Annotated in this window: 66 protein-coding genes (2 of these 66 running past the window's edge); 6 read left to right on the top strand and 60 right to left on the bottom strand. The window is 61.1% G+C overall.

The genetic code is table 11. The features are described from left to right. Together AC1AUD_RS07460 and AC1AUD_RS07455 are read right to left on the bottom strand one after the other, a co-directional pair. Positions 1-22, bottom strand: the 5' end (the start) of a protein-coding gene (locus tag AC1AUD_RS07460) for a uracil-xanthine permease family protein (RefSeq protein ID WP_476573556.1). The gene continues 1280 nt to the left of window position 1, outside the view; 22 of the gene's 1302 nt are visible here — the first part of the coding sequence; the start codon lies at positions 20-22; its stop codon lies off the left edge, out of view. A gap of 154 nt (positions 23-176) precedes the next feature. Next, the gene (locus AC1AUD_RS07455) at positions 177-1007 is read right to left on the bottom strand and encodes a histidine phosphatase family protein (protein WP_476573554.1); all 831 of its coding nucleotides are present in this window, start codon (positions 1005-1007) and stop codon (positions 177-179) included. Between the two features lie 567 nt (positions 1008-1574). Here AC1AUD_RS07455 and mgtA point away from each other — a divergent pair. Together mgtA and AC1AUD_RS07445 are read left to right on the top strand one after the other, a co-directional pair. After that, on the top strand, positions 1575-4349 hold the full coding sequence (gene mgtA, locus AC1AUD_RS07450; RefSeq protein ID WP_476573552.1) for a magnesium-translocating P-type ATPase: 2775 nt from the start codon (positions 1575-1577) through the stop codon (positions 4347-4349). Between the two features lie 151 nt (positions 4350-4500). After that, positions 4501-5226, top strand: a complete 726-nt coding sequence (locus AC1AUD_RS07445; RefSeq protein WP_476573550.1) for an MgtC/SapB family protein — start codon at positions 4501-4503, stop codon at positions 5224-5226. Positions 5227-5383: 157 nt separating this feature from the next. On the opposite strand, the gene AC1AUD_RS07440 is transcribed toward AC1AUD_RS07445, so the two are convergent. The 7 genes from AC1AUD_RS07440 to AC1AUD_RS07410 form a co-directional block, all read right to left on the bottom strand. Beyond that, entirely contained in the window at positions 5384-6454 is a 1071-nt protein-coding gene (locus tag AC1AUD_RS07440) for a YeiH family protein (protein ID WP_476573548.1), read from the bottom strand. A gap of 245 nt (positions 6455-6699) precedes the next feature. Beyond that, positions 6700-7518 carry a LysR family transcriptional regulator gene (locus AC1AUD_RS07435; RefSeq protein ID WP_476573546.1) on the bottom strand — a complete coding sequence of 273 codons (819 nt, stop codon included), beginning with the start codon at positions 7516-7518 and terminating at the stop codon, positions 6700-6702. A 13-nt stretch (positions 7519-7531) separates the two neighbouring features. Beyond that, positions 7532-8305 (bottom strand): L,D-transpeptidase, encoded by a 774-nt coding sequence (locus AC1AUD_RS07430; protein ID WP_476573544.1) that lies wholly within the window; start codon positions 8303-8305, stop codon positions 7532-7534. A gap of 144 nt (positions 8306-8449) precedes the next feature. Then, positions 8450-8797, bottom strand: a complete 348-nt coding sequence (locus AC1AUD_RS07425; protein ID WP_476573542.1) for a hypothetical protein — start codon at positions 8795-8797, stop codon at positions 8450-8452. Positions 8798-8881: 84 nt separating this feature from the next. Next, positions 8882-10396, bottom strand: a complete 1515-nt coding sequence (locus AC1AUD_RS07420) for an ATP-binding cassette domain-containing protein (protein ID WP_476573541.1) — start codon at positions 10394-10396, stop codon at positions 8882-8884. Positions 10397-10736: 340 nt separating this feature from the next. Continuing rightward, positions 10737-11015, bottom strand: coding sequence for a DUF4160 domain-containing protein (locus tag AC1AUD_RS07415; protein ID WP_476573539.1), 279 nt, complete (start codon positions 11013-11015; stop codon positions 10737-10739). Further along, entirely contained in the window at positions 11002-11238 is a 237-nt protein-coding gene (locus AC1AUD_RS07410) for a hypothetical protein (RefSeq protein WP_476573537.1), read from the bottom strand. Before AC1AUD_RS07410 ends, AC1AUD_RS07415 begins: the two co-directional genes overlap by 14 nt. Positions 11239-11386: 148 nt before the next feature. Between AC1AUD_RS07410 and AC1AUD_RS07405 the strand changes: the two genes are divergently transcribed. After that, positions 11387-12556 carry an MFS transporter gene (locus AC1AUD_RS07405; protein WP_476573535.1) on the top strand — a complete coding sequence of 390 codons (1170 nt, stop codon included), beginning with the start codon at positions 11387-11389 and terminating at the stop codon, positions 12554-12556. Positions 12557-12599: 43 nt separating this feature from the next. On the opposite strand, the gene AC1AUD_RS07400 is transcribed toward AC1AUD_RS07405, so the two are convergent. The 50 genes from AC1AUD_RS07400 to AC1AUD_RS07155 form a co-directional block, all read right to left on the bottom strand. After that, positions 12600-12794 carry a DUF6019 family protein gene (locus tag AC1AUD_RS07400; protein WP_476573533.1) on the bottom strand — a complete coding sequence of 65 codons (195 nt, stop codon included), beginning with the start codon at positions 12792-12794 and terminating at the stop codon, positions 12600-12602. A 458-nt stretch (positions 12795-13252) separates the two neighbouring features. Continuing rightward, positions 13253-13621, bottom strand: coding sequence for an SdpI family protein (locus tag AC1AUD_RS07395; RefSeq protein WP_476573531.1), 369 nt, complete (start codon positions 13619-13621; stop codon positions 13253-13255). A 59-nt stretch (positions 13622-13680) separates the two neighbouring features. Then, entirely contained in the window at positions 13681-15015 is a 1335-nt protein-coding gene (locus AC1AUD_RS07390; RefSeq protein ID WP_476573529.1) for an MFS transporter, read from the bottom strand. A gap of 362 nt (positions 15016-15377) precedes the next feature. Then, positions 15378-15701: a type II toxin-antitoxin system PemK/MazF family toxin gene (locus AC1AUD_RS07385; RefSeq protein WP_476573527.1), complete on the bottom strand. Its 324-nt coding sequence runs from the start codon at positions 15699-15701 to the stop codon at positions 15378-15380. Continuing rightward, the gene (locus AC1AUD_RS07380) at positions 15688-15933 is read right to left on the bottom strand and encodes a type II toxin-antitoxin system RelB/DinJ family antitoxin (protein WP_476573525.1); all 246 of its coding nucleotides are present in this window, start codon (positions 15931-15933) and stop codon (positions 15688-15690) included. The genes AC1AUD_RS07385 and AC1AUD_RS07380 overlap by 14 nt, the downstream gene beginning before the upstream one ends. A gap of 40 nt (positions 15934-15973) precedes the next feature. After that, positions 15974-16369, bottom strand: a complete 396-nt coding sequence (locus AC1AUD_RS07375; protein ID WP_476573523.1) for a hypothetical protein — start codon at positions 16367-16369, stop codon at positions 15974-15976. Positions 16370-16984: 615 nt separating this feature from the next. Beyond that, complete coding sequence (locus tag AC1AUD_RS07370) at positions 16985-17737, bottom strand: endolysin-like domain-containing protein (protein WP_476573521.1); 753 nt, start codon at positions 17735-17737, stop codon at positions 16985-16987. 4 nt (positions 17738-17741) lie between these two features. Further along, the gene (locus AC1AUD_RS07365) at positions 17742-18110 is read right to left on the bottom strand and encodes a phage holin (RefSeq protein ID WP_476573519.1); all 369 of its coding nucleotides are present in this window, start codon (positions 18108-18110) and stop codon (positions 17742-17744) included. A 63-nt stretch (positions 18111-18173) separates the two neighbouring features. Beyond that, positions 18174-18536, bottom strand: a complete 363-nt coding sequence (locus AC1AUD_RS07360; protein WP_476573517.1) for a hypothetical protein — start codon at positions 18534-18536, stop codon at positions 18174-18176. 16 nt (positions 18537-18552) lie between these two features. Beyond that, positions 18553-19671, bottom strand: a complete 1119-nt coding sequence (locus AC1AUD_RS07355; protein ID WP_476573515.1) for a reverse transcriptase domain-containing protein — start codon at positions 19669-19671, stop codon at positions 18553-18555. Positions 19672-20031: 360 nt separating this feature from the next. Then, positions 20032-20451, bottom strand: coding sequence for a hypothetical protein (locus AC1AUD_RS07350; protein WP_476573513.1), 420 nt, complete (start codon positions 20449-20451; stop codon positions 20032-20034). Positions 20452-20573: 122 nt separating this feature from the next. Then, positions 20574-21950 (bottom strand): DUF6273 domain-containing protein, encoded by a 1377-nt coding sequence (locus tag AC1AUD_RS07345; RefSeq protein ID WP_476573602.1) that lies wholly within the window; start codon positions 21948-21950, stop codon positions 20574-20576. Positions 21951-21959: 9 nt separating this feature from the next. Next, complete coding sequence (locus AC1AUD_RS07340; protein WP_476573511.1) at positions 21960-23801, bottom strand: hypothetical protein; 1842 nt, start codon at positions 23799-23801, stop codon at positions 21960-21962. Between the two features lie 2 nt (positions 23802-23803). Then, entirely contained in the window at positions 23804-25981 is a 2178-nt protein-coding gene (locus AC1AUD_RS07335) for a phage tail spike protein (RefSeq protein ID WP_476573509.1), read from the bottom strand. Positions 25982-25993: 12 nt separating this feature from the next. Next, positions 25994-26821 carry a phage distal tail protein gene (locus AC1AUD_RS07330; protein ID WP_476573507.1) on the bottom strand — a complete coding sequence of 276 codons (828 nt, stop codon included), beginning with the start codon at positions 26819-26821 and terminating at the stop codon, positions 25994-25996. Then, positions 26814-30203 carry a phage tail tape measure protein gene (locus tag AC1AUD_RS07325; RefSeq protein WP_476573505.1) on the bottom strand — a complete coding sequence of 1130 codons (3390 nt, stop codon included), beginning with the start codon at positions 30201-30203 and terminating at the stop codon, positions 26814-26816. Before AC1AUD_RS07325 ends, AC1AUD_RS07330 begins: the two co-directional genes overlap by 8 nt. Positions 30204-30215: 12 nt before the next feature. Further along, positions 30216-30488, bottom strand: a complete 273-nt coding sequence (locus AC1AUD_RS07320) for a hypothetical protein (protein ID WP_476573503.1) — start codon at positions 30486-30488, stop codon at positions 30216-30218. 95 nt (positions 30489-30583) lie between these two features. Further along, positions 30584-31105 carry a hypothetical protein gene (locus AC1AUD_RS07315; RefSeq protein WP_476573502.1) on the bottom strand — a complete coding sequence of 174 codons (522 nt, stop codon included), beginning with the start codon at positions 31103-31105 and terminating at the stop codon, positions 30584-30586. Positions 31106-31238: 133 nt separating this feature from the next. Then, complete coding sequence (locus tag AC1AUD_RS07310) at positions 31239-31538, bottom strand: hypothetical protein (RefSeq protein ID WP_476573600.1); 300 nt, start codon at positions 31536-31538, stop codon at positions 31239-31241. Continuing rightward, positions 31538-32071 carry a phage tail tube protein gene (locus tag AC1AUD_RS07305; RefSeq protein ID WP_476573500.1) on the bottom strand — a complete coding sequence of 178 codons (534 nt, stop codon included), beginning with the start codon at positions 32069-32071 and terminating at the stop codon, positions 31538-31540. Before AC1AUD_RS07305 ends, AC1AUD_RS07310 begins: the two co-directional genes overlap by 1 nt. A gap of 185 nt (positions 32072-32256) precedes the next feature. Continuing rightward, on the bottom strand, positions 32257-32676 hold the full coding sequence (locus AC1AUD_RS07300; protein ID WP_476573498.1) for a hypothetical protein: 420 nt from the start codon (positions 32674-32676) through the stop codon (positions 32257-32259). Then, positions 32669-33061: a hypothetical protein gene (locus AC1AUD_RS07295; protein WP_476573496.1), complete on the bottom strand. Its 393-nt coding sequence runs from the start codon at positions 33059-33061 to the stop codon at positions 32669-32671. The genes AC1AUD_RS07300 and AC1AUD_RS07295 overlap by 8 nt, the downstream gene beginning before the upstream one ends. Continuing rightward, the gene (locus AC1AUD_RS07290; protein WP_476573494.1) at positions 33061-33450 is read right to left on the bottom strand and encodes a DUF6093 family protein; all 390 of its coding nucleotides are present in this window, start codon (positions 33448-33450) and stop codon (positions 33061-33063) included. Before AC1AUD_RS07290 ends, AC1AUD_RS07295 begins: the two co-directional genes overlap by 1 nt. Beyond that, entirely contained in the window at positions 33447-34031 is a 585-nt protein-coding gene (locus AC1AUD_RS07285) for a hypothetical protein (protein WP_476573492.1), read from the bottom strand. The genes AC1AUD_RS07290 and AC1AUD_RS07285 overlap by 4 nt, the downstream gene beginning before the upstream one ends. Positions 34032-34054: 23 nt before the next feature. After that, the gene (locus tag AC1AUD_RS07280; RefSeq protein ID WP_476573490.1) at positions 34055-34288 is read right to left on the bottom strand and encodes a hypothetical protein; all 234 of its coding nucleotides are present in this window, start codon (positions 34286-34288) and stop codon (positions 34055-34057) included. A 4-nt stretch (positions 34289-34292) separates the two neighbouring features. Continuing rightward, a complete protein-coding gene (locus tag AC1AUD_RS07275) occupies positions 34293-35129 on the bottom strand; it encodes a phage major capsid protein (protein WP_476573488.1) in 837 nt (278 codons plus the stop codon). A 22-nt stretch (positions 35130-35151) separates the two neighbouring features. Continuing rightward, positions 35152-35772, bottom strand: a complete 621-nt coding sequence (locus tag AC1AUD_RS07270) for a phage scaffolding protein (RefSeq protein WP_476573486.1) — start codon at positions 35770-35772, stop codon at positions 35152-35154. Between the two features lie 17 nt (positions 35773-35789). Further along, complete coding sequence (locus tag AC1AUD_RS07265) at positions 35790-36962, bottom strand: hypothetical protein (protein WP_476573484.1); 1173 nt, start codon at positions 36960-36962, stop codon at positions 35790-35792. Then, positions 36916-38418, bottom strand: coding sequence for a phage portal protein (locus tag AC1AUD_RS07260; RefSeq protein WP_476573482.1), 1503 nt, complete (start codon positions 38416-38418; stop codon positions 36916-36918). The genes AC1AUD_RS07265 and AC1AUD_RS07260 overlap by 47 nt, the downstream gene beginning before the upstream one ends. Before the next feature lie 2 nt (positions 38419-38420). Beyond that, positions 38421-39074, bottom strand: coding sequence for a terminase (locus tag AC1AUD_RS07255; protein WP_476573480.1), 654 nt, complete (start codon positions 39072-39074; stop codon positions 38421-38423). Beyond that, positions 39061-40182, bottom strand: a complete 1122-nt coding sequence (locus AC1AUD_RS07250) for a terminase (protein WP_476573479.1) — start codon at positions 40180-40182, stop codon at positions 39061-39063. The genes AC1AUD_RS07255 and AC1AUD_RS07250 overlap by 14 nt, the downstream gene beginning before the upstream one ends. Continuing rightward, a complete protein-coding gene (locus tag AC1AUD_RS07245; protein WP_476573477.1) occupies positions 40172-40705 on the bottom strand; it encodes a hypothetical protein in 534 nt (177 codons plus the stop codon). The genes AC1AUD_RS07250 and AC1AUD_RS07245 overlap by 11 nt, the downstream gene beginning before the upstream one ends. Before the next feature lie 949 nt (positions 40706-41654). Then, positions 41655-42416 carry a hypothetical protein gene (locus AC1AUD_RS07240; RefSeq protein WP_476573475.1) on the bottom strand — a complete coding sequence of 254 codons (762 nt, stop codon included), beginning with the start codon at positions 42414-42416 and terminating at the stop codon, positions 41655-41657. Positions 42417-42439: 23 nt separating this feature from the next. Continuing rightward, positions 42440-42625 carry a hypothetical protein gene (locus tag AC1AUD_RS07235; protein ID WP_476573473.1) on the bottom strand — a complete coding sequence of 62 codons (186 nt, stop codon included), beginning with the start codon at positions 42623-42625 and terminating at the stop codon, positions 42440-42442. Next, positions 42622-43080: a hypothetical protein gene (locus AC1AUD_RS07230; protein ID WP_476573472.1), complete on the bottom strand. Its 459-nt coding sequence runs from the start codon at positions 43078-43080 to the stop codon at positions 42622-42624. Before AC1AUD_RS07230 ends, AC1AUD_RS07235 begins: the two co-directional genes overlap by 4 nt. Then, a complete protein-coding gene (locus AC1AUD_RS07225; protein ID WP_476573471.1) occupies positions 43073-43399 on the bottom strand; it encodes a hypothetical protein in 327 nt (108 codons plus the stop codon). Before AC1AUD_RS07225 ends, AC1AUD_RS07230 begins: the two co-directional genes overlap by 8 nt. 2 nt (positions 43400-43401) lie before the next feature. Continuing rightward, positions 43402-43638: a hypothetical protein gene (locus tag AC1AUD_RS07220; protein WP_476573470.1), complete on the bottom strand. Its 237-nt coding sequence runs from the start codon at positions 43636-43638 to the stop codon at positions 43402-43404. Then, positions 43635-43892, bottom strand: a complete 258-nt coding sequence (locus AC1AUD_RS07215; RefSeq protein WP_476573469.1) for a hypothetical protein — start codon at positions 43890-43892, stop codon at positions 43635-43637. Before AC1AUD_RS07215 ends, AC1AUD_RS07220 begins: the two co-directional genes overlap by 4 nt. A 3-nt stretch (positions 43893-43895) precedes the next feature. Then, positions 43896-46292, bottom strand: a complete 2397-nt coding sequence (locus tag AC1AUD_RS07210; protein WP_476573467.1) for a bifunctional DNA primase/polymerase — start codon at positions 46290-46292, stop codon at positions 43896-43898. Positions 46293-46585: 293 nt separating this feature from the next. Then, positions 46586-47371, bottom strand: coding sequence for a hypothetical protein (locus AC1AUD_RS07205; protein WP_476573465.1), 786 nt, complete (start codon positions 47369-47371; stop codon positions 46586-46588). A gap of 9 nt (positions 47372-47380) precedes the next feature. Further along, entirely contained in the window at positions 47381-48451 is a 1071-nt protein-coding gene (locus tag AC1AUD_RS07200) for a hypothetical protein (protein ID WP_476573463.1), read from the bottom strand. Beyond that, positions 48435-48623, bottom strand: a complete 189-nt coding sequence (locus AC1AUD_RS07195; RefSeq protein WP_476573461.1) for a hypothetical protein — start codon at positions 48621-48623, stop codon at positions 48435-48437. Before AC1AUD_RS07195 ends, AC1AUD_RS07200 begins: the two co-directional genes overlap by 17 nt. Continuing rightward, on the bottom strand, positions 48620-49054 hold the full coding sequence (locus AC1AUD_RS07190) for a hypothetical protein (protein ID WP_476573460.1): 435 nt from the start codon (positions 49052-49054) through the stop codon (positions 48620-48622). Before AC1AUD_RS07190 ends, AC1AUD_RS07195 begins: the two co-directional genes overlap by 4 nt. Continuing rightward, the gene (locus AC1AUD_RS07185; RefSeq protein ID WP_476573458.1) at positions 49051-49443 is read right to left on the bottom strand and encodes a hypothetical protein; all 393 of its coding nucleotides are present in this window, start codon (positions 49441-49443) and stop codon (positions 49051-49053) included. The genes AC1AUD_RS07190 and AC1AUD_RS07185 overlap by 4 nt, the downstream gene beginning before the upstream one ends. Positions 49444-49454: 11 nt before the next feature. Continuing rightward, positions 49455-49898, bottom strand: coding sequence for a RusA family crossover junction endodeoxyribonuclease (locus AC1AUD_RS07180; RefSeq protein ID WP_476573456.1), 444 nt, complete (start codon positions 49896-49898; stop codon positions 49455-49457). After that, positions 49895-50104: a hypothetical protein gene (locus AC1AUD_RS07175; protein WP_476573455.1), complete on the bottom strand. Its 210-nt coding sequence runs from the start codon at positions 50102-50104 to the stop codon at positions 49895-49897. Before AC1AUD_RS07175 ends, AC1AUD_RS07180 begins: the two co-directional genes overlap by 4 nt. Then, entirely contained in the window at positions 50095-50394 is a 300-nt protein-coding gene (locus tag AC1AUD_RS07170) for a hypothetical protein (protein ID WP_476573453.1), read from the bottom strand. Before AC1AUD_RS07170 ends, AC1AUD_RS07175 begins: the two co-directional genes overlap by 10 nt. Then, on the bottom strand, positions 50395-50619 hold the full coding sequence (locus AC1AUD_RS07165; RefSeq protein ID WP_476573452.1) for a DNA-binding protein: 225 nt from the start codon (positions 50617-50619) through the stop codon (positions 50395-50397). Further along, a complete protein-coding gene (locus tag AC1AUD_RS07160; RefSeq protein WP_476573451.1) occupies positions 50603-50923 on the bottom strand; it encodes a hypothetical protein in 321 nt (106 codons plus the stop codon). Before AC1AUD_RS07160 ends, AC1AUD_RS07165 begins: the two co-directional genes overlap by 17 nt. Before the next feature lie 53 nt (positions 50924-50976). Continuing rightward, positions 50977-51222: an XRE family transcriptional regulator gene (locus AC1AUD_RS07155; RefSeq protein ID WP_476573449.1), complete on the bottom strand. Its 246-nt coding sequence runs from the start codon at positions 51220-51222 to the stop codon at positions 50977-50979. 137 nt (positions 51223-51359) lie between these two features. On the opposite strand from AC1AUD_RS07155, the gene AC1AUD_RS07150 reads away from it, so the two are divergent. From AC1AUD_RS07150 to AC1AUD_RS07140, 3 genes are read left to right on the top strand one after another with little or no spacing between them, the layout of a single operon-like run. After that, positions 51360-51731: an XRE family transcriptional regulator gene (locus AC1AUD_RS07150; RefSeq protein WP_476573447.1), complete on the top strand. Its 372-nt coding sequence runs from the start codon at positions 51360-51362 to the stop codon at positions 51729-51731. A gap of 31 nt (positions 51732-51762) precedes the next feature. After that, a complete protein-coding gene (locus AC1AUD_RS07145; protein ID WP_476573445.1) occupies positions 51763-52170 on the top strand; it encodes an ImmA/IrrE family metallo-endopeptidase in 408 nt (135 codons plus the stop codon). A 47-nt stretch (positions 52171-52217) separates the two neighbouring features. Next, positions 52218-52748 carry a hypothetical protein gene (locus tag AC1AUD_RS07140; protein WP_476573444.1) on the top strand — a complete coding sequence of 177 codons (531 nt, stop codon included), beginning with the start codon at positions 52218-52220 and terminating at the stop codon, positions 52746-52748. A gap of 60 nt (positions 52749-52808) precedes the next feature. Here the strand turns inward: AC1AUD_RS07140 and AC1AUD_RS07135 are convergent, their stop codons facing one another. Continuing rightward, positions 52809-53786: the 3' portion of a tyrosine-type recombinase/integrase gene (locus AC1AUD_RS07135; protein ID WP_476573442.1), read on the bottom strand. It continues 264 nt past the right edge of the window; only the last 978 of its 1242 coding nucleotides appear in the window; the start codon falls outside the window, past its right edge; it ends in the stop codon at positions 52809-52811.

The raw sequence follows: 53786 nt of genomic DNA, 5'->3' as shown, positions 1-53786 counted from the left end.
GGTTGCGGTTGGATGTGGCCATGTGAAACTCCTTGGCTCTTCTCTCGCGGGGCGCGCACCTCTTGTGCTCCCCGTTCGAAGAACCATTCTAGTCTCCACTAGGTTTCGGCCGTTTCTCTCCCTCCGTCGGCCCTACGGGCCGCCACCTCCCTCGTCAGAGGGAGGATGAAACGTGTTCACCGCCCGTGATAGTCGGCCAGATGCGGGTCGACGGCGTGGACGACGTCGACGAGGTCGCCGTTGGAGAGAATCGGGCGGGAGAATTCGCGCCACGGAGAGACCTGGACCTCCCATTTGCCGGTGGCCTCATTGAGCACGGGGCGCGCGGTCTGCTCCCACCGCAAACGCTTGTAGGTGCGCCCGGTGTCCGGGTCGCGCCGCGAATAATGCAGGCACGAGCAGTTCGTGATCTTCCACTCCGGCGAGTCGGCGCGGTGCATGAACTCCTCGTCGGAGATGTCCTCCAAGGTGAGCATCAGCGCGAGCATGAAGTCCTCATGGCTGACCATGACCACGGACTCGCCATCGGCCCGACGGTTCAACGAGGTCAGCAGGTTATGCACGCGGTCCTCGGCCACGTCGGCGATCGATTCGCCCGCCGGCGGGCGCCAGTAGAGCGGATCGGTCGCTTTGAACAACCAGTTGCGCCCGTAGTTCGCCTTGAACTCGGCCTTGGTGATCGTGTTGATCTCGCCCCACGAGCGCTCGCGCAGCACGCGCGTCTCCTCCCAGCGCGCCTTGGGCAGCGCCATCGTCGCGGCCGTCTCGCGCGTGCGCACATAGGGCGAGACCAGATACCGGTCGAAGAGCTGCTGCTGGGAGACAAGCCAGCGGCCGATGCAATCCGCCTGCTTGCGCCCGGTGCCTGTGAGCCTCCACGAGCGGTCCGGCACCGTCACATTGTCCTGGGTGTAGAGGGAATCGTCCCCCTGCTCCCCCGCCGAGATGATGACGTTCGCCTCCGACTCGCCGTGTCGGATGACATATAGATCCAATGGCATTCCCATATTCATTTCCTCCTTTGTCTTCGTATCCTCATACACCGCCGTGCCGCGGCGTCAACGCCCGCCATCCCAAGGTTTCTCCGGCGCCGTTCGCGCCCCATCGCCACCCTTGCGCGGGCCTCGCATCGCCTTCAGCCTACACCAGTATTCCGCCGGTGGCGAACCCGTCGAATTGACTTCGCCCCGTCGCCGGCGTAGGGTTGCCCGCGGCCCAGCGACGAAAGGTGGTGGTTTCATGAGCGTTTACGACAGTATGAGCGACGCCTATCACCAATCCTCGGGGACCGCTCGCTAATCCGGTTGGATTCACGTCATATTGGTGTCAGGGGTTGGCATATTCCCTATGCTGACGGACCTGCCCATGCGACGGTCACATTGCGGCGCTGCATCCATATGCGTCGCGTCATCCCGTTGAATTGATCATCGATTCGGACGAATCTCTTCACCCATGCCAGACGAGCCCACCCTTATGCAAGGCAAGCGTCGCCTCGGCAATCCTTCACCTCTTGGAACCCACCCGGGCGAAGCCATGCCCGGCGCAAAGGAATGAAGACAGTAAGGATCGTCACCATGACTTTCAAACTCCCCCGGAGGGCCGTGCAGATGGTCACCGGGCCGACGGGCTCCGGCTCGTCGCCCGCGGCCACCCGTGCGGCGCTCGCCAAGACCAAGTCCGGCACCAGCGACCTGGCCTACGAACGCAGCATTGACGAACGCATGTCCTACGCGCTCAAGACCCCCATGCCCACGGGTCTCAAGTCCGGCGAAATCGAGAAGCGGCGCGAGCGATACGGCCGCAACACCGTCGTCCACAAGAAGAAGGACCCGCTGATCCTGCGGCTGGCGCGCGCCTTCCTCAACCCGTTCACCGTCATTTTGATCGGCCTGGCGATCGTCTCGCTGATCACCGACGTGATCCTGGCCGCGCCCGGCGACGAGGACCCGAAGACCGTCATCGTGATCACCGTGATGGTCATCATCGCCGGCACGCTGCGCTTCGTGCAGGAGACCAGGTCGAACAACGCGGCCGAAAAGCTCACCGCCATGGTGACCAACACCTGCGCCGTGATTCGCGACCGCGAGGAGCGGGAGATTCCGATCGAAGAGGTCGTGGTCGGCGACATCGTGCGCCTGGCCGCCGGCGACATGATCCCGGCCGATATGCGGATCCTCAACTCCAAGGACCTGTTCGTCTCCCAGTCCTCGCTGACCGGCGAAAGCGAGCCGATCGAGAAGTATCCGATCAAGCCGCGCTCCGAGGAGGACCGCCAGGCCTATGACGCGCCCACCGACAAGCCGTGCATGGCCTTCATGGGCTCCAATGTGGTCTCCGGATCGGGCCTCGGCACCGTGGTGTCGGTCGGCGGCGACTCGCTGTTCGGCGAGCTGGCCAAGCATCTGACCGGAAAGACCGAGAAGACCAGCTTCGACATTGGCCTGAACAAGGTGTCGTGGGTGTTCATCAAGTTCATCTGCGTGATGGTGCCGGTGATCTTCGTGGTCAACGGCCTGACCAAGCACGACTGGGTCGAGGCCGCGTTCTTCGGCCTGTCCGTGGCCGTGGGCGTCACCCCGGAGATGCTGCCGACGATCGTGACCGCATGTCTGGCCAAGGGCGCGGTGACGCTCTCCCGGCAGAAGGTCATCGTCAAGAACCTCAACTCGATCCAGAACCTCGGCGCCATCGACGTGCTGTGCACCGACAAGACCGGAACCCTGACGCAGGACAAGGTCGTGCTCGAGCAGCATCTCGATGTCAACGGACGCGAGGATTCGCGCGTGCTGCGCCACGGCTTCCTCAACAGCTACTTCCAGACGGGCTTGAAGAACCTCATGGATCTGGCGATCATCGAGCGCACGCACGAGCTGGCCGGCGAGGACCCGGCGCTGGCGGACCTCGAGACCCGATACACGAAGGTCGACGAGATCCCCTTCGACTTCGAGCGCCGTCGCATGTCGGTGGTCGTGGCCGACAAGTCCGGCAAGACCCAGATGATCACCAAGGGCGCGATCGAGGAGATGCTGACCGTCTCCAGCTTCGTGGACCTGGGCGACCGCGTGGTCGAGCTGACCGATGAGATGCGCCGCAAGGTGCTTGAGCGGGTCGACGACCTGAACGACGACGGCATGCGTGTGCTCGGCGTCGCGCAGAAGACCAACCCCTCCCCCGTCGGCCAGTTCGGTGTCAAGGACGAGTGCGAGATGGTGTTGATCGGCTACCTCGCCTTCCTCGATCCGCCGAAGGAATCCACTGCGGACGCGCTGCGCGCGCTGAACAACTACGGCGTGGACGTCAAGATCCTCACCGGTGACAACGAGCGCGTCGCCAAGTGCGTGTGCCGTCAGGTGGGGCTCAAGGTGGACGACGACAACGTCGTGCTCGGCTCCACGATCGAAGGCTGGGATGACGAGCATCTGCTTGCCAAGGTCGAGTCGATCACCGTGTTCGCCAAGCTTTCGCCGATGCAGAAGACCCGCGTGGTCAAGGCGCTGCGCGAGCGTGGCCACACCGTCGGCTTCATGGGCGACGGCATCAACGACGCGGCCGCCATGCGCGCCGCCGATGTGGGCATCTCCGTGGACACGGCCGTGGACATCGCCAAGGAATCCGCCGACGTGATCCTCCTGGAGAAGGACCTCATGGTCCTCGAGCAGGGCATCGTCGAGGGCCGGCGCATCTACACGAATATGGTCAAGTACATCAAGATGACCGCCTCCTCGAACTTCGGCAACATGTTCTCTGTGGTGGTGGCCTCCGCGTTCCTGCCGTATCTGCCGATGCAGCCGCTGCAGATCCTCATGCTCAACCTGATCTACGACATCTCCTGTATCACGATGCCCTGGGACAATGTGGACGACGAATTCCTCCGCCGCCCGCGCCCATGGGACGCCAACGGCCTGGCGCGGTTCATGATCTGGATCGGACCGACCTCCTCGGTGTTCGACATCACGACCTATCTGCTCATGTATTTCATCATCTGCCCGCAGATGCTGGGCGCGGGATACACCGAGCTCGATCCGGCCGGCCAGGCGATGTTCGCGATCATCGCGCAGTCCGGTTGGTTCGTCGAGTCGATGTGGTCGCAGTCGATGGTGATCCACATGCTGCGCACGCGCAAGATCCCGTTCATCCAGTCGCGCGCGGCGGCGCCGCTGATGACGACCACGTTCATTGGATGCTTCCTGATCACGTGGCTGCCGTTCTCGCCGCTCAACGGCATGCTCAACATGCATCCGATCACGCCGATCTACTTCGCGTGGCTGGCGCTGACGATCCTGCTCTACCTCATGCTCGCGCAGACCTTCAAGACGATCTACTGCAAGCGCTACGGCACCCTGCTATAGATCCTCCGCAACATAAAGACTTCCGCCCGACCTCAGCCGGGCGGAACACCCGCGCGGCCCGCCGGCCTCCTTCCCTTCCGGCGGGCCGCGCACTCATCCGTATGCGGGGCCGTTTGTATGCGGCTCCGCCCTCCCCACGAAAGGGAACGATATGGTCACCACGCTCTCCCTGACCACCGGCGTCACGATCCTCTTCCGCATCGCTGCCGCCGCACTGCTCGGCGCGCTGATCGGTTTGGAACGGCAGTGGCGCGCCCGCGCCGCCGGCATCCGCACCAACACGCTTGTCGCGCTCGGCTCGGCCCTGTTCGCCGTCATGGGCGCCTATGCCTTCGCCGGCGGGGACCCGACGCGCGTGGCCGCGCAGGTCGCCTCCGGCATCGGTTTCCTCGGCGCGGGCGTCATCATGAAGCAGGGCGCGTCGATCTCCGGCATCAACACCGCCGCGACCCTGTGGGCGTCGGCCGCGGTGGGGCTGTTGGCCGGCTCGGGACTGATCGGCGTGGCGGCCGCCGGCACCGCCCTCATCATGGGCGCGAACACCGTGCTGCGCCCGGTCAGCCGCCGTCTCGACCGCCGGCTGCGCGCCCGCGGACGCGAGTCGGACGGCATGGAATACACCTTCGAGGTCAAATGCGCGCGGGAGCACGAGGTGGCCGTGCGCGCCATCGTCTTCGACGCCGTGCACCACCCCGGGTTCTCGGTGCGTTCGATCGGCGCCACCGACGCGCCCGATGACATCGTGCTCATCACCGCGATCATCGACACGGCCTCGCGCGACGATGCGAAGATCGAGCAGTCGCTGGCCGTGATCGTGCCCACGCCCGAGGTGCTCGGCGTGCGCTGGAGCGCCGAGCATATCTCGATGATGGACTGACTTCTCCCTTTTCTCGTGCCAGCGACGACAGAGGTACGAGAAAAGGGAGAAAACCATGCCCTCGTTTCTCCCTTTTCTCGTGGTTATATCGTCCCTAGCACGAGAAAGGGGAGAAAGCACATGGCTTTCTCCCCTTTTCGTCTGTCGGTTTGCGATATCAGAAGAACAGGAACGCGATCCCGACGCCGAAGAACATGAGCAGCACGGAGGCGATGAAGCTCGCCGCGAAGGCCGGCATGCCCTTGGCCACGATGGCCTTGAAGTTCACGTTGATGCCGAGCGCGGCCATGGCCATGCCGAGCACGATGTAGGCGATGTCGACGAGCGTGGGCGCGATGGCGTTGAGGAACGGCACGTAGGTGCCGAGCACGGAAGCGGCGATGAAGCCGAGCATGAACCACGGGAAGGCGACCTTGCGCTTGCCGGTCGTCTTGACGGTGGACTTGGTCTTGTCCCACCACACGGCGATGATGATCGCCGCGAAGACGAGCATGAGCACGCGCGACAGCTTCATGATGGTGGCCATGTTGAGGGCCGTGTCGCCGAACGCGCCGCCGACGGCGACCGCGTGGGCGATCTCATGCAGGGTGGCGCCGGCGGCGATGCCCTGCTGGGCCGGGGTCATGCCGAACAGCGGGAAGATCGCGATCTCCAGTAGCGCGAAGATCGTGCCCATGATGGCCACGGTGGCGACGGCCATGACCACGTAGTCCTCCTTCTCCTCGCGTCGATCCTCGTCGACGGTGATGGAGCCGGACAGTCCCATGACGGCGGCCGCACCGCAGATGCCGGTGCCGCCGGCCGTGAGGATCGCGAGCATCGGGTCGACCTTGAACGCGCGGGCGATGGCGTAGGTGACGACGATCACGAGGGTCACGACCACGGCCGCGATGGGCAGGCATTTGATGCCCTGGGTGAAGAGCACCTGCAGGTTGAGCTTGAAGCCGAGCAGGATGATGCCGAGGCGCAGCAGTTTGTTGGAGATGAGGCCGGCCGCGTCCTTGACACCGGCGCGGCGCTTGTCATTGGAACCGACATAGGCCCCGCGGATCGGGAACTGGATCACCATGCCGATGAGCAGCGCGATGATCAGCGCGCCGAGCAGGGAGAAGCCCGGGAACTGCTTGAGCCACGATCCGATGAACGAGGCGAGAAGCGTCAGGACGGCGATGAACAACATATCGGTGGTCGCGATGCGGTGCCACCATTTCATGCAGAATTCCTTCATGCTTACGTATTCAACGCTTTATTTTGACATCGGTCAAATAGGACATTTCAATGAATAATATCGATTATTCCGATGATATATCCCCTGTTATTCCGAGGAGCGTCCCCTCTCCTGTCATCCTGAGTGGAGCGCGCCTCCTACTTGTCATCCTGAGCGGAGCACGAAGCGCGGAGTCGAAGGATCTCACCCACATACCAATCAGAGATCCTTCGACTCGTTTCGCTCGCCCAGGACGACGGGGACCTTCAATCCCCGCGCATGGCCTCCACGGCGCGGTCGACCGCCGCACGCTGGCCTGCGGTGAGACCGGAACGGGGCACCAGGGCATAGAACCGGCGCACGAATTCGTCGCCGAGGCCGCGGAAGGGCACGCCGTCGGGCACCGCGGAACGCGAGATGACGGACTGCCCCAATCCGGAGGCGAGCGAGGCGACGATGGCGGCGTTGCTGGCAACATGCATCGTGCGCTCCGGCACCTCGCCGACGGATTTGAAATACAGGTCGGTGTAATAGCGCACGCCGGAGCCGGATTCGCGCACCAGCCACACGCCGTCGGGGTCGCCGGCCAACACCAGACGATCCTCGCATAGCGTGACCCGCTGCACCGAACCGGAGACGATCGGCTTTTCGACGACGCCCAGCTGCACCGCTTTCAAGCCCACCTGTTCGAGGATCGCGTCGGAGTTCATGGCCGAGGCCGTGACCTCGAGACGGTCGAGCGAGCCGGACAGCGCCTTCATCGCGCGCGGCAGCAGCACGGCCGCGGCGGTGTGCGAGAAGAGCACGGCGAAGCGTTCGCGATGCGTCTCAAGACGGGTGATATGCTCCTGCGCGTCGCGCCACACGTCGCCGATCCGCGTGGCCGCGGCATAGAGCACGTGCCCGGCTTCGGTGGGCGTCACATCGCTTTTGGCATGCCGGTCGAACAGGGGCGCGCCGACCATGCGCTCCAATTGCGCAATACGCGAGGACACCGTCGATTGCGAGACCTTGAGCTCGTCGGCGGCGATGGTGAACTGGCCGGTCTCATAGACCGCGACCAAGGTCTCCAACAGATCGAACATGGTTCCCGCTTTCTCAGCCGATATGCACCGGAGTGCCGTCGGGAAGCTGCTCATAGAGCCAGCGCGCGTCGGCGATGCTCAGCCTCACGCAGCCATGCGAGGCGGGCTGGCCCAGCTTGGCGCCCTCCTCGGGCAGATACTCCCCCGGCGTCTCGGTGGTGGGCACGGAATGGAACAGGTAGGTGTTGTCGAGGAAATTCACCCAATAGTCGGCGCCCATGCCTTCGTCGGGATTATAGAAATGCTCTCCGCGGCCGTCCACGACGAAATCGCCGCGCGGCGTGCTGTCGTCGAGCCCGCTGCTGGCGATCATCACATACACATCCGCGCCGGCGGAGCGCACATGTACCTTCTGCGCGGCGAGGTCGACGACCACGGACAGATCGGGCAGTGTCGTCAGATCCGGCTGGTTGCCGCCGGTCGGCTCGCGCCACAGGCTTTCCGGATCGGTCTGCGGTTCGGATTCGGATTGGGACTGAGGCTGATCGTCAGCGTTATCGGCTGCATCGGAGCGCTTATCGGTTTCCTTGGCATCGGCCGGACGCTTGGTTCTCTCAGCATGCGCCTCCGTCGACTGCGCCGCCACGATATCACGGCGCATATCGGAGATCTCGCGCATCGCATGGAACGACGACACGACGGACAGCACCGACACCGCCAGCACAACGGCCAGCACGACCTTCGTTTTCGCCGGCAGGCGCTTCCAGAACGCTAGGACACGACCAGCGAAACGGCGCAGCGTGGCCGCCGCGCCATCTTCTTTCGTTTGCCATGTGCTATGTTTCATCTTCCCATTCCATCGTCGCTGTCCGACATTCTATGCCCGGGAGCGTCACCGACGATTGCGCAATGAGCAAACGCTTGGGCCGCGCCCTCGGTTGCCTCGCCTATATCGACCGCCCTCTCCCGGGATGAAATATCCGGAGTTGCATCAGCCCTTGAACAGACTGGAGATATGATCCGACAAACCGCCGAGCAGATTGTCCGCCACGCCCTCCTGCAACTGGCCAAGCACATCGCCGGAGCCTAGTGTCTCGCTGACGGTATCGCCGATGCCTTGCATCGCGCCACCGGCTTGTTCCATCACGTCGCCGGCCTGCGGAAGGATGTCGCCCGCATGATCGCGCACATACTCGACCGTCTCACCGGCGCCGCCGGAAACCGTTCCGATCATCTCGTCCACCTGCGGCAGCACCTCGCCAAGATGCTCCTGCGCCAACTCACCGGCACCGGAGAACAAATCCCCAACGGCCCCACGCGCAAAATCGAACAATCCCATTCGCTCTCCCCTTCGCCTTAGCTACGTAATCGTTCGATTACCACGATAATGCATGGATAAGGCAGAGAAGCCGTTTTCCTGCAATCATGTTGCGGTGCAGCGCCAGCGGATCGGCGCGACGGCCTCCAGGAACCATTCGTCATGGCTGACCACGACCAGCGCGCCCGCATAGGAGGACAGCGTGTTGGCGAGCGCCTGCTTGGAATGCAGGTCGAGATGGTTGGTCGGCTCGTCCATGATGATGAGCTGCGGTCGATCGATTGACCCGAGGCATAGCAGGAGTTTGCGCAGTTCGCCCGGCGAAGGATTGCCGCCGGCGAGCAGCTTGTCGGGATCGGCGTTGAGCTGAGCGTATGCGCTGAGCACCGTGGCGCGCCGTTCGTCCGTCAGGGCATGCAGTCGATTCATCGCGCTGGCGGCGTCCATATCGCTGGTGTTTTGGGGAATGTACAGATATGACAGCCTCTCCGAATGCTGCTGAGTCTCGTCGTATTCCAGTGCCTTAATCAGGCGCCGTATCAATGTGGTTTTCCCGCTGCCGTTCGGTCCACTGATGCCGATGTGGTCGCGCGGGCCGACGCTCAGCATATCGGGTTGGTCCGCGATGGCCCGGCCGTTGGGGATACGTGCTAATTCCCTGCGGGAGCTTGGCGCGACGCCCAACCAAACGACGCCATCATAGCGTTTCGCCGCTTCGCCAAGATTCGCGAGTCTATCGGTGGCGACGGCGATGCGTCCATCAAGTTGCGCGCTTGCTTGCGCAGCAGCAGTGCCTATCGCCGGTTTCAGGTTTTTCAGAGCCTTGCGGGCGTCGATATCCTTGATATCGATGCGCATCCCCTGCTGTTTGCGCATATCCAGCTCGCGTGCGCGCTGCGCCCGCTCCTGTTTGATTTGTTGCATGCGTCGCAGCTCCTTGCGGGCGGACTGCATGGCAGCCGCATCGGCGTTCTGATTGGCATGCATCTGCTGGGCGGCCTGGGAATATCCGCCCTGATACGTGTTCGCCACCGTGATATTGCGCCCGCGCATATGCCTGCGCTCCAGCATCACGCACCGCGAGCAGGTCTCGTCAATCAGTTCGACGTCATGGGAGATCACGATGCCCACGCCGTCGAACCGGCGCATCGCCTGCGTTATGACTTGGCGCGTCGCACCATCCACATGATTGGTCGGCTCGTCCAGCACCAGCACGTCGGGATCGCCGGCCAGAGCGCAGGCGATCTGCAATCGTTTGACTTCGCCTCCGGAAAGCGTGGCGTAACGGTATGCCCAATCATCGCCGATGCCCAGCGCGTTGCGTATGGCAATCGTTTCACTGGTCCAATCCGCGGCGAAATCATCCAGATTCTCCGGGATGACATCGGTCTGCTGCGGGCAGTAGGCGACGGTCAGTCTCCGTGGGCTCGGCGAAACCGTTCCCGAAGCGGGCGCAAGCAAACCGCAGGCCAGCTTGGCCAACGTGGTCTTGCCGATGCCATTGTCTCCCAGCATCGCGGTCCAGCCAGCCGCGAATGTCACGCTCAGATGTTCGAACAGCGGTTCCGGTGCGTTCGGATGACGGTAGGAAATATCGGTCAGCGTCAATACCTGACTCATACAAACCTCTTTCGATAAGGCGCATTGATCAATCGCAACTCATCGGAAATGCGGCGGAATGTGCCGTTCAAATCAAGCCCACGCACAGAAGGCAATCCTCATATGCTGACGCCAAAAACGCACCTATCGATGGATTTCATCACGTCGAACATTGCGACCGGCAGAACGGACGGATACGCGCGACAATGCGCCGGACACGCGGAATCTCTCCCCATGCAATCCGCCACCGCTCACATCACCAATGTTCTATAGCCTTCCCTCTTGGAATCGCCTTGGCATATCAGGTGTTCCCCGTCAGATTCAAGGAGACTTTACCACAGAAGTCAATAAAAGGCCGATCTCACTTATCGAAATGAAATTCCGAACCAAACAAATTGGTCCATAGTCTTAGAATCTCATCAATATTCTGCTCAATGACGAATTGAAGCTGACGAATGGTTCGCTTTGGCAATCTTCCATGATTATGGGAAAAAACGGCATGCCCATCGGTCGTAATGACGAAACGCGCCAGATCCAAATCATGACCCCGCCTTACATGGACATGAACGCCATGATCGATATCCAAAGCCGAGAAATACACGGTATAGCCGCCGAGGCTGAACACCTCAGGCACTGGCATATTCCCGGTCGATGGCACGAAGACCGTTCACCATTGGCGAGATTTTCTCGAAATAGCGCTTGAGAAACGACCTGCCCGCGTCCGTGAATGTCGAGGACAATACATTGCCCTCGTTATCCAGCGTCGCCTTGCGATTGAATCCAATCTCAGTGATGGTGATGGTGTCGTCATCCCACTCGGTCCTAATGCCATCCTGAATAAACACATTGTCCGCAGCAGTCATCGCACACCATCTTTCCCATCACAGTGGCTTCTTGATATACACCCATTGTAGTAGGCCAAGGCAGGAGGTCAGTCGTTCATACATTTGTCTCTCGGCGTAATGTCGCTGTGGGGGGGGATTATACAGGGCCAAGGGGATGAGAAATACTATGGATAAACGATCCACTGTGGTTCTGTTCGTGGCGCAAGGTCTGAGCCTTGCCGCGATGAGCGTCGATCTGACGGTCACCGCGCTCGTGGGAAGCGAGCTGGCGCCATTCGCATGGATGGCGACGATACCTATCGCCCTGATCGCGTTGGGGACGGTGTTCGCCAACACGTTTGTCAACCGGCTCATCGCCCGCATCGGGCATAAGCATGTGTTCGAGGCCGGAGCGGCCATCGCCATATGCGGCGGAATCAGCTCGTTCTGCGCGGTATGGTTCCACAATTTCCCGCTTCTGTGCGTCGGCACATTCGCGGTCGGCATCTACCAGGCGGCCTCCAACTACTACCGATACGCGGCAGCCGATCTCAACCCCAACAAGAAGGACCGGGCCGTGTCCGTGGTGCTGTCCGCCGGTATCATCGCCGCGATCGTCGGCCCGCTGTTGGCGACATGGGCCGAGGGCCTGTTCCCCATCCACTACGCCGGTTCCTATCTCATTGTCAGCATCCTCGGCGTGCTCGCCTTGGCGACGGTGGCGCTGTTCCCCGCAAACCAGCGCATCGGACGCGCAGGACAGTCTGTCTCTCCGGCGCAAAAGATCGGTCTATTTGATCTCCTGCGCCGCCCGCGTTTCCTGCTCGGCATCTGCCTGGGGTTCACCGTGTGCTGCGCCATGACCATGATCATGGCCGGCGCCCCGCTGATGATGGAGCATGTGCTGCACGAATCCGACGGCACACGCATGCAGGCCATGCAACTGCATATGCTCGGCATGTATCTGCCCATGGCATTGATACCGTTGCTGAACTCCAAAACGCGCCGTCATGCCGTCTTCGTCTTCGTTGCTCTGGGCCTGGGACTTACCAGCTGTCTGCTGGGCCTGGGACAGAACGCACCATTCGTCGCGATGGCACTGCTTGGCATCGCCGTTGCCTGGGCGCTCGGCTACAACGAGGGCACGGTGCTGCTGGTCAGCTCGTATTCCGCAGACGAAGTGGCATCGGCCAGAGGCAAAGGCGAGTTCTTTCTCGTATGCGGACAGGTCATCGGCAGTCTGCTGGCCGGCTCCCTCATCGAGTTCCTCGGATGGCGCGCGATGTTGGCGATGCTGATTTTGCTGTTCGCGCTGACGGCCGGCATCGCCATCAAGAGCAGGAAGGCCATCGCATAGGCAGCAGGGACCGACGGTGCCGACGCGCGAGAATATCCCCCGATTACTTGCGACTGGAAAGGCGTCCTTCGGCAGCAATGGTCGGATTGTAATCGTCCTTGTCTTGTCTGAATAACTTCGATTCATTGATGCCGTTTTTTATCGCGGACTTGATGACGAAATACAGAACCGCCGCAATAATTGCGATAACGATGCCGTAGTATACGAGACCGTTGATCGTCCCCAGCACTGCACCCATTGCACCCCTCCCCTACATTGGTTTTAGAGTAAGTCTAACCACGCATCCGGCAACGTGCAATATCGAAAGAGGCTTCAAACGGCATATTGCAATGCCCGGCGCAACATATCTGTTGAAAAGCGCATGCTAGCGCACCAGACTGCATACCGCACACCGCATATCCGTCACTTACACGCAACTGCCGCCCGTCCGCACGGATCTGTTCCGTGTTTGCATGAAACTCCGCTGGGGTTGTTCGGAACTGCGGCCTGTTTGTATGGATCTCTGCCGGGTTTGTTACGCCAGATATCACAAACCCAGCAGAGATCCATACGAATCCACCGGAGTTTCGAACGAACCTTGCGGGGTTCCGAACAGACCCAGAGGAGTTGCACTCAACCAAGTCCCATTGACAGTGACGACGTCGTCATCACCGCATATCAATCCACCGCAATAGGCAGCCCTGGGCTTCGCGCTGTCTACAGGCCGTTCCGTTTCCGCGCAGAGCTGTTCGCCAAGAGCCCGACGACCACATTGACCAAGAGCGCAAGGATGAGGGTGACCGCCAACGCAATCACCATCCCCGATGCCATGTTATTGACACTCTTTGTCAACCATCCACCGGCAAGAATCTCAAAAGCGACGAGGAACAATGCAACCGCGTCGAAGAGGAATAGCGGCGCATATTGCTTATGTATCCGTTCCCACGTGTCCTCGGACGACATGACGGCCCGCGTTTTGATGCCCACCGCGTTCTGCAGAGGCAGCGTTCCGTTCTTCGCATCACGATATATCCCGGCAAACACCACGCCGATAATCACAGCCACCAACGCCTCGATAATGAGCATATGGCGATTGTATCGCCCCGGAATACCCCCCCCGTGGATTGACACGGCCCTCGCTAAAGTCACGACACCATGCGGCTTGGGGCGTGACATTGCGTGAACAGGTATATGCCGATTGGCAGAGTGAGCACGCCGCCAATGATGAATACCCATTGGATGTCGATTGCATCCGCCATCGGGGCGAAGAACAACATGCCCACTGGCATGCCGAAACTGCCGAGCATATTGTCCACGCCAAACACGCGCCCGATCATCTTCGGATCGGATTCGGTTTGGATGATCGTGCGATATGGCCCGACGAATAACGCCGAGGCGATGCCGAAGAACACATCAACGAACAGGAACATGAGCAACGTGGGAGCAAGTCCCATCGCCAACACGGCAAGTCCCACCACGGTGATTCCCACGGCGCATATACGTATATGACCGCGTCCGACATGCGACCCCAATGCGGATGTCAGCAATCCGCCCAACACCATGCCAGCGCTCCAGCACAATTCGTTTGCGGCGAGCTTATCGGTGGCGCTGGTCAGCGTGACGAAGCCTAGGTCGAGACTTTCGTTGGCATATACCCGCGCAACAAGCAGCAGGGTCAGATTCGTCGGAGCGACGGCGAATACGCAGGTCAACGCATTGGCCAAGACCACCGCACGAATACGACGTTGGCGCATCACATAGCCGAATCCGGCTTTGAGATCAGCGAACGTTCGGCGCACATTAGCTGCCAAGGACGCGCCATCGTTGTCCTGACGGCTGCTTTCGGCAGAGTGGCGAGAAATCCGGCCAACGACAGCCTTGACCGGCACATGGATCAACGAGACAAAACCCACGCCGATCATCGCCGTGACCACATCCAGCAACAGAATCGTCCACAGCGGCATGGCATTGATCAACATTGCGGCCAATGCAGGCGCCACGATCATATTCGCGGAATTAATCACGCCATAGATGGAGTTGACGCGCAGCAGTTTCCTCTCGGGAGTGATGTCCGGTATGAACGACTGCACCGCCGGCATTTGCACACCACCTCCCACCGAACGAACGAACAGCACCGCGAAAATGAAGCCAAGACCAGCCCAGTTGAAGGCGAAACCGACGGCAAGCAGCGCGGTGATGCCGGCGATGATGATGTCGGGTAGCATGATCAGCACCCGACGACTGTAGCGATCAGCCCATGAACCGCCGAGAATCGAAACCGCTGCCCCAGGCACCACGCCGAATAGCGTGGCAAGCAGCATGGAAGAACCGGTTCGGGTCTGCAACACGATCCACCACCAGATGGCATATTGCACGATATTGGAGCCGAGCAGTGAGCATGTCTGGCCGACGAGTAATAGCCCGACTTGGCCCCGCCAACCGTTTTCAGGCATGGCAGGGCCATGGATATAAGACAACATGAGGTGTTTTCCTTGACCTATAAGCGGATATGACAATATGCCGGCGACAATGCCGGAATCGTCACGCTTCGGCAGGACGGAAATCAAAGCCGCTGATCAGCAGCATGCATCTGCAATACATAATTCCGTTATCGTATGTGCGCTCTCATATCAGCGGCGCTTGTATTTCATCACGCGGACGCTCGGCTACCTCGGCGTCTGTTCCATATCTGTATGCCGCTATTGATCTCTCTGTACGACTAAACACTGGACATTTGCAGCAGAAACATTATCACGTGCGAAAACGAAAACGGCATGTTCCCAGCGTTTCGGCAATAGGAATCGCTGGAACTGCACCATCGTCGAAGGGGCATTACTTGCCCCTAGGCGAGGCCCAGCACCGTCATGAGTTGTTCATCCACTTGAGACATGATGTCACCCGGCATGACGCCGACACGCTCGCCCAGCAACCCGCGTTCCACGGTGACGATTTTGTCCGTCATCACATAACTCGTTTTGTTCAGCCCGTTGCCTGCATCAGGTTCGACACGCACCCGCGTGGCGATATCCGATGAGTCATAGGAAGTCAGCAGACAGGTGATGACGGAGTCGAAACGGGTCACGCTGTCGCTCTGTATAATCACCACCGGCCGGGGTTTGCTTGCGTAGCCGCTGGCACGAATGGTCCAGATCTCACCGCGCTTCATCAAGCATCCTCAAAGCCATATCAGACGCGAACGCCGCGGCATCGCGCTCATTATCGAACGGCTCGGCATCCTTGGACAGACGAACCTCATAGGGGAACCCCTTGGCATCGTTGAACATCGCCACGAACATGCGCAACGCATCCGAAGGCGTGGTTCCTAAACGCTTCGTGACATCACGAAACATCTCCGCTTGAGCATCATCCACTCGTGTGGCCAACTGCACACTCATCATGCCCTCCAATCAATGTCACTATATATTAATTGACAGCATTTTATAACACTTCGGTATGCTTTGCTATCAAACAACGATTTTTACGTCGAGCCGACGCCACATATCCAATGATGTACCCGACCACAGCCGTGACAAGCGTGGCGCCGAACAGGCTCATTGCAGCGACAACATCCATATCACCCACAATGTAGGCGGCAAGACCGAAATGAGCGCCCAACGCCACAGATAAAACCCAAAGTCCGCGACCTTTCATTCTTCCCAGCAGAAAACCGATGAACAGCATCAGCGCCGGAACGACCACCTGCATATAGACGCCGAAGAGAAAGGCATCCGGAAATACCCACCGGCGAAAAACCACGACACCATAAATCACCAGAAGCGCGATGCTAACGAAAAATCCATACCGACGCGCGAATGACAATCCCCTCTGTTCCATGTCGACCTCCTTATCGGCATGCGAAGTACGTGCAATTACCAGTCTGTCATAAACTCATGTACAAGCGCTGCGAGAGAACAGAGACATACTCATGTGCATACGGATTCCTCATGCTTTCTCGTCTCGATAACCGTCCTCGCGCATCCTTCAATCGGACAAAATGGACCACGTGACATACTCGGCGCATACATGCAGGCAAGCTGACACGCACGCGGCACTCGGAGCACGAACCCATGAGCTAGACCATCCCGCGCATAAAACAGATGGGTCATCCCCCACGTGAGAGATGACCCATCCATGTCAAACTATGCGGTATTTTCCGCCCGCAAATCATGTCGCACGCCCAGCGCGCCGCCATAAAAATGCGACGACGAAAACCCTTCGACTACTTGCCCTTGCTGACGTTGAATTTAAACTACGGTATGTTTCCTAAAACCCAGTCGCCAGTATGCCTTTTCGTCGCTTCGAATAAGTGAAGTCACCTTAAGGGCACCTCATTTATCTTTGCCATTTCAGGTTAAGGCATTGCCGGGATATGCTGCCGAAACGCAAAGAACGCCCCTCGCTCTGTGGCATAGCGCCGCGGAGCGAGGGGCATGATATCGGGATTCTCGATTACTTCTTGGTTGCGGTGATTTCGGCAACAACCTTAGTCGCGATGGCGTCGATCTGTGCATCGGTGAGTTCGATGCGCGCCGCCGGTTTGGCCGGGGTGCCCATGTCTCCGTCGTCCTGGCCTATGAGGCGCTTGAGGGCGAGCATGGTCCGGTAGATGCGGCTGCCGTTCCACTTGCGGTCGTCGGCGTCGGACCGGTATTCCTTGAGGATGGCGTTTGCCGCCTGGTCGGTTCCTTGGACGCGGTCGCGCATCGCGGTGCCGTTCTGATTGAAATTCCACACCGCTTCCGCGATTTCCTGTGCGCTTGGCATGTTTTCTCCATTCCACCGCAGGTAGCAGTCCCACGGATAGTTGTAGTAATGGCTGATGTTGGTCTCCCCGCCGGTCTGGTCTCCCGGGTTGCCGGAGATGGTGTTGTATTCGCTGATGCTGGCCTGCGCCAAAAGTCCGCCGCCGAGGTAGACGGCGACGTGCATGGAGTCGTTGAGCAGGACGTCGCCGCGCTGCGGATTCCCGTCGCATGGCAGGCGGATCCAGCCCCTTGATGTGAGGTTGGCGCTGAGGTTGCCGGTGTAGCCGGCGGTTCCGGTGTCGAATCCGGCTTCCTGGAGGCAGTGGATCACCAGCGAGCTGCAGTCGCAGTTTCCTCCGGCCGGGTCGAAGTGCCATCGGTCGTATTGGCTGTAGCCCATGTTGGCGTCGCGGCACCAGTAGACCATGCGCGAGCAGAGCGTTTCGATGCCAGCCATGCGCTTATCCTTCCACCGTTCCGTCCACCGGTGTAGCCGTCGTCTTGGGCGTGTCCGTTCCCTGTCGCTGGGCGATGCTGCCGTTTTTCAGCCCGTCCGTGAGTCGCTGGCCGGCAAGCGCGGCTGAGGTGACGTTGTTGTTGCGCCACCACGCATAGATGCTGGAGATGACTGCGATCACTCCGGTGATTGCCGCCGACACCTCGTCCGTGGTGAATGGCAGTTGGGATACGCCGGCCAGCGTCAGGCCGGTCTGGGCGACGCTGAACAGCTGGACGAGCAGCAGCGCGATGGCCTTGGTGCGTTCCACGCCCAGTCCCGGAATGGTGGTGGAAGCCGCCGCGTGGTCGGCCTTGCCTTTGGTGTTTGCCATGACATATTCCTTTCCTGGCAATAAAAAAGCCACCCGGTCGGGTGGCTGAAATCCTATGTGTCCTTATTCCTGCGGTTCGCCCGCGTGGGCTTCGATCAGCTCGTCGCGGTAGTGCTTGCCGACTCCGTTGCCTCCGAGCGCCGCGTATGCCTGGTAGGCGTTTTCCGCCCTTGTTTTCACGTCTGTGCTGACTGGCAGCCCCTGCTCCACCGTTTCGGCGTGCAGGCGGGCGATCTTGTCGAACAGCAGCGCCTTCATGCCGCCCTCGATGATCTCCTGTCGCTTGCGTAGTTCCGCCAATTGCGGATCCGGTTTGCGTCTGGCGTCCATGTGTTTGATGAACTGCACGATGATCGTGCCTCCGACTCCGCCGGTGCCGAGGATCGAGGTGAGTATGAGCGCCCAGACGGGCAGTGTTTCCGTCATATGGTTCTTCTCCTTGTCAGGTGATCTGCTTTGTCAAATTCCAGTACAGTGCGTCCATGCTGCGCTGCGTGCGTCTGCCGTCGCAATGGTCGAGGCCTCCGCGCCAAGACCAGTACGACGTGTCGAACGATTTGAACGGTATGGCGCCGGACTGAACCATGCGGGCGAGTTTCTTGAGCTTCCGTCGCTCCCTCGTGATGCCGGCGCGGCATGGCTTCACGACTATCCTGCCGGTCGGCGATATGCTCCACTTCTTCTTCAGCCAGGTGAATCCCCTGCTGAGTTTGACGATCTTGGTCTTCCTTCGGTTGAGCGTCAATCCGAGGTCGTCGGAGAGTTGTTCAATGCAGTCGAGCGCGTCCATTAGCACGTGCTTGTCGTCGCTGACGGCATACGTGTCGTCCATATAGCGGCCAGTGGCTTCGACTCCGCTGCATTCCTCCAGCCAATGATCGATGCGCCCCGGATAGCTCACCGCGAACAATTGGTTGGGTTCGCTGCCCAATCCAAGCCCCGCGTCGCCCGGCTCGCGCTCCACGAGCTGGCGCACGAGGCCCAGCACCCTCCGGTCGGGTATGAGCCGTTCGGCGTGCGCGAGCACTCCAGCGTGCGGGATGCTGCCGAAATAGTCGGCATAGTCGACGAGCAGGATCCAGCCTTCGCGCCCATACCTGCGGTAATGGCGCGACAGTTGGTGCTTGAGCCTATCGATGGCGTACTGCGTGCCGCGCCCGCGCATATTCGCGGAATTTCCAGTGGTGAACGTCGGAAGGTAGACGGGCAGCAGCGTGCGGGCCACCGCCTTCTGTATGACTCGCTCGGAGAACCGTGCGGCGGCTATGTGCCGCAGCTTGCCACGCTCCCACAGATCGAAGCATCGCAGCGGCTGCGTGAATTTCTCTCCGGCCAAGAGTTTGCGTCTTGCCTCCATGACGTTCGGCAGTCGTTTGAGCATGTAGCGTTGCACGCTGGTCTTCCATGAGACTCCGCTGGCCGCGTGGAACGCCGCGTCCTCCAGCACGTTCATGTCGACCACATGCTCCAGAGTGCAAGCCTGCGCGCGCTTCAATCGGTTGGCGGCGCGTTTCTCGTCGCGCCTGCGCCTTCTCGCCCTGCGGCGATCCTCGTTGCTCATGGATTACAAGAGTATTAGGCGCTCGGCACGGCTCTGACGTGCTGCCTGTCAGCCGCATAGCCGGACGGCATGAACCGTGGCGGGCAGCCGGAGCCACGACATGCACGTTAGCGTCCGCCGCCGGCGTCCGAGCGCATATTCACGCGAGGCTTATCGCCCGCGACGGTCAACGGCCCCTTCAAAACAATCCCGCTGCTTTCGCTTTCGCTACTCGGTCTGGGGAATGCGCATGGGCGCACTGTTTGAATCAGGGGACGGCCGCGCCGCCAGACCAGGACGCATTGTTGTTGTTGAGCGTACCGTCGGTGTTGACGTTGCAGGCATTCGTCGAGTTGCCGGAGTTGGCAGACCTGTCGGCCGTTAACCGAGCTTCGACGCTACCACCTTCGCCTGACGCAGCTGGTTGCGCAGCATCACCTTCATGCGCTCGCAGTCGGCGATGACGCTTTCCAACCGGTTCGCGTCCGCGCCGATGCCGCATTCGCGGATCAGCTGCAAGTCCATTATCAGGTCGTCGCAGCAGCCCACGGCTTCGAGGAAATGCCGCTTACGCTCCCATAGGCGTTGTTCGTCCGATGGGTAGAAGTCGCTGGCGTGGGTGATGTGCTGGACGAGTCTCTTCGCGTCCTGCACGGTGGGCAGCGCGATGGTGAAGCGATAGGATTTCGGCACGATTCTCTCGGATCCCATCAGACGGATCATCTGGATCTGGATCCGCCGCGCGAGGTCGTAGTATCCGAGCTTGGATTCGCCCCGGTTCCGTTTCAAAACTCCGCTCATCGTTTCAAGCATCACCCCCCCCCGCGACGATTTGTCAAATCGGAAATTTGTGTGTCAAAATTCGCTCGCCCTTACGGGCGAGAGGGTGGCGCACGCCGGAGGCGTGCGCCGGTGCTCGGCCTTCAGCCGAGCGTGAAGCAGGGGACGGCCGCGCCGCCAGACCAGGACGCATTGTAGTCGTTGAGCGTACCGTCGGTGCCGACGCCGCAGGCACCCGCCGAGGAGCCGGAGCGGGCAGACCTGAGCCACCAGTATGCGTTCTCGCTGCCGACCTGCCTGACGCGGTCGGACTGGTTCTTGAACAGCACGGAGAGGAAGTGGTTAGGCTCCCTGGTGCCCTGCGCTATCGAGGATTCGCCGGAGTATCCCTTGTTGTTGCCGACTTCGAAGTTGCTCAGCGAGAACACCTTGCACTTCAAGTCCTGCCGCTGGTTGTTGTAGTTCCACCACGGGATCGTGACTTCGAGGATGCTGCTGCGCGTGGTGGCGGGCAGCGCGTTGTAGAACGTGCCCTGCTCCCACGAGTGCAGCGAGCTGGAACCGTAGTCTGCTGTGCCCGACGTGGCGAACGCCATCTTGGTCGGCCAGCATTTCGTCGGCACCATGAGCGCATGATGCTTCGTGTTGGTCGGACTCAGATACTGGTCGAAGCTGGCGATCTCGTAGCGCATGCTGTTATTGGACACGGTGATGTCCATGTAGTCGCCGATGAACAGTGCGCTGAAGTCGTTCGCCTTCGCGCAGGCGCTGATGATCTCCGACGGAGTGGATCCCATGCCCTCGAACGGGAACCAGCCCTCCAACGGCTGGAAGCTCTCGGAGGGAACCTTGCCCTTGTAGGTGCCGGCATTGACTTCCTTCTGGCGCGCGGCAGTCCACGCGGCCTTCTCTTCGTCGCTCGGCCCGGTCTGGATCGCGGTGAACGCGGTGGAGGCGGTCACGGTCGGGTCGGAGACGCTTGCCGCGCGGATCGTGCCTTCGCCGCCCTTCACGTAGGTGACGGTGTACGTGTGCCTGTTGCCATCGGTCGCCTTCTTGGCGACGGTCGCCAGCTTCGTGTCGGAGCTGGTCACGTTCAGACTCAGATCGGTCGCGTTTGCGGGCAGCACGGTGAACACGATGTCGGCAGTGGTCTTCGTATCGCCGCTGATCGTCGGCTTGTCCACCGTTATCGATGTCACCGGAATGCGCACCGTGACAGTGATCGCAGCCGTCTTGCTTGGGTCGGCCTTCGAAGCGATGGTGATAGTCGCGTTCCCGCCCTGTTCCGGTGATTGAGCCGCAGTCGCGATCCAATCGTCTCCGGAAGTGCGGGATACGGTCACAAGACTTTCGTTGGAGCTGGTCACCGTATATCGCTTGTTCGTGGCATCTTCCGGCGAAACGGTGACTTTGAACGCACCGCTTTCGCCGGTCTTCAGTGTCATCTCGGTTTTGTCCACGGAAATGCCGGTAACCGCAACAGGTGGTTTGAAACTTCCGAGAACCGTTGGAATCATTGACATGGCCTATGCCTCCTTCAGAATGATGATTCTTGTTGAAAATGCTTCGCCCGGAGCGGCAGAGCAGGTAGCCCTCACACTTCCATCCGGGACTGATTGATTGTCCAAATGGTCGGAGAACACGGGGTTGGCCTGCGCGTATGCCTGAACGTTGTCCCATGTGGATACGGGTGCGATCTGGTTCAATGCGCCGAGTCCTTGGACTGCCTTGGTGGCGTTCCACAGGCCCTCCGCGTCCTGCGTGAAGTCGTCGGGATCCCAGTTGACGGTGAGATCCTTTGCCGACTGGGCCCCCTCCAGTTGGCCCTGCGCGTTGACCTTGATGGTCTTGCCGTCCACGCTCACGCCCACGCCGTCGGTGGTGGAGGTGATGCCTCCGTTGTCCTTCGGCCTGACGTTGATGCGCGCGGGCTGGTCTCCGGACTGCGGATCGATGCGCAGGCTGCCGCCGATGTTGACGTCCACCCTGCCGTCGGTGACGGTGGTTGCGTTGCCCGATGTGACGTTGGCGTCGGTGCCGTCACTTCCCCTTGGCACGGTCAGGTTCAGGGCCACGTCGCCGTTCTCGTCGGTGACGGGATCGACGATCACATTCGTGCCGGGTTCGCCCGTGGTGGTGGTGCCGGCGGTGAATCTTGGCGTGTGGGCCTTGATGCCGTCGACCCAGAACGCGAGCGTTCGGTCGGTCGGGGTGCCGCCAGCGTCCACGCCTGCGGTGGGCGTGGTGTTCTCGGCGGTTCCGACGCGGAACGTGACTCCGCTGATAGCTGCGGTGTTCTCGCCTCGGTCGCCGGTGACCAGTCCAGCGTCGATGACCCATTTATTGCCTTCGCGGCGCGGCGTGAACGTCGGATTGGATCCCGGCGGCAGCTTGCTGATGGTTCCCGGTTCCACGTCGAAGTTCTCGGCCGCGCTGGTCGCCTCGGCGGCGGCTGCCGCAGCTGCGTTCTGCGAAACCTTCGCAGCGTCAGCGCTCGCAGCGGCGGCGGTCGCAGAAGCATCCGCAGCGTTCTTCGATTCGGTCGCCGACGTTGCCGACTGCGTCGCAGTTGTTGCGCTGCTCGCGGCGTTCGAAGCGGAAGTGGCGGCATTGTCGGAGTCTTCGCCTGCCTGCACCGCGCTGGCGGCGGCCTGTGACGCGGATTCGGCTGCTGCTGTCTGCGAGGCCTTCGCAGCGTCAGCGCTCGCGGCTGCTGCGGTCGCGCTGTTGGCCGCGTTGGTTTCGCTGGTCTTCGCGTTCGTCTCGCTCGTGGCCGCGGCGGTGGCTGAGGCGGTTGCCTCGTTCACCAGTTCCTCGGCGGTTTCCTTCGCCTGATTGGCGATCTGCACGGCCTGCTCGGCGGTTTCCTTCGCCTGCGTGGCGGTCGCGTCGGCTTCCTGCGAGTTCTTCAGAGCGTCGTGCAGTTCCTTCAACGGATCGAGGATTTCAGGTGCCGCCGCGTTGATGACGGCCTTTTCCACGATCACGTCGATGTTGCTGGAGCAGATCACGTCGCCGTTCGCCTTGGTGATCTCCAACCCGGCGACGCTCGTTCGCGCGCCCTTGAGCAGCAAATGTCGTGGCACCGCCACAGACCATGCGGCAGTCGTATGCGTTTCGTCGAACTGATAGCTCTCCAAAGTCATCGTCTCGATGCCGCCGCCCGACGTTGGCGAAGACGGGGCGATGTTCCACAACAAGCGCGCAATCATGCCTGTGCCGTCGAGCGGCTTGCCCTTGTCGGTGACGATGATGCGGATTCGCCTGCCGTTGATATCACCGGCGTTGAGACGGATCGGCGGCACGATGTCGTTCGCCGTGTCGAAGAACACGTCGAGCGTACTGAAATCATCAAGAGATTCAGCCATGTCTATTCCTTACTTTCAGCTGTTTCGTTTATTGCTTCACTAGCCGCTTTCGATGAGACTGTGGTGATTTCAGAACCGTCAATATATAGCGCTCCGGCTTTGGGGCCAGTGGCTAGATGATGTCCACCGGCCCAGTCAATGCTCATACCGGCGGAACCGACGCTGAATCCCCAGTTTTGGTCATTTTTCAGGCTGATTCCTCCCGAGCCTATGGACAAATTTCCATATTGCTCAGACCTGAAACTCAGACCTCCGGATCCCATTTCCAAGTAAGCATTTGACCCTTTGTCTCTAAGGGCAATGCCTCCATCGGAGAGGATTATTTCCGCGTCAGCGGTTTCAAGCACCATGCTCTGATATGAGCCAGATCCCGAGCATGTGATGGTTGCGAATGCGCTGGAACTGTTGACGTTATTGTAAAAACCAACCACGGCTCCAGTTCCGGTGCCTGTAATCTTGACTCCCTGCCCATTCAAAGCAGTACTGAAGGTCGAGCCTTCCACCGTGCTGTTTTTCACGTCAAAGTTGCTTCCATGAATATTGGTTGCAGTCAGATCATCAATGGTTCCATTACTGATGGTCGCGCCATCAATGGTTGCGTTGTCTATAGTCGCATTGTCGATTGTCGCTCCATCGACTTCTATATCGCGCGTTCTGAAAATACCTTGGGAGAGGTTCCAAGAGTTGTTGTTCTTTGCATCATGTATGACGCCATTTTCGAAGTTGACTTCCCCTGTATCAAGGTTGATCCATGTTGACCCTCCCCTGAGTATCCCCGTGACGAGCATCTCTGCGGCGAATCCAGCGCCGGTTCCGATTGCCTTCCAATCCCATTCGCCGTTCGACTGCTTGCTGTTCGCTATTCTGAGGAATCCACCACCGAGTTGAATTACAGCAGTTGGGTTGTCGTCGATAGCACGGTCGTAGATGAATATGCCTTGGTTCGGCGTGAAATACGTCCAACCTCCGGAAACATTCATCTGCGAGTTCAGGCCGGCGAGCACTCCGCCGATGAACGACGGCTCCAAGTTCGCCGCCGCATCCCACCGGTCGCTCGACGAGATGAGATCCGTCACCGTGTCCTGGATACGCTTGTTGGTGACGCTGAACGGTTCGATGATGTTGCCCAGGGTGATCTGCGTGTCGGTCGTGTCGAGCAGATTCATGTCGATTTCCACGACGCGGCCTTCCACGCGGATGTCGGTCGGCTGGTCGACGAGCTGCACGCTGTCGCCCAACGCGATGCCCTGCACGTCGAGGCCTGCCGTGGCGAACGCGATGACGCTGGCCTCATACGTGACCTTCGGCTCCTTGACCTTGTCCAGGTAGGCCTTGGTTTCGTCGAGCAGCTGCTGCTTGTCCTCGCAGTCGGAGTTCACGTAGTAGGCTTCCACCGGTTGGCGCACGCCATCAGCGTCGGGCACTCCCCAGCGTGCGGTGGCCTGCGTGTCCTCCACGTAGTCCTTGCCGTTGTTGATGTCCTCGAACGTGAGTTTGCGTTCGTATCCGTCCTTGTCGTTGTTCTCCGCGTCGGTCTTCTCCAAGCCCTTGCCGCGTCCGTGGATTCGTGTGAACACGAGTCCGGCGCTGTAGGTGCGTTCGATGTCGACGAGATCCGCCGCATACTCGAACCGGCGCAATACGCCGGCCGCCCGCCCCTGACGCTTGAGCAGCGAAACGGTGCGCTTGGAGATACGGTCGTCCGTGGTCTCGTATGACACCACGGCCTCAAGGCCGAACTCGCCGCAGGTGTCCTCTATGGCCTGCAGCGAGTTCGTGTCGTAGAAGCTCAGGTCTGCCGTGCCACTGCCTTCGGCGGTGCCGGCAGTCCAGCGGGTGCCTTCCAGCGCCTTGCCGAGGCAGACGGTTGCGGTCGCGCCACGGTTGCGTTTCTCCTTGATGGCATGGCCTTCGAGTTCCGCGATGCTGCCGTTGCAGATGACGCTCACCAGCGGCTCGCCCTCGCCACGGCTCACCGACGGGGATTGCGCGATGTATTCGCGCGGATTGCCCTCCGGGTCGATGAACGTCACGTAGTCGCCGAACGCGAGCGCGTTCGGATCGGTGAACTCGAACGTGAGCTGGTCGGTTCCGTCGACGTTGCGCACGAGACGCGCGGTCAACGGCTCCGGCATCGGCGGAAGCGGATTGCCGTTCTGGTCGCTGCGTGCGAAATACATGCTTTGCGCTCCTTAGATCAATCCCAGCGGCTGGAACGAGATCCAGCCGGAAGCCAACGTGCGCCCGGACGTGGCTCCGCTGACGGTCAGCGTGTGCCGTCCGGGCGTGAGGCGGAACCAGTCGCTGTCCAACGTCATGCCGGCGAGCGCGTCGCCGAACCGCAGCGTGCGCGTCTCGCAGTCTGCCGTCAGCCGCATGGTTCCGTTGGCCGCTGCGGGCAATTTGATGGTCATGCGTCTGCCGGTCGCGGAATCGGTGACGGTGACGTTCTGCACTCCATTGGCTGGCGTGAGCGTGAACCGTGGTTTGGTGGGCCTGTTGCCGGCGACGTTGAGCATGAACGAGTCCTCGCCGTCGAGCAGCGGCAGCGTGACTCGCGGCCAGCGCATGAACGGTTCCGCATCGATGGTCAGCGTGTTCGTGGATTGCACGAACGTCTGCCCCAGATGCGAGTCAGTCCATTCGTCGTCCAGCGAGGCCCGGCCTTCGTATTCGCCCGGCAACGCCCGCCATTTGATGGCGATGCGCCGGCCTATGAGAGCGCCGACGCGCAGCTTGGCATCGATCGCCCGCTGCTCGTCGCCGCTGATGACGAGGCCGAGTTTGATTTCACGCCGGCCAACCGCCGCCGCTCCGCCTTCGTCCTCCAGCGTGGTGTCAACGTCTCCGGAGAGTCCCGGCACCTGCTGGTAGCTGGTGGCGGTCTCGGTTTTGCCGATGCTCAGCCACCCGTCTGCCGGATCCACGCCATACCAGTCGAGCGGATGCCCGTCGAGGGCGATGGGAGTCACGTTGTCGAGGTCGTATCGGCGTGAGGTCAATCCAAGGTAATCAGGCATATTGCCCCCTCATCGACATCTTCGTTATGGTTCGGCTCACCTTTGGCGTGATGTGGCCGGCGAGCACCTTGCTGTCGAGGTACACGCTCCAGTCCACGCCCTCCAACGCGGCGGACACCGCGTCGGCGATCTCGCCGGCGTTGGCTCCGCCCATGCTGTCGGGCAGTTGCAGGATCGGCGAGGATTGCTTCGCGGTTCCCATCTGCCCGTATGCCTCGTAGTCGGAGAACAGGCTTTTGGGAATGCTCATGTTGTTGAGCGCGTACATGGTGTCGGCACCGTAGTGGCGGACTGCCGCCGCCTTGGTGACGAACTCTCCGTTGGCTACCCGCGCGTTGCGCAGCTGGATGCTGTCGCTGGTTCCGGTGCCGGGGCCTCGCATCATGCCGGAGACGATGGGGCCTCCGTCGGCGTATCCGGGATTGAACATGCCGTTGCCGAACAGTCCGCCGGTCGCGCCTTTGCCGCGCACGCCGACGTTGACGCTGAACACGCTCGAAAGGATCCGGTTCATCGCTCCCCAGAATCCGCCGGTGTTCGCGTTGACCTGCACCGTCTTAGCGCCGATGCGAGTGTTGTCTACCTGCTGTTTGGCGGCTTTGAACGGCCCGTTGTCGCCCTTGATGACACCGGTCTTCGGGTCGATCTTCCAACCCTGAGTCTGGCTGAGTTTCTGCCAGAACTCGTTGTTGTCGGCCTTCAGGTAGCCGGTCTTCGGGTCGATCTTCGCTCCGTTCGCCAACGCCAATGCCATGTCGTACTGGTTCTTGTCCAGCGACAGGGTGCCGGTCTTCGGGTCGATGGGAGTGCCGGCCACCTGGCTGATGGCGTTCAGCGCCTCCGTGTTGTCGCCGCTGATCTTCAACGTGCCGTCGGGCAGTTGCTCGACGGTCAGGCCGACCTGATCGAGCGCCGCCTGAGCGGCATCGACTCCGGTGGTGGTCACGTCGATGTTCTTGCCTTCCGGCGTGCCGTTGGCCGTGTCGATGAGCTTCTGCAGCTCGTCGCGGTTCAGCCCGTACTTGTCGGCCAGCTGCTCGGCCTCGTCGGCGCTCAAACCCATCGACTGCGCGTAGCCGATGAACTTGTTGCGAGCGTCGTCGAGCATCGGCCCGAGGGTTTCCATGCCCTCGCCGTTCTTCGCGTGCGCCTCCGCAGCCTTCAACGCCGCCTCGGCCACGTCGTTCAACGCCGACTGGTTGGCGCGCCCCTGCTCGGTGTTCAGATCGAGCGTCGCGCCGTTCTGCTGGATGGCCTCGGTGGCCTTCGCGAACGAATCATGCAGGCTGATGTCAGCGTCGGAGGCGTTCAACGCGAAACCCACGTAGGTGTTCAAAGCGTCCACTACTTCCGCGATGGCCGCACCTTGTTCGCTTGCTGCATCGGAGGTCGCTCCGAAGCTGTCGGCGAGGATATCGCTGGAATCAGCGGCTTCTCCGGCGGCTCCGGCTGCGTCTCCGGCGGCTCCGGCCACATCGTCCAATCCTGATGCGGTTTCACCGGAAGCGGTGGCGAGCTTCTTGGATTCCTCGGTCAGCATCTTCTGCGATTGCTTCGCATCGTCGGCCGATTTCTTGTATTCGCGCAGCGAATCGCCAAGCATGGAAGCCAACACCGGGCTGACTCCCTTGCGGTTTACCGCTTCATAGAACTCGTCGGTCGCCTTCTTGGATCCATTGGCTGCATCCACGAACGTGCTCCATGACACGTCGGCTTCGTCGAGCGCGTCCTTGAGTGAGCCGATTCCGGTGGTGAGCTTGTCCATGAAACCCCAGGTACCGTCATCGCCGTCAGCGATCCTCTGCATCATCACGTCGGTTGCGTCGCCGGTGGATTCGATGGCGGTGCGGAATTCCTCGGTTCGAGCCTTGGCTTCCTGCAGGTCGCCGGCAAATCCGGCGAGCAGGCCACCAGCGACGGAGATGGCGATGCCCCACGGGCCTCCGAGCAGCGACATGACACCGCTGCCGGCGGATTTCAATCCGGCCATGACACCTTGAGTGCGCGTCACCGTCGTGCCGAAGGTCTGCATCTGCTTCTGTGGCCCGGAGAACGATGCCCCGATCATGGTGATGGCCGACTGGAACGCAGGAGCGGCGTTGCTGATTCGCTGGAACGGGTCGATGAGCTGTCCGACTGTTTGCCCCAGTCTGCTCGTGCTGTTGTTCAGCGGAGAGAGTGCCTTGTGTAATGCGGTCATTCCGCCTGCTGCTGCTGCGGCGAGCACGATGCTCTGCTGAACCGGCGCTGGCAGCGCGTTGAATGCGTCGATCATGCCTTCGAGGCTTTGCACGACGGTGCGCATCGGCCCGTTCGCGCCTTCGCCCAATGTGAGCAGCATGGTGTCGAAGCTGCCGCCCAACTGTTCGATGTCGCCCTTGAGGTTGTCGGTCTTCTTCGCGGCCATTTCCTGCGCGTAACCGGATTCGCTGACGGCCTCAGTCCATTCGGCGATGCCGTCGGAGCCTTCCTTGTAAAGCACGTTGGCCGCGCGGATCGCGTCGCTGCCGAAGATGGTGGCGAGCGCTTGGTTCCGCTGTTCCTGACTAAGGCCGCTCATGGCGGTCTGCAATTGGCCGGCCAATCCCTGAAGGCCCACGAAGTTGCCCTGGGCATCGTATGCCGCGATGCCCAGTTCGTCCATCAGGCCCTGAGCCTTCTCGGTCGGGTTGGCTAGGGCGATGAGCATGGTCTTGAGGCTCGTGCCAGCGTCAGAGCCGATCATGCCGGCGTTGGCGAAGCTGGCGAGCGTGCCGACGGTTTCCTGCATCGAGAGACCGAAGCTGTTCGCCACCATGCCCGACTGGCTCAACGCATAACCGAGGTCGTGAGCGGATCCCTGCGCCTTGCCTGCGCCAGCTGCCAGAGCGTCGGCCACTGCGGTCGCGTCACGTCCGGTCAGATTGAACTGGGCGAGCGTGGAACTCATCAGTTCGGCGGCCTCGCTCACTTCCATGCCGTCGGACGCTGCGAGGTTCAAAGCGCCACTCAAACCGCCGGAGAGCACGTCGGCGGTGCTCATGCCGGCCTTCGCCAGTTCGTTGATGGCGTTGGCCGATTCCGTTGCGTTGTAGACGGTGTCCTTGCCCGCGTCGATGGCAGCCTGACGCAGCTTGGCGAGTTCGCCGGCGCTTGCGCCGGTGTTGGCCGCGACATTGCTCATGGCCTCGTCGAACTCCGCGTAGGACTTGACGGCCACCGCCATGCCCGCCGCAGCCAGAGCGCCGACCTTCATCACGCCACTGGCGAGCATGTCGAGCTTGCCTTGCGACGACTGAGACTTCTCGCCGATGGCCTCGGTTGACTTGGCGGCGGTCTGCATGCCCGATTCGAACTGCTTCGCGTCGAGCATGAGGCGCATGGTTATCGAACGTTCGGCCATCGGTTCCTCTTTCTATTCGATTGGGATGATGCGCGTCGTCAACGCGCCTTCCCTTTGGATCTGTCCGCCCTGCGATTTCATGCTGCTGCGATACGAGTCCATGACCTTCAGGCGGGCATCGGTCACGAGGCAGCGTTCTATCTGCGCGGTGGTGTCGCGTTCCCGCTGCGGGTCATGGCACCAGTCGGACGGGTTGCCGCACGCCGGGCACAATGAGGCCTCCCAGTCGGCGAGCGCGAGCATCCATTCCTTCTCGCGTTCGTCCCATTCGGGTTCCGCCTGCAAGCCGACGATCTGCCCGCTGTCGTCGCGTTTGACTGTTATCGCGGGTTCCCAGCCGTTGAGTCGTTTGTAGCTGATGCCGAGCTGGCGGGCGAGTTTCAGTTCTGCGCGGAGTTTTGGAGAATGCTGGATGCTTTCCTGAACACTGCTTTTGGGCCTGCGCCGGTCTCCCTTCCGAGGCCGACGACGGTCTGCAAGAGCTGGGCGCACTGGAAGTCGCTCATGGAGTCCATGAGCGCGGGCCAGTCCATGTCGGGCTGGAAGTCGGCGGCTTCGCCGGTCTTCCATTTGACTTCCACGGTCGCCTCCGGGGCGAGCAGTTTGACGACGTTGAACCAGTCGGTTCCCTCGGGATGCTGCGCGTCCTTCTCCACCGCCGACTGTGCGAGCGCTTCCGCGTAGGCGCGTCCGGTTACCGCCTGCAGTTTGACGACGAGCGTGTTTTCGTCGAGCTGCTGCGAGAGTTTGCCGAGTTCGCGTGCGGCTTCGACGCGCTCTGGGTCTGCGAGCTGGTCGGAATGCTTGGAGAGTTTGCGGTTCAGTTCGTCGACTTTGTCGAGCATGGTCAGGTCGGTGCAGATCTCAAGGCTGCGTTCTGCTCGTTTCACGGTGATGCTCATTGGTTTGCCTTTCCAAAGATTGCGTTTAATGCCTTTCGGTGGTGTCGGTTCCTCCCGATGTCCCTAAAGAGAGGAAGTTCCGCACGGCTGCGAAAGGCTAAGCCAGCCGTGCGGAAGAATCGATTACCTCCGGTCAGGAACCGGAAGGCGCTGTCGGGGCGGGCAGGGCGGCAGTGCCGACCTTGCGGGACTTCGCTCCGCTGGTGGTGTTGTCCACCACGGTGATCGTCTGGCCTTCGTTGCCGGAGACCTGTCCGTTCGCCGGGAATTCAAGCCAGCCGTCATCGGTCGCCACGACGGTGTCGTAGGCGATGACGGGCTTGGCGTTGGATTCGGTGATCTTGTAACGCCGCTGGAGGCCCTGTTCGAGGGCTTCGGTCACAGTGACGGTCTGGCCGCCCTCACGGCCGGTTGCCGTCACCGTCAGCGGCATCACGCTTTTGGGGCTGCGATCTCAGCGGTGTCGGTGAACCACGGGCCGGTGATGCCGAACGGAATCGTGGAGCGGATCGTGGTGTTGGCCTCGTTGGCGACGTACTGCTTCTCGCCGCAGCGGAACGGGTAGACGCTCAGCTTCTGGCCTGCTTCGAACGCGGCATCGTAATCGAGGCCGCGACGCACCACGAAATAGCCGGTCGCGCCCTCGTACAGGGTCTCCACGGCCTTGTTCGCGGTATCCTCCAACTCGGTGTTCGTGTTGTCGATGACGGTCACCGTCTTGTTGTCGCTGGTCTTGCGGCCCGGAATGTCATAGGTCTGGGAAGAGCAGAGACGTTCGTCGGCGATGGAGTCCTGACTGGTGGTCAGCGCCCAGCCGTCAGAGGTCAGATAGCAGCTGATGTCCAACGCGGTCTCAGCGGTCAGTTCCTCGACGGTGGGATGCTCGGGGTCGGCGAGAGCGGGTACGACGACGACCTTCATCTTGCCGTCGGCCGGGGTCGCGGGAATCGGTGTTCCTTGTGCCATGATTTATCTCCTTGGTGGTTTCTGGATGTGATGCAGCCGGGGCTTCGTCGGCCTCGGCACTGTCGATGGCGGGTAATCCGCGCGGTTGAGTGGTATGAAAAGACCCTCGCGTATGCGAGGGTCTTGGTCGGACACGTCGAAGCGGTGCCCGGTGGTTTTGTCCTTGACTCGTATATAAGTGACGCTCATAGACGGCTCCATAGGAACGCCCATCTGATGACGCGAACCGAGTAGGCGGCCGACGTGACCGGGCTGATGATGCCGCCAGCGTCGCCGGTGTCATAGGTCTCGGAATCGGAAACCTTGTTCAAAGCTCCGCACACGTAGCCTTCGATGTCCGGCCTTGCGCCGGTCAACTCGTCGAACAGCGTGAGCGCGGCCATGTCCGCCTGCTCGGCTGTGAGAGCCGCGATTCGGGCTTCGAGCGTTGCCAGATGGCTCGACACCTGCCGCGCCTGGCTTACGTCTGAGATGCCGAGGCTGATGGTCAGTATCAGCCAGGGCGGGGTCTCGTCGTCTGGCGGTTGCACGCCTTCGTATCGCATCAGATAGTCGATGTCGGGCACGAGCCTGTAGATCGCCTTGCGCAGATCCGTGTCAGCCATGTGTCATCAGCTCCGATGCGATTCGTTGCACCTGCGACTGCAGGTTGGGCAGTTCCTCTTCGCCATGCTCGTAGAACCTGTGCGTGCCTCCGCCTCTCGCGGTGCCGAAGAACGCGAGGTTTGCGAGGCTGTTCGCGCCGCCCGAGCGCGGCCCGATCTCCACGCCGATGCCCTCGCTCGAAGGTATCTGGTCGTAAGAGACCCGGATTCGACGGAAGCCGCCGTTGCCGGACGTGGATAGGTCGTCGTTTACCGCGTTCTTGACGTTCAGGCCGGCCTTGGCGAACGTGGGTTTGAACTTGGCGGGCAGTCGGGCGACGGTTGAACGCCAGTCGCCGGCGAGCTTGTCGAGTTCGCTGGTGTCGAGCGTCATGGTTCCGCTCATCAGTCCACCTCCTTCACGTTCCATCGTTCCGCCGTGGATATGGTCTGTTCGCTCTGCGGGTTCACCAGCCGGTATGCGCGTCCGTCGACTGACGGGTTGACGGATTCGACTGTGGCGATGTCGCCGGCCTTCAACCCGGTGGTGCCGTAGGGGAAGTGCAGGTAGAGCAGCCACACTTGCGTGAGGCCTCCCAATTGGGTGCTTTCCGAGCCGACTCCGCCCGCTGTCTGCACCTTGCATTTCCCGGAGTAGATTTCGGTCTCTCCGGGCTTCACGGTGCCGTCCGGATTGGTGACGGGCTTTCCCTTGCGGATCACCCGGCACGTGTCCTTCATGAGACTTTCGGCGTTGCGGCGCGAGCGTTCGATGAATTCGGTGCTGATCCTCATCGGAACACTCCGATGCTCGCGCTTGCGGCTCCGAATCGGCGGCGCAGGCTTTTCCTCGTGGCTTCGGGCAGTTCGGTCGCGTCGATCACTTCGGTGCCGCCCTGCACGTAGCCCACCTGCGCGTCGTCGATGCGCTCGTAGGCCACGCCACGGTGCGAGCCGGGGCCTCCGTCGTTGTGCTGGCTGATGCCGGCGGCGACGTAGGCGCAGCACATGCGCACGATGTCCTCCGGGATCGGATCCCAGCCAGCGGTTAGCGTGACGGTCACGGTAACCGGAGGCTGGTTGAACGGCCCCCACGGCTTGTCCCTGTAGAGTGCTGAGCCGAAGCGCACCCAGTCGTCGCATGGCTTGCCGTCGAGCATCACGGCCTGCACGTCCCTCACCGCCTTGCACGGAAGGTCGAGCTTGCGTGACTGTTCGCTGGGAATGTCGATGGTGTAGGTGCCGAGCGTTATCGGACAGCCGGCGGCGGAGCGTATGGCGCTCGAAACCGAGTCCAGCAGGCTTTGCGCCAGCTGTTCGTCATCGTATTCGACCTTGTATTTCGTCAGGTCTTGCAGTGTTGCGAGCGCGTTCATCCGTTCCTCCGTTCGATTTGATGTCAGGACTGCGCGGCTGCGGCGGCAGCGCCGATGGCGGTTCGCGCGGCCTCCGCGTTGGCTGCCTTCATCAGGGTGCGGCCTAGGTCGGTCGCGCCCTGGATGTTGTCGACGGTCACCGCCGCCGGCGTTTCGCCGGAGCCGATGAGCGCCTTGGCTTCCTCGGCGGTGGAGCAGGCGAGCAGCTGGCGGCCGAAGTCGCCGACGAATGGCATGTCGTCATAGTTGCCGGCCATAGGGTCACGCTCCCACGGTCAGGGTTGCCTTGGCGAGGCATTCGGGGCGCACGACGGTGCCGCCGTAGAGGTTCAGTCCCTTGACGATGTCGGCGAAGCCCTTTTCCTTGCGGGCGGCCTCGACCTTGGTAACCTGCTGGGCGAAGGTGAATGCCGCGTCGGTGCCGGCGAGAATGGACTGCTTGCCGTTCTTGTCGGTGGGCACGTTGTTGGACTTCAGGATCTCGATGCCTGCGGCGGTGCCTACCACGCCGTTGTGCAGCGCGTTGGTGGCGGATTCGCTGCCGGCCACGAAACGGGTGTCCTGCAGCAGCATGCCGTAGAAGTCGGGGCTGACGATGATCCAACGGCCGGTGGAGGGGACGTTGTTCTTGTCCAGGGCAACGCCGAGCGCGACGATGGCGGCGTAAGCGTCGGAGGGGGTCGCCACGTTGGCGATGTCCTTCACACTGGCGGTGGCTGCCGCGTCCATCTTGCCGGCGATGTACTGATCCACCTTGTCGGCCATGCGGTAGCCTGCGTCGCCGGTGAGCGGTGCCTTGACGTCGCCTGCGGCCTGCGCGGCATCCGCGTCGTCGACTTCGAACGCGAAGTAGTCCGCGCCGTCGATGGTCAGCACGGGGCCTTCCTTGTCGGTCGCCGGATCGATGACGATATCCGCGTAGCGGGTGTACGCCTTCACAGCGACGTTCTGGATGCCGGTGAGCTTTACGGTGTCGCCCATCTGGCGGATATTGCCCTCGTAATTGTTGTTGGAGACGCTGCCGAAGACGAGCGCCTTCTGCAGTTCGAGCAGCAGGTCGGCGCTCCATAGCTCCGGAATGAAATTGGTGATAGCCATTTTGGCTCTCCTTTCTCGTGTGTTACTTGATGCCCATCAGAGAATCCAGACGATGCTCCTTGCGCGCCTGGGTGATTTCCTGCGGGGTCATGGTTTTCAGGTCATCTCGGGTGAGCTGGCCCTTGTGGTTGTCGCCGTCCCGCGTTCCGCTGGGCGGCGTTGTCTGGACACCTGTCGGTGTCGTCTCGGCTTTCCCGAGATAAGGCTTGGATTTCAGCAGCTGGTCGATGGCCGAGCCGATGGCGGTGGAATCGACTTCGCCGTTCTCCCCCACCTCGAACTTCGATAGGTCGAGGTAGTGCAATGCGTCCTCCGGGTCGGCGAGCTTGCCGCTCGCCGCGGCGCGGATCTCGGCCTTCAGCACGCGCTGGTTCGCCTTGGCGATGGCCTCGGCGTTGATCTGCTCGGCCTGCTTGGCCTTCTCGTACTCCGCTTCCTTGCCCTGGAAGGCGGCGAGCTGCCTTTCGATCTCGTCCATATGGTCGAGGCGCTTGCGGGCCTCGTCCAGCTTGGTTTCGAGATCGCGGTTCACCTTGCGCTGGCCTTCGAACTTCGACTGCCAGTCCTCGCCTCCGGCCTGCTGCTGCGGATCCGGATGCTGCGACTGCTGCTGGTTGTCGCCATTGGCGTTGTTGTTCTCCACCGTTGTTTCCTTTCGATTCAGTTGGTGTAGATCTCGCCGCCGGTGGCCAGCCATCGGCGGAAACTTTTCTCTGCCCTAGCCAGCACCTCCGGAGTGACCGGCTTATGGCTGTCGTAGGGGTTGCGGCCATCCAACGCGGCCTCGTAGCGGAGGCGCGCGGATTCGAGGCGCTTCTGCGCCGCCGTCTGCGTGGCAGTGCGGCCCTGACGGTAGGTGTTGTCCCGCAGCCACATGCTTCGCCGGATCTCCGGCACCTTCTCGCGCCAGTCGGAGGCGATGATGTAGCCCTCGCGCTCCAATAGCCTGATGGCTTCCTCGCGGCTGCGAGCCAGCGAGTAGATGCCCTCCGGGGTGAGCCTGCGCTTCTGCTTGCGTCCCTGCTGGGCGGCGAGCATATTCGACCAGCCGTAGCGCGTCGTGCCTTCGCTTGTCGTCATGAACACGGTGTCGCGGCTTCTGCCCATGCGTGCGCCGAGGCCTTGGATTCCACGCCTGCTGTTGACGACCTGGAAGATGTCGGCTCCGTCTCGGATCGCCTGAGCGTTGGCCTTGCCGAAGCGCCTGTCCTGTTCCTCTCGGCTCAGCGCCTTGAATCCCTCCATCGGGTCTGTCAGCCAGCCGGAGCGTTCTGCCTGCGCCTTGCCCTTGACTGGCAGGTGCCGGCCGTGGCAGTGCGGGTGGCGCAGGAAGCCCTCGTTGTACCGGTAGTATTTGCCGGCGAGGATCATGCACCTGTCGCAACAGTCGGCGGATTCGACGCGCACGTAGCCCACGTCTTCTCGTTGCGTGATGCTCACGCCTGCGGCGCTGCGTTCGGTGTCGTCGACGAGCAGCACGGTGATGGTGCCGAGCTGTTTCATTCCGAACTGGATCGCATGCGTCGGAGACGCGCCCTGTTTGATGGCATGCAGCACGTCCAATACCGGCGAACGGAAGTAGTCGCTCAGCCTGATGCCGCTTGGCGCGTAGCCGTCGCCGAACAAGGCAGTGTTCACGAAGCCGTGAGGCTCCACGTAGTCGCCCTGTTCGGCGAGCGCGGCCACGGTGCAGTCCACGGCCAGTTCGGCGGTCTTGGCCTGTATGGAGGCCATGAGGTCGATGAAGTCGCGGCTGGCTAGAGTCCAGCTGGCTTCGATGTTGTTCTCATCGACCTTGCGCCATGCCTTGCGTGCCGCCCTGAGCGCCGTCATTTCCAGCGTCGCCAGTCGTTTGCGGCTCTTCGTTACCGCCGTCGGCATCATCGGGGGCCTCCGATCTCAATCCTCGGGCGATTTCCATCATCTCGGGATCCGATTCCTCGTCCTGCTTCATGCGCAGCAGGCGTTGGATCTCGTCCTGCGGCTGCCCCATCTGCTCGGCTATCCACTGCAAGGGGTATCCGAGCTGCTTGTACTTCAGCATCGCGTCGGCCATAAGCGTTTCGCTGCGGTATTGCGGGGTGGCGAACGTGACCTTGCTGTCGGCGATGATGCGTGCGCTCTCGTCGTCGCCCTCGGTCTGCATCGCCATGCTGCAGATGTCGCGCAACGGGCTTTTGAGGAAGCTGATTCGTTCGATGGTCTTGGACACGAGGCCGGCTTCCGCCACCTCGTAGCCGGTGGCCGGCACCTCGGCGTTGGTCAGCAGGTAGTGGCCCGGCGTTCGGGTTTCGGCGGCGATGTGCTCGACGGCCTTTTCGATGACTGGGATGAACGCCTGCAGGTTCGCGCTCGTCCATTCGGCGATGTTCACGTTGTCGCCGGTGAAGTGGTAGATGCGCTCCATCACCTGCTTGTCGAGTTCGATGGGCTTCTCGCCGACCTGTTCGCCGGTCTTGGAGTCGTACACGGGTTCGGTCATCTCGTCGCCGCCGGTGATGACTCTGGCGGGCAGTGACGCGAAGTCCAATGCGTTCAACAGGTACGCCCAGACGATGTTCACCGCGTCCTGCATGGATTCGACCTGCGCGATGTCGCTGATCGGAGCGTTGTCCAACAGCATCTGGTTGCGCAGTTCACGCATCGGAATGCGCCCGAACGGGTTCGGACGTTCGGTGTCGGGCAGGAACTCCCAGCCGTTCACGTCCGGAGGAAGCCGGTTCGCCTCGTCGGTAATGGTCAGCGCCTTCGTGCGATGCACGTCGAAGATTCGGTCGGGCAATAGCAGCGTGCCGTATTCGTTGCCCTCGTCCTGACGCACCAGCAGTCCGGCGGAGGGGTCTCCGGTCAGCGGATCGTAGATGATGGCAGCGCTGTCCGGGTGCTCGAAGCTGATACGGGCCTTGCCGTCCGGGCGCTGCGTGCATAGGACGAACGAGCGGCCTGCGGTGGTCATCATCAGCGCGGCTTCCTGCAGGCCGCGTTCGAAGTCGTTGCGGTCGAGGCACTTCCAGATGTTCGAGCCGAGCTGGTCGCCGTCATAGGGAGTGAAGCCCTTGAACTTGATGCGTTCGACGGGTGCCTGCGCCACCGGAAGGCACCAGTTATCGGAGAAGTCGCTGAACCGATCCGACATGTAGCGTTTGAATTCCTCGCTGGCGAACTTCAACCTGCCGCGCACGCCCAGAACATAATCGGTGTGCTTGCGGATGTCGGGGCGGCGGTTCTGGATCTTCAACGCGAGCAGATTCACCGTCCGGTTGACCTGTTCGGCGGTCTCGTATGCCATGACTACCTCCTTGTCGAACTGCCGGTGAACATGTGCGAGTGCTTCTTCTTCGCACCCCAGCCTGCGGCGCGTGCGTCGCAGGCCGCTTCGTGCGCGAGCACGCTTGTCACGGCAGCGTCTATCTTCCTGTTCTGCTGCGGCTTCGCCAAACCGTAGCGTTCCAACGATTTCGCCACTTTTCGGGCGTTCATCATGTGCGTTCTGGTGATCGGGCATCCGTCCTGTTTGATGCGTCTGGTCGTCAGGTCGGCCTCGAAGCGGCGAAGAGCCTCGTAGACTGCTCCGACTCGGCTGGAACCGCTCATCGTCCACGGAATGAACTTCTTAGGCCCGTAGGCGCGATCCCATGCCTCGATCTCCGATTCCCACGACACTTCGTCGCGGAATCCGGGATCGCAGTAGGCGCGTTCGATCCTGTAGCGTTCGTTCAATTCGGCCCATGCGGCGGAAACCTCGGCGCGGGGTATCCTTCCGCCCCACTGCTTCGGGTTCCAGATGGTCGCCCTGCGGTCTGGGCCGTAGCGTGGAGTGAAGATCAGGCCGTCGACGGTCTCCATCTTGATGCACGTCCAGTCGTCGTTCTCGGAGCCGTCGAAGCCGGCGCACACGAGCGTGCCCTTCGGCGGGTTCTCCAGCCAGAGTTCATGCGCCGGCATAGCATGCCTCCCACAATCCGTCTTCGAGCCATGCGCCGCCGCCCTGCACGAGCCGGTTGCCGAAGAACCTCTCCGCCTGAGTCGGGTCGGTCTTCATCAGCGCCTTGGCCTCCGATTCGATGGAGTTCAAGTCCACCCAGGGCGAGCCACGGTAGACGTATTCGAGCATCTTCAGCCGTTCGGCCTTGATGTTGAAATCAAGCGGCCTGCCGTCCCTGTGGCGCAGGCTTTTCGCCAGATCTGGGTTCCGGTAGAACACGAACACGTCGTCGTCGCCGGTTTCGAACACCTGCTGCGCGTAGCTGTTCTCGCCGGGATCCCATGCGTTCGTCCACGCATGCGTTCGTCCGCCCATGCCGGCAGCGCCTCGGCGCTGCGTGGTGGCGACGGCTATCATGCCGTTCGACTTCGTGTACAGGCCGGCCTCGTCCTGCTCCGCGTCGGTGATCGGATTGCCCAATCGGCTTTTCGCGGATGCGGTGACCACGTCGATACGGTCGAGATCCAATGCGTCGGCCTCGCCCTCGCGTCCGGGCTGGAGTATGCGAATGAAGGTGTCGCGCACTTTCATCATGTGCTTCAACGGGCCGAGCAGGATAGTGGCGACGAGAGGCCGGTACATGTTGCGCACCTGTTCCTCGCTGTTGGCCGTCAACTGTATGAGCGGCGACGGGTGCCGGCGGCCTTTGGGCTCGCCATCGTTGTAAGGCCATTCCCAGCCGCACGGGCAGCCGTTGTCACTGCACCGGTACACGTCGCCTTCCTTCGCCCAGCCGTCGAACACCACCGGGCCGCAGCCCTCGGCGGCGGTGAAGAACGCGGTGCATGGGCCTTTGCCCCACTTCTGCGGGCCGACGGTAAGCGTCATGCGGTAGGCGAACGCCTGGTTGAGCACCATCGGGTTATCGACGGTGACTTCCTCCGGAGGAACGTATGGCGCGTCCTCGCGGATCCGCCAGCGGTTCGCGGCCAGCCAGTACTGCCAGTCCGACAGTTGCACCGGTCTGCCTCTCAGCGGGCCGTCGGGCTGCCTGCAGTGGCGTTCTATCCACGAGCACACCAAATGGCCGAGCGTCGGGAAATCGATGATCCATTCGTCATCGGCCATTGCTCATCCGCCGCTGGTAGACGTGTGGCCTGTCGTCTCCGGCCTCGCGCTCCGCCTGAGCCTCATGGCGCTGGCGTTCTGCGAGTCTGCGTGTGAACTCGGTGTCCACCGCTCGGGCCTGAGCCTCGTCTTCCTCGATCTTCCAGCCGAGCGCCGCCAAGCCCGCAGGGCTGAGGCCGATGCGGTCGGACAATCGCAGCAGGATCCCGCGATCCGCCGCCTTCGCAGCCGGAGACTCGCAAAGCACGAACATGCGGCAGTACATGGCGATGTCATGCACCATGTACCGGTATTGGCTCATCTTCCAGGCACGCGCCTGCGGCTGTTTCCACAGCCATTTCCAAATGGTTTCCTCACGCTGGTTGGCTTCCGCGTCCTGCAATGGCGGCAGCGGGTACTTCAACGGTTTCCCCGAGTATTCCGTGTTCGGCAGCGAGCGCAGCGTGTATCCCCGCCGTTCGCTCGTCCTTGAATTCGGATCCGGCGCAGGGCCGGAACGCACTCGTCTTCCTCCACTGGTCATGTTGTTCACCTCTCGTCAGGGCCTTGCGCCCGAGCGACAGACGGGCGAAAGCCCTTGCGGCCTTGCCCTGATTGACTTTTGAACCCCGCGCACCCGCGAGACACCTCTCCGGCGGTTCTGAGTCGATTGACTTCGACCCCCACCCCCCGGCTTGAAAAATTCGAAATCGATTTGAAAATCCTTCGACGATTCGCGGCCGGCGCTGCCGGCGGCGGGGTCGTCGAAAGTTTTGCTTTGCGAAGGCCGAAGCGAAGATGCTTTTTCTTTTTCGCTTCGCGTTCGCTTTGCCGTCGGCGTTCGCGTTTGGCGTTGGCCGACGGCCGTCGCTAGGTTTCGCGGAAGCCGAACGGTCTTGTCTTTCCGGTTTTAGCGTTGTGGCATGCGGCGCAGATTCCGCGTCCGAATTGCGGGTCGTTGGGATCCCGGTGCATCTCGATCAGCTCGCTGCGTTCGTATGGATAATGATCTGCGACTGTCGAAGGTTTGCCGCATAGTCCGCTGTGCCTGCCGCACCCACCCACTCGGGTATCCCCTGGGCATACGCAGAGGGGGTCGCGTGCCAGTACTTGGCGGCGGAATCGTTGGTGGCCTGCGCTCGCGTATGGGTTTCCTTTTGGCCGGCGCTTCCGGTCGGCCTTGCGGGCGCATGCGTCGCACCTCGCCCCGTGGTCTATGAGGTTGGGACAGCCGGGGGTCGAGCATACTTTCCAAGGCATTGCGTATCCCCCGATTCGAATGCGACGGTGAATGCTCGCATGCCCAATGCCATACGCCTGTCCAGTTCCCTCGGGTCTTGCGCAACTTCGGGCGGGACTTCGACGGTGATGACTCCCACCTGGGTGAGTCCGGTGCTCAATGCTATGTCGCAGGTGATTGGCATGGCTGCACCGCCGTAGGTATGCGAATGGGCCGGAAGCGTTTTGCTTTCCGGCCCAATAATCCACTGCAATTATCGGTGACAGTCTGGCGATTTGTCAAGTTCGACGAGCCGCCACACGTCTCCGTACCGGTATTCTCCGGATTCGTCGGCGTGCAGTCTGCCGCGTTTGGCCCACTGGTTGATGGTGTTGCGCTTGACGTTGATGCCGCAGGTGGCGAACACTTTGGCTATCTCGGATGCGCTGCCTTTCTTCGCCGGGTCTTCGCAGAGTCGGTTGAGCCATGCGAGCTTGACGGTGAGCACGCGCTGTTCGGTGCCGCACACTGGGCATGTGACCCACTGGTCTCGGCTTCCTGCGGTCAGCGTGATGCCGCACAGCGGGTTGGTGCAGTTGCCTATCGGCTGTTGCTCCGATGGCGGGTCGAGGATTTCGTCGATGCGTTTGGCGAGGCGTTCGAACGTGTCCATGTAGAGGCCTGCGTCGTGGAATCTGCCGAGCCTCGCGTGCCTTGCACACAGGATCAGCGTCTCGCGCAGATCCGGCTCATGCCGCTGCTCGGTGCCGTCGAGTATGTGCCACAGCTGGTGCGCGGTCGAGTCGAGGATGTCGATGAGGTCGAGCACGTCGAGGCGGATCGGAGTCGGTGGCACGCTTGGCTGGATCCTCGTCGGCTGATGGCCTCCGGGGTGCAGCGTCGCGTCGAGGCTGTCGCGCATCGGTGTCACGTCCTTGGATAGGCGCAGCAGCGTGCGTGCGAACCTGATGTGGCATCGCAGGCACAGCGTTCGTCCTTCCTTTGCCGTGGCGTGGCATGATTGGCATTCGCCCATTTCCGCTCCTTGTCTGACTGGTGTCACATTCCTTCGAAGCTCGGCGGTTCGATGAACCGCACTCTGGTGTCGATCTTGCTGATGGCCGGATGGTTGATGACGGCCTGAACCTCGGCCTCCGGGATCTTCAGCTGCGCTGCTATCTCCTTGGCCTTGTAGCCGTTGCCGGCCATCTTGAGGATGAGTTCCCGTCTTGCCATCGTGGTCATGTGAGCCTCCTTATTGGCGTGTTCCATATGCGTTTGAATTCCTGTAGTTCCTCGTCGGTCAGCTTGATGTCCTTGCCCCACTGGGATTGCCGGGCTGCTGATTGTGGTGGCTTGTATGGCCGTCGGCTGATCGGTTCAGTCCAGCAGCGATGTTCGGCGAGGTATCGGCCGTCCGGTTTGATGCCGCGCTCGCCGCACACGTCGATGAGTCGTGGCGTGGTGCTGCCATAGATTGGTTCGAGTCTGGTGAGCCTGCGGCCGAGGATTATCGCCACGGCCAGATCGTCGCCGGTGACCACGCCCGGATCCCATGACTCCCATACGCCTTGCTTGCATCGGAGGATCCAGTGTGAGCAGCCTCCGCAGATGTCGGATTCGAGCTTGCTGAAGTTGCCGGGCTGGGCGATGAGTCGTAGCCAGGACGGCTTCGGCTCGCAGGCCCGCTGTTTAGGCATCGTCGTCGCCTTCTTGGAATTTGCCGCCACATTTCGTGCATATCCAAAGTCCGGGCAACGGTGATTCCCATTCGTCCCACATCAGCGGAGCGCCGTCGTATGGACAGAAGGCGATATGCCGTTTCTCTGAATTCAGAGGTTCATCACTGAATTCAGAGATTCCGTGTTCGGCGTTCCATACGGCTCCCTCGATGAACGACGCTTGCTGGATTGCCCGGATAGCAGGCAGCATATAGCCTTCGGGATCGTTCTCGATGTCGGTGGAGGGTATCGGGAATCTGCGTTCTGCTTCGATTCCGGCGGCGAGTTTAACTCCCATCGCTAGTCCTCCAATTTCAAATCGTCAATTTCTCTGACGATGGACTTACATGCCCTGTACAGCGCACCCTTCAGATATCGGCCTCGATAACCATGCATATTGTCGATATAGCCTCGCATGAACAGCACCTTGTGTAGATCCCATGAGTTGATCCGGGTCTGCGCGAGAGGAATCGTATGCACGTTGCCCTGCTCGTCAATCGAGACGTAGTTAATGTCTACTCGTTCAATGACGCTCATCGTCCCTCCAAGTTGTCTGCTCCGTCGGCGTGTGCCCAATCGCAGTCGATGCCTCTGCCGTTGAAAACGAGGCAGGTTACGCGGCGAGTGTCGGGCATGGTCACGGTGCAGGTCTGGACGCTTCCTTCCGCCGCCGAGCATTCGTACTTGGTGATGCCTTCATGGCTGGATCCGCAGCCTGACAGAAACAGGATGATGACGCAGGTGATGATTCCGGTTGCCATCGTCGCGAGGAATGTCCTCGGATGTTTCATTGGTTATTCCTTTCCACTGAGTTGTCGTGTGATGGATTTCCAGATGGTCGCCAGCTCCGAGTCCTGCAGGCCACTGGCATGGCCCCGCGCGTACAGGTCTGATTCGATGGCCGGCCAGTTCTCCGGGTGATTGAGCGCACGTCCGAACGCCCAGTCGTGCAGCGTCTGGTTGCGCTGGCCTTCCGGCACCGGGGTCATGTCCGGGCTTGGCTGGCGGCGAGGCTGATCGTCGCCGGCCATGACCTGGGCGAGACTCAATCGGATCGGCTCGCGCTTCGACGCTGGCAGTTGATGTCGCGGCGCTGCCGGCGTTATTCGCGTCGGCTCCTTGCCCTCGATGCAGCCGATGGCCTCCAGCCACCTGCAGATCTCCACGCTTGCCTCCGGGATACCGTCATCGCCCGGCAGGTCGCACAGCTTGTAGTCGCCTTCGTTGACGTGCGAGCCTGCGCCGATGACGTACCCCTTGCGCTCCACGCGCAGATCCACCGGAATGCCGTCCGGATATTCGCTGGTCTTGAGATGGACTGCGTTCTTGACCTTGCCTTGAAGTGCGTCGGGAACGCGATAGTAGGCGTGCAGGCCTCCGGATGGCGTGCGCACGAGGTAGGTCGCCGGGAACGCTTTACTGCCATATCGGCCTACCCTGCGGTTGAGCACAGTCCAGCCGTCCTCGCCATCGGTCTTGCTCATATCCATGTCGATGACCATGAATCCCGAAGCGGGAACCACCGCGTAGGCGGGGGTGTTCGGCACCACGCCCGTATCCACTGCCGGATCCAACGCGAGCTTCTTCCAGTTGAACGCGCTCTTGTCCGGGTTCGCCGGCACATAGTCGCATTGGAATCCGAACAGGCTCGGAGCCAGCTGCGAGTCGAGTTCAAGCGGCACCGGAGGTTCCGGCACATCGGATTGCGCGTCATCGTCATGTTCCTCGGCCTTGATCGCCTTACGGTACACGTCGAAGCGTGACATATCCTCAACGCGAACAACACGTTTCTGTTTATCTCCGATTGAACGCGATGTGCTGTTGGTCAAACCGAGCAGCGCCATGACATCACGCGGAATCGGCTTATGGAACTCGTCGCGATAAGCGTCTCGCGATGCCACCGACTGCCCGTATTTTTCCTCGTTGGTCAGGATCTCGCTGATGATCCAGTACATCTCGTCGCTGATGGCTCGCGCCGGGCTGAGATTGACCAGCTCAGGCTCGTCGCTTTTCTCCCACAGTCGGCAGCTGGCCGCGTAAAACGCAGCCGGATGCTCGCGTATGAACAGTTCGATGGCATGGTATTCATCGAAGCTGCGCCCGTCGGAACGGTGCATCTCGATCTTGACGAACCTGCGCTTGTCGGACGGCTCGGAAGAATCCGCGAACGGCATGTTGGTCAGAATCACGATGGTCGCCGTCGGCTTCGTCGAATAGTACTTGCCTCCAACCACTCGTGCATTAACGGTCGCCCCTGTAGAGAGCGAGCGCAATGCCGGCAGCATGTCATCTGTCACTTCGGCGGCTTCATCGTCGTAGGCGAACGCCATGCCGGCCATAGCGTCGTTCATCGATTCCGCAGACAGGCTGAAGCCCTTCTCACAGTATTTTGCCGCGCTGAACGCCGGATATGACTTGCGGTCTCCGAGCACTGCCTGAACTGCATTGACCATGAGCAGCGTCTTGCCATCGCCACCATGCCCGCTCAGCACATAGCTGAGCTGCTTGAACGGTTCGAGCCAGGGCGTGGCGAACATGCGCAGCAGGTTGCTGCATGATTTGTCGTCGACGGTCAGCCATTTGCAGATGTTCACGGCTTGTTCGATTGCCTGGTTGCTCATGCCCTTCGGGTCGAACGTCTGGGTCACTGCCATGTCGGTGTCACCACGCACGCAGATGACGCAACCACCTTTTCGATACCACACGCAAGGGTCGATGCGAACGCCTCGCTCCACCTGCTTAAACCATTGCGAACGTTTCGATTCGCGCAGGATCGTGGCGCTCATCGCGTAGTTGCGGCTGCGGTCGTTGCTGCTGTTGCCGATGTGGTATTCGTCTTCGATGCTTTTGATCGGGTGCCAGCTGTTGAGCAGGTACCTGTCTCCGTGGTGGTCTTCCACGTCAGGGTCGCGTCGCCAGAGTCGTTGCTGGCTCGGGCAGTAGCGCAGATGGCCTTCCCTGAGTTCCCAGATTGCTTTTTGGTATCCGGCGTGCATGACGAGCTGTTTGCCTTTGCGCCCGTCGTTGTCATTGTCGGTGACGAGCTGCAGCGATTTGCCGGTAATGGTCATTACGCGGTCGAAGTCGTTCGGCGGAGTGAACGTCAGGTCGAGCAGGCTGAAGCAACCGGTGTACTTCGCTGGCAGATCCTCGGCTTGGATTGGAGCGTAATCGTCGTACTGCCCTGCCATCGTCTTCCTTTCGATTTCGATTTGGCGGACCTTATCTGCTTACGCTTTCTTTGCCATAAAGGAGAACAGTAAACAAAGAGATATATAGATACCCCATAGCTGTTTTCTCGTTTTATGTATATATGTAAATTTGTAAGCGATAAGGCTTGGAATCATTGGGTTTTGGCGCTTACGTTGATATGTAAGCGTCTCGTAAGCTGTTACGTAAGCGCTTACATACGCTTACGTAACAGCTTCGTGTTCATGTCACACCGCTTACGTTGCTTACGTAACGTGTGACATGGCATCGATAATCAGAATTCGGGTTCGGATTCGCTGCCCACGATCTGGTTGCCGGCGGCTGCGAGCACCTGCTGCACGTCGATGCCCATCATGCCGGCGATTTCCTGCGGGGTCTTGCCCAGGGCCTTGAGCTGCAGGATCTGCTGCGTCTGCTGCGGGTTGGGCGCGGCGGGGTTCGCGGGTTGCTGCGGCGTGACGTACACTGCCGGCGCTGGTGCCGGTGCGAATACCGCCGCAGGCGCGGGCTGCTGCGCCATCGCCTGCGGATCGTTCATCGCCGCGTCGAGTCCCGCCTTGTGCGGATTGCCGGGCACGACGACGTAGGTGTAGAGCTTCGCGTCGTTGTATCCGCGCTGCTTGGCCGGCTGGGTGCTGGAGAACGTGGCCGTCAGCTGGTCGCCGACGCGCGGATAGTCGCCCACGCCGGCCTGCTGGCTGGCCTGCTTGAGCGCCTTGAGGTTGTAGCCCTTGACGTACACGGCCCGCATGCCGTCGTCGTATTCGCGGTTCGGGTCATGCTGGCTGGTCTTCAGGTGGATTACTACCTGCGGCTTCGGGTTGCCGTTCGGATAGAACAATGGCGCTCCGGTGGTGAAGTCGGTCTGCTGCTGCGCTTCAATGCTAGTGATCTCGCCGCTCACCGATGCGCCGATCTGGTCGTCCTTGCTGAACGCGCTGGGCGTGCCGCCCTGCATGACCGAGTCGAGGCTCATGCTCACCGGCTGCTGCGCCTGCTGCGGCTGCTGGTAGCCGTTCTGCTGGAAACCGTTTCCCTGCTGATAGTTGTTGCCGTACATGTTTTGTCCTTAGTCCTTGAAATTCGAATATGTTGGTTCGAGCAGTTGCTTGAGCGTTTCCCATTTGGCGGGTACGTCCGGATACTGGTTGTCGTTCAATGCGGCGAGTTCGCCCAATTGGTCGTCGGGCCAGCTGCCGCATTGGAAGCAGTGCGTCGGGCTGGTTGGCAGCGAGTGGATCCATGCGTCGCGCACGTCCAATCCGTCTGCCAGTTCGATGCAGTCCATGAGGTTGATGAGCAGTTGCGCGCGGCCCATCGCCCACTGGCCGGGCTTCGGGTCGAACGGCACCTCCCATGCGTAGGCTTCGTCGAGCGAGGCCTTGGAGCGCGGCAGCATGAACACGCAGTTGCGTTCGCACCGCTCCCCCGCGTTCTCCAAGCCGATGCCGTAGAGGCTGGCCTGCACGCGGTACTGCTGCGACGGGCCGTGCGCCTTTGCCGCCTTCATGGTGGTGTCGCCGGTTATCTTCCAATCGACGGTGCTGCCGGTCTTGCGGTCGTACAAATCGATTGAGCCATGCAGTTTGCTCGCCCCATAGATGCCGGACAATGTGCCGACCTTGACGCGCATCTCCGTTTCGAAGCGGGGACGGATCGTCTTGCGTGGTTCGCCGGTGAGTTCGTCCGGCTCCATGCGTTCGACGGTCTGGATGCCTTTGAACTCTTGTTCGAAGTGCTCATGCACGCAGGTGCCGATGAACGGCAGCCACGATGGCTTGCGCTTCTGGGGCCAGCCGGCGAGTTTGGCGGCGAGGCAGTGCAGACAGTCGGTGCCCAGTTCGCTCGGCCCGATCTCCGACTGCCTCTCCCTGGGCTGTTCCCTGATGCCGGTCTCGATCATCATGCGGATCTCCGGCCACAGGCGCGGCTCTTCGTCCGTAACGACCTTGGTGGGTGGATTCGCCGGCGGCTCGTCGCGCAGCTCACCCGTCAACGGGTCGATGTCCGTGTTGCGCAGGCCGATGATACGGCCTTCGCCATCGGTGAGCACGTCCGGATCGTCCGCATGCGCGTAGCCGGCAGGCAGTTCGTCCGCTTGCGCCTGGGCGACTGCGAGTACGTCATCGACGCTTGCCATGTTTCCTCGCCTTCGCTTCACGATGGTCTTTGATGATCTGCTCTGCGATGCGTTCGCAGGTCTCGTGGAGTTTGTCGGATCGGAGCATGTACAGGTCGTCGCTGAGTTCCTGCGCCTCGTCGGCCTCGGTGATGCCGGTGGCGATGATGTTCGCGATGCGTCCGGCGTTCATTCGACCACCACGCTCGGCTTGGAACGCACGATCAGTTCCTCCACCGCGAGTTCCCCGACGAGCTTGGCGACGTTGGTCAGGCTCTTCGGCTTCAGCTCGTAGAGGCGCGGATTCTGCGCTGCGGGATATTCGGCCATGAAGCGTTTCGCGTCGAGGCTGCGACGGCCCTGCTTGACGATGACCTTGAACGCGCCGGCGGGATAGCTGCCGGGTTCCGGATGCTCTTCGGCGATGCGCGCCTTGAGCGAGTCCAGTTCCTCCTGGCGCACGCTGATCTCCGACTGCAGGGTGGCGATGCGTTCGGCCTGCTTGATGAGCAATGCTTCGCGCTGGTCGGCGAGCGCATCCTCCCGCTGCTGTTCGACGGTCATGCCCTTGGAGTGCTGGATCGTCTTGATTTCCTCTTTGATGTCTGACTGTGTGGCGATCATCGCTTGTCCTCGCTGTTCTTGTCGGCAGATTCGATTGCCCCGGCGGCTTCCTCCATGACTTCGGCGACGACTTCGTCGATGTCGGGCTGTCGCGCCTCGTCGCCGGTCTTCTGTTCCCAGAGCTGCTGCATGCTGCCGGCGGGATTGCGCAGCAGTCGGCTGATGGCCGCGCCTTCCTTGACGACGTGCTGGCAGATGTCGATGCACTTGGCGACGATCTCGGCCTTCTGGCCGGCGAGGTTCTTCTTGGCGATGGCCTGATCGGCCTTGTCGATGAACGCGCTGGCCGCGTCGGCGATCTTCGATGCCGCCGGGTAGAGCGCGGCGAGGTCGGCGGGCATGTTCTCGTCGTCGATGAGCGTCTGCGTGATGTATTCGGTGTGGTTCATTGGTTTGCCTTTCAATCGGTTTCCATGAGTTCGCTGATGAGAATGAATGTGTGCGGCTCGTATGGCCGTCCGTGATGCAATAGCGGGTCGCCGGTCTTGCGTTTTCGCTTGGTGCCCTTGCGTGCGCCGGGAACCATTTCGTCGGGCAGCACCTTGGATACCCGCGCTTCGACTATCTGCACGTCGTCGCGGTAGGCGACTCCGTTCAGTGCGTCGGTGACCAATTTGGCGAGGTTGTCCCAATCGCGCGGGTGGCGCGAGGCCATGAAGAACTTGATGCCCACCTGCACCGGCCCTTCGATGGGTTTCACATCCCCGTATTTGCGGCGGAACTCCGAATACACTCGGTTCTCGGCGTTCTTGGTTCTCTGGTCGGTGATGCCGTGGCCGTGGTAGACGCGCGGCCTCGCCTTGGACAATGGATCGCCGGGCACGGTCAGTTCGAACACGTTCACTCTTCGTCGCCTCCCAACGGCTTGCCGAGTATCGCGGCGAGCGTGACGGAGATGGCGAGCACGATGAGGTGGAGCATGCTGAACGAGCCTTCACGCAGCAGTCCGGCGAACAGCCACATGCCCGCCCAGATGGCGGCGACGATGATGGCGGAGAATGCGAGCAGCCATAGCGCCATGAGGATCTTCTCCCTACGGTTCATCGCCATGCGCCCTCCTTTTCGAGTCGGTCGACGAGCGCCATGTACTCGTCGTATTTCCCGTATTCGCTGTGGTGGTCGAGCTGGGCGACGACTCCCTTGGTACCTTGGATCTCGGAGAACGCGAGCGTGGTCTTGCGCGCCCAGTCGGGGAATACGGCCTGCAGCTCGTTCCAGCTGTCGCGGATCTGCCCCAGTAGCAGGCGGATGCGTTCGGCTTCCTCGGTGTCGAGCCGTTCACGTGCGGTGAGCTTGAGTTCGCGGCGACGGCCTTCCTGTTGTTTTTCGCTGCTGCTCATCTATTCCTCCAATCCTCGGATCCATCTGTCCATCGACTCCTTGCTGACCTTCGGCCTGCCGGGTTTGCCCTCGCGGTTCGGCGGTCTGAATATTTCGAGGTCGCCGGCGTTGATGGCATGCAGCAGGCCCTTGTAGTCGAGCGAGTACACCTGCGCGGCCTGCGCCGGAGTCCATGCGAGGCGCTGCCCCAATGGGACGCGGCTTGAATCAACTGGCGCTCCCATCGCAGGCGTTCACCTCCCTGAACTCGTGCAGCAGATGCGGGTGCCCGTCGGCCTCGTCCTTGAGCTGGGTGGCGTGCAGGTTGAGCAGGTAGGCGAGCCGCTGGGCCGTCTCCGGTTCCAGCGCGATGTGTCGTTCGATGCCTTCCTGTCCGACGGTGAGCATCACGCGGGCTTCGTCGCCGGCTCCGGGCCTGACGATTCCCACGGTGGCCGTCGATGGCGTGTCGGTGAGCAGCGGCGCAATGTTCGGTTCCTGACTGCTGACGGTCAGGCCTGCGACGCTGTTAGAATTGGCCTCGGTCATTTGAATGTGTTCCTTTCATTTGGCTATTGCCGCCGCTGGTACCGGCGGCATTTTCATTGGTTGATCTGTTTGATGCTGTCGATGGGCTGGAGCAGAAGCATGAGCAGCTGCAGCAAAGTCAGGTCGAACAATCCGGCCAGATGCTCCATGTCGCTCATCGTGAAATCGCTGTCGCCGTTGAGTTTCTGCCCCACATACTGCGGGCTGCAGCCCAACGCTTCGGCAACGTCTGCCTTGGTCTTGTGCCTACGTGCCATTTCGCCGCGCAGGTTGTCTCGCATCAATGTGGAATCGCTCACTCTCCAACACCTCCCTTCGTCGTGTGTTGCGCGTTCCTGAAAGCTGACAGTTTCAGAATTTACTCAATTGCATAATCCATAGTTTTACGCAATTGAGTAATTTCACATTTTCTGCGCAATTGGATAAAATGTTTGGAATGGGCAGCAAACCGAACACAGAAGTGACAGCCGGCGCGAAGCTGGTTATGGACTACTGCAAAAGATTGCAGGTGAAGAGCGGATTGAACGCAGTCGATTTCGCGAAGAAGTGCGGAATGGGACAGAATTACTGGTACGTGCGCGCGCGTTACGATGCGCCGCTGACCATGAGTGACTGCGAGCATATCGCCAGAGCCAACAACATGTCGCTACGTGACCTGTTCCGCAATGCCCTAGGTTCCAGCGATTCCGAGCACATTGATAATATTTCGCAGACAACGGGCGGCATCGCTGTAGACCCAAGACAGTTCGACATCGCGGCGAACATGGATCCCAACCGTGACATAGAAAGCGAGACGCCAGACGACTGATATCGATTCCCTGTACGCGCAGGCCTGGGGCATGGGGCTGCGCGTCGAAGAGGACACACTGCCCAGGGGAATGAACGGCTACTACTGCGACGGGCTGCGCCTCATCGTCCTGCACAACAGGCTCAACGACAGACAAAAGCTCTGCACGTTGCAGCACGAGATAATCCACGCACGTCATCACGATGCAGGATGCGGCGGCATCGCCAACATGAGGGCCGAGCATCGGACACGAAAGGAAACAGCGCTGACGCTCATCTCACCCATCGAATACCAGATTGCCGAGTCAGTATATGACGGAGAGTCATATCGCATGGCCGTCGAGCTGGGCGTAACGATGCAGGTGCTTGGAGACTACCGACAAGTGCTGGAACAGCAGCGAGGTAGTCTTGCATCTACTTCGCTGCAGAATAGAAACGTCAGCGCACTTATATACAGGTGAAAACCATGAGATCAAAACCATCGATAGTCATAGCGGCAATATCATGCGTGGCGCTCGTCTTCGGGCTTTCGGCATGCGGCCAAAGCGAGGCTGATAAGGCTGCGGAAGCTGCAAGAAACGAGCAACGGAAAGAAGAAGCATTGGCCGAGCTTGGTGCAACGCCACTGCCTTCCGGGCTGAAAAGCGAATGCACCGGAACCGATTCGAGACTGCCATCGGTGGCGCTGGATACCAGCGGAGACTATATCGGCGTCGAAATTCCTGGCAATGACCAAATCGAAGCGGCAAACGACTACGGATACTTCATCACGATAAAAGGATCCGTCACGACACAGCTTGGCTTCAAGAACGTTGTGTCCACCGGTGAAACCTATCGCTACATATACAACATGGGTAACAGCAAGCAGAAGAACTATGGGTCGTGGGATGAGTCAACGATCCAGAACGGAACTTTTGTCACAGCATTGCCGTCGAATGCAATCAAGGGAAATGTCGGAACGGAATGGTCTGCCGTACTGAATATCGATGGTCAGGAAGTCGCGTCATGCCCGGCTGACGGAACGGCCAAATTCGAGTGACCCTATTACGGGAATGCGCCGCGAGGTTCAACTACCACGCGGCGCATTCCTTTATTGCACCTACTCCTCGATGACTTCGGCCTCCACGACTTCGCCGCCGAGATCCGGGATCGCAGCCGCCATGAGCTGGCCCAATGATGCCGCGTCGCGATGCGTGTACTGCATGGTCATCTGCATGCTCGTGTGGCCCATGATCGCTATGCGCGCGTCGTCGGGCATGTTCGCCCTCGCGGCCATCGTCGCCATCCAATGGCGGGCGGAGTGGATCTTCACCTGTGGCAGGCCAGCCGCCTTCAACGCCTTCATCCACTGGTATCGCTCCGTGCTGCCGCACACCGGGTTCCCGCGAGCCGAAGTGAACACGAAGTCGCGCATGTCGATGCCGTTCGCACGGATCCACGCCCACAGCCTATCCCACAGTCGGACGCCGATCGGCACGAACCTGTCGGCGGATCGCGTCTTCGGCGTGGTCAGCCACAATGAGCCACCGATATGCTCGGCCTCCAGCCAGTTCGGTATCACCACGTTCTCCGGCCTGCCATACCGCTGCAACTGCTGTCGCACGTGAATGCCGGGCTGGCCGTCGCGCAGCTCCAGCTCGTAGGGCATGAGCGCGTACCGCTCGCCCTCTCGCATGCCGGTCTCGAACGCCAGCTCGAACAACAAGGACCACATCTCCAGATCCTCGTCCGTCTGCCGCTTGCCGCGCCGCGCCTGCGGCATCGATGCCGCCGCCTCGATCATGCGCTTCGGCTGCTCCGGGCCGAGCACGTCCACGATCCTCTGCTCCACGCGCGGAGGCCGCACCCTGCGGCACGGGTCGATGGGAATCAGTTCCTCCAGCTCCGCCTGGTCGAGCACCATCTTCAGGCTCACGAAACAGTCCTTGGTGGTGCTTGACGCGAGCCTCTTGCCTAATGTGCGCGTGCAGACGCGGATGTGTTCGGCGGTCAGATCCTTGAGCCTGACGTGCCCGATGATCTCGCAGCAGGCCGCGAGCCTTCCCGCGCGGTTGCGGTAGGTGGTCGGCTTGACGCG

It is taken from the genome of Bifidobacterium sp. LH_730 (assembly GCF_056355835.1).
This window is presented reverse-complemented; position numbering and strand designations above follow the sequence as displayed.

Bases quoted from the DNA above. Each gene is read 5' to 3' on its own strand.
- AC1AUD_RS07455 (WP_476573554.1), bottom strand. From the start codon at position 1,007: ATGGGAATGCCATTGGATCTATATGTCATCCGACACGGCGAGTCGGAG.
- mgtA (WP_476573552.1), top strand. From the start codon at position 1,575: ATGACTTTCAAACTCCCCCGGAGGGCCGTGCAGATGGTCACCGGGCCG.
- AC1AUD_RS07445 (WP_476573550.1), top strand. From the start codon at position 4,501: ATGGTCACCACGCTCTCCCTGACCACCGGCGTCACGATCCTCTTCCGC.
- AC1AUD_RS07440 (WP_476573548.1), bottom strand. From the start codon at position 6,454: ATGAAGGAATTCTGCATGAAATGGTGGCACCGCATCGCGACCACCGAT.
- AC1AUD_RS07435 (WP_476573546.1), bottom strand. From the start codon at position 7,518: ATGTTCGATCTGTTGGAGACCTTGGTCGCGGTCTATGAGACCGGCCAG.
- AC1AUD_RS07430 (WP_476573544.1), bottom strand. From the start codon at position 8,305: ATGAAACATAGCACATGGCAAACGAAAGAAGATGGCGCGGCGGCCACG.
- AC1AUD_RS07425 (WP_476573542.1), bottom strand. From the start codon at position 8,797: ATGGGATTGTTCGATTTTGCGCGTGGGGCCGTTGGGGATTTGTTCTCC.
- AC1AUD_RS07420 (WP_476573541.1), bottom strand. From the start codon at position 10,396: ATGAGTCAGGTATTGACGCTGACCGATATTTCCTACCGTCATCCGAAC.
- AC1AUD_RS07415 (WP_476573539.1), bottom strand. From the start codon at position 11,015: ATGCCAGTGCCTGAGGTGTTCAGCCTCGGCGGCTATACCGTGTATTTC.
- AC1AUD_RS07410 (WP_476573537.1), bottom strand. From the start codon at position 11,238: ATGACTGCTGCGGACAATGTGTTTATTCAGGATGGCATTAGGACCGAG.
- AC1AUD_RS07405 (WP_476573535.1), top strand. From the start codon at position 11,387: ATGGATAAACGATCCACTGTGGTTCTGTTCGTGGCGCAAGGTCTGAGC.
- AC1AUD_RS07400 (WP_476573533.1), bottom strand. From the start codon at position 12,794: ATGGGTGCAGTGCTGGGGACGATCAACGGTCTCGTATACTACGGCATC.
- AC1AUD_RS07395 (WP_476573531.1), bottom strand. From the start codon at position 13,621: ATGCTCATTATCGAGGCGTTGGTGGCTGTGATTATCGGCGTGGTGTTT.
- AC1AUD_RS07390 (WP_476573529.1), bottom strand. From the start codon at position 15,015: ATGTTGTCTTATATCCATGGCCCTGCCATGCCTGAAAACGGTTGGCGG.
- AC1AUD_RS07385 (WP_476573527.1), bottom strand. From the start codon at position 15,701: ATGAAGCGCGGTGAGATCTGGACCATTCGTGCCAGCGGCTACGCAAGC.
- AC1AUD_RS07380 (WP_476573525.1), bottom strand. From the start codon at position 15,933: ATGATGAGTGTGCAGTTGGCCACACGAGTGGATGATGCTCAAGCGGAG.
- AC1AUD_RS07375 (WP_476573523.1), bottom strand. From the start codon at position 16,369: ATGGAACAGAGGGGATTGTCATTCGCGCGTCGGTATGGATTTTTCGTT.
- AC1AUD_RS07370 (WP_476573521.1), bottom strand. From the start codon at position 17,737: ATGGCTGGCATCGAAACGCTCTGCTCGCGCATGGTCTACTGGTGCCGC.
- AC1AUD_RS07365 (WP_476573519.1), bottom strand. From the start codon at position 18,110: ATGGCAAACACCAAAGGCAAGGCCGACCACGCGGCGGCTTCCACCACC.
- AC1AUD_RS07360 (WP_476573517.1), bottom strand. From the start codon at position 18,536: ATGACGGAAACACTGCCCGTCTGGGCGCTCATACTCACCTCGATCCTC.
- AC1AUD_RS07355 (WP_476573515.1), bottom strand. From the start codon at position 19,671: ATGAGCAACGAGGATCGCCGCAGGGCGAGAAGGCGCAGGCGCGACGAG.
- AC1AUD_RS07350 (WP_476573513.1), bottom strand. From the start codon at position 20,451: ATGAGCGGAGTTTTGAAACGGAACCGGGGCGAATCCAAGCTCGGATAC.
- AC1AUD_RS07345 (WP_476573602.1), bottom strand. From the start codon at position 21,950: ATGATTCCAACGGTTCTCGGAAGTTTCAAACCACCTGTTGCGGTTACC.
- AC1AUD_RS07340 (WP_476573511.1), bottom strand. From the start codon at position 23,801: ATGGCTGAATCTCTTGATGATTTCAGTACGCTCGACGTGTTCTTCGAC.
- AC1AUD_RS07335 (WP_476573509.1), bottom strand. From the start codon at position 25,981: ATGTATTTCGCACGCAGCGACCAGAACGGCAATCCGCTTCCGCCGATG.
- AC1AUD_RS07330 (WP_476573507.1), bottom strand. From the start codon at position 26,821: ATGCCTGATTACCTTGGATTGACCTCACGCCGATACGACCTCGACAAC.
- AC1AUD_RS07325 (WP_476573505.1), bottom strand. From the start codon at position 30,203: ATGGCCGAACGTTCGATAACCATGCGCCTCATGCTCGACGCGAAGCAG.
- AC1AUD_RS07315 (WP_476573502.1), bottom strand. From the start codon at position 31,105: ATGAGCATCACCGTGAAACGAGCAGAACGCAGCCTTGAGATCTGCACC.
- AC1AUD_RS07310 (WP_476573600.1), bottom strand. From the start codon at position 31,538: ATGCCGCTGACGGTGACGGCAACCGGCCGTGAGGGCGGCCAGACCGTC.
- AC1AUD_RS07305 (WP_476573500.1), bottom strand. From the start codon at position 32,071: ATGGCACAAGGAACACCGATTCCCGCGACCCCGGCCGACGGCAAGATG.
- AC1AUD_RS07300 (WP_476573498.1), bottom strand. From the start codon at position 32,676: ATGGCTGACACGGATCTGCGCAAGGCGATCTACAGGCTCGTGCCCGAC.
- AC1AUD_RS07295 (WP_476573496.1), bottom strand. From the start codon at position 33,061: ATGAGCGGAACCATGACGCTCGACACCAGCGAACTCGACAAGCTCGCC.
- AC1AUD_RS07290 (WP_476573494.1), bottom strand. From the start codon at position 33,450: ATGAGGATCAGCACCGAATTCATCGAACGCTCGCGCCGCAACGCCGAA.
- AC1AUD_RS07285 (WP_476573492.1), bottom strand. From the start codon at position 34,031: ATGAACGCGCTCGCAACACTGCAAGACCTGACGAAATACAAGGTCGAA.
- AC1AUD_RS07280 (WP_476573490.1), bottom strand. From the start codon at position 34,288: ATGGCCGGCAACTATGACGACATGCCATTCGTCGGCGACTTCGGCCGC.
- AC1AUD_RS07275 (WP_476573488.1), bottom strand. From the start codon at position 35,129: ATGGCTATCACCAATTTCATTCCGGAGCTATGGAGCGCCGACCTGCTG.
- AC1AUD_RS07265 (WP_476573484.1), bottom strand. From the start codon at position 36,962: ATGACGGCGCTCAGGGCGGCACGCAAGGCATGGCGCAAGGTCGATGAG.
- AC1AUD_RS07260 (WP_476573482.1), bottom strand. From the start codon at position 38,418: ATGGCATACGAGACCGCCGAACAGGTCAACCGGACGGTGAATCTGCTC.
- AC1AUD_RS07255 (WP_476573480.1), bottom strand. From the start codon at position 39,074: ATGCCGGCGCATGAACTCTGGCTGGAGAACCCGCCGAAGGGCACGCTC.
- AC1AUD_RS07250 (WP_476573479.1), bottom strand. From the start codon at position 40,182: ATGGCCGATGACGAATGGATCATCGATTTCCCGACGCTCGGCCATTTG.
- AC1AUD_RS07245 (WP_476573477.1), bottom strand. From the start codon at position 40,705: ATGACCAGTGGAGGAAGACGAGTGCGTTCCGGCCCTGCGCCGGATCCG.
- AC1AUD_RS07240 (WP_476573475.1), bottom strand. From the start codon at position 42,416: ATGGGCGAATGCCAATCATGCCACGCCACGGCAAAGGAAGGACGAACG.
- AC1AUD_RS07235 (WP_476573473.1), bottom strand. From the start codon at position 42,625: ATGACCACGATGGCAAGACGGGAACTCATCCTCAAGATGGCCGGCAAC.
- AC1AUD_RS07230 (WP_476573472.1), bottom strand. From the start codon at position 43,080: ATGCCTAAACAGCGGGCCTGCGAGCCGAAGCCGTCCTGGCTACGACTC.
- AC1AUD_RS07225 (WP_476573471.1), bottom strand. From the start codon at position 43,399: ATGGGAGTTAAACTCGCCGCCGGAATCGAAGCAGAACGCAGATTCCCG.
- AC1AUD_RS07220 (WP_476573470.1), bottom strand. From the start codon at position 43,638: ATGAGCGTCATTGAACGAGTAGACATTAACTACGTCTCGATTGACGAG.
- AC1AUD_RS07215 (WP_476573469.1), bottom strand. From the start codon at position 43,892: ATGAAACATCCGAGGACATTCCTCGCGACGATGGCAACCGGAATCATC.
- AC1AUD_RS07210 (WP_476573467.1), bottom strand. From the start codon at position 46,292: ATGGCAGGGCAGTACGACGATTACGCTCCAATCCAAGCCGAGGATCTG.
- AC1AUD_RS07205 (WP_476573465.1), bottom strand. From the start codon at position 47,371: ATGTACGGCAACAACTATCAGCAGGGAAACGGTTTCCAGCAGAACGGC.
- AC1AUD_RS07200 (WP_476573463.1), bottom strand. From the start codon at position 48,451: ATGGCAAGCGTCGATGACGTACTCGCAGTCGCCCAGGCGCAAGCGGAC.
- AC1AUD_RS07195 (WP_476573461.1), bottom strand. From the start codon at position 48,623: ATGAACGCCGGACGCATCGCGAACATCATCGCCACCGGCATCACCGAG.
- AC1AUD_RS07190 (WP_476573460.1), bottom strand. From the start codon at position 49,054: ATGATCGCCACACAGTCAGACATCAAAGAGGAAATCAAGACGATCCAG.
- AC1AUD_RS07185 (WP_476573458.1), bottom strand. From the start codon at position 49,443: ATGAACCACACCGAATACATCACGCAGACGCTCATCGACGACGAGAAC.
- AC1AUD_RS07175 (WP_476573455.1), bottom strand. From the start codon at position 50,104: ATGGCGATGAACCGTAGGGAGAAGATCCTCATGGCGCTATGGCTGCTC.
- AC1AUD_RS07170 (WP_476573453.1), bottom strand. From the start codon at position 50,394: ATGAGCAGCAGCGAAAAACAACAGGAAGGCCGTCGCCGCGAACTCAAG.
- AC1AUD_RS07165 (WP_476573452.1), bottom strand. From the start codon at position 50,619: ATGGGAGCGCCAGTTGATTCAAGCCGCGTCCCATTGGGGCAGCGCCTC.
- AC1AUD_RS07160 (WP_476573451.1), bottom strand. From the start codon at position 50,923: ATGACCGAGGCCAATTCTAACAGCGTCGCAGGCCTGACCGTCAGCAGT.
- AC1AUD_RS07150 (WP_476573447.1), top strand. From the start codon at position 51,360: ATGGGCAGCAAACCGAACACAGAAGTGACAGCCGGCGCGAAGCTGGTT.
- AC1AUD_RS07145 (WP_476573445.1), top strand. From the start codon at position 51,763: ATGGGGCTGCGCGTCGAAGAGGACACACTGCCCAGGGGAATGAACGGC.